Genomic DNA, 57,671 nt, shown 5'->3' with positions numbered 1-57,671 from the left:
ATTTTATGAGTTTTACCCTCGCCTCTTTCTTTTGGGATCAAACCTTTTTCACCCCAAGTCCATTCACCAAATAAGTTATTCGCTTCTTTAGCAAAACGACTTATACCGGTTGCACTTTCTATAATAGCTTGAGCTATAGCTAAAGATTTTGGTACTACTTGAATGCGAACACGATATTCATGTAAATCATATAAATTTTTAACGCGATATTTTTCTTTTATAAACCATAATTTTTGTACAGCATTAGTATTTAACTTTCTAAAATTACTTTTTATAGCTTCTTTAAAGAAAAATTCTATAAATTCTTTTTCCTTTTCTATCTCTTTAAAAGAAACATCTAGTAAAGTATTGATTTTTTTGATAAAAACCTCACGCTTTTCTTTTATATTTAAGGCGTAATAATGTTCATCAAAACCTGCTATAAATTCAGCTTTTAAAATTAAAACACTGCTAAGCAAAATTATAATTAGCTTCAAAACAACACTTCACCTTTCCTCTAAAAAAAATTTGATCCTCTTCTAATCTAAAATACAAACTTTCATTGCTTTTTGGTTTTACCAAAATATCATCTTTAACTTTTTGATTTAAATATGCTAAATAAAAACAAGCCCCCATACCTGTGCCACAAGCCAAAGTCTCATCTTCTACTCCGCGTTCATATGTTCTAACTCTTATAAACTCATCATCTTCTACTTTAGCAAAATTAACATTTGCATTGTATTTTTTACGTATTTCTTTACATAAATTTACATCAAATTCATTTAAATCATCAACAAAGGTTACTATATGCGGAACTCCTGTATTACATCCTTGCCAAATTCTACCTTTATACTCAAAACCTTCTTTAATACCTTTTACTCCGCTAAGCTTGATTTCAACTATATCATTAACAATAAAAGACTTTATAAGTCCTGCACCAGTTAAGAAATTTAAATATTGAGATTTTTTTAAATAATGGTGGGCAAAATGAGCTGCTGCACGCGAACCATTACCACACATACTTGCATTACTCCCATCACAATTATAAAATTCCCACTCAAAGTCATATCTATCGTGTGGTACTATCACTATAAGCCCATCAGCACCTATACCCTCATAACGATTACAAAGAATTCTAGCCAACTCGCTACGGTCTTTTTTTTCACTATCTGTAAAAACTACAAAATCATTTCCACTTGCACAATACTTATAAAATTTCATCAATTACCTTTAAAGTGTGTTTTAAAAAATTTAGCACATTTTCTTCAAAAATCATATAACTTGAGTTATTTTTTATCACAAAATCTGTTTTTTTTAACTTTTCTTCTATATCAAGTTGCAATTGAATTCTTTTTAGGGCTTGGTTTTTGTCTAAATTGTCTCTTTGCATAAGTCTTTGAAGCAAAAGTTCCTTTGGAGTGTAAATTAATATACTTTTTCCCAAACCATAATAGTGGTTATTTTCGAAAAACAAAGGTAGTTCTATAAAAAAAGCTTTATTTTTTTGATCTAAAATTTGGGCTTTTTGCAAAATCACTTCTTTAATTTTAGAGTGTAAAAAATTTTCTAGCTTTTTTTTAGCATTTAAGTCATTAAAAACGATAGCACCAAGTTTTTTTCTATCTATTTTTCCTGCTATAATTAAATCATCATTATTAAAAAGCTTAGCTATGGAATTTGCATTTTCATTTAAAAGCTCATGGGCTATCACATCTGCACTTAAAGTATCAAAACCCAAATTTTGGACTATTTTGATAAAACTTGACTTTCCACCTGCTATGCTTGAAGTTACAAAATAAGCATTTTGCATAATTTAACCTTAAAACATTTTTAGTTAAAATACCTTTTAAATTCTTAAAGGAAGATAAATGAATATAAGCTATGAAGATGCGGGTGTAAGTATAGATAATGGCAATGCATTTGTAGAAACAATCAAGCCTTTAGTGAAAGAAACTTTCAATGAAAATGTTTTGGGCGGTATAGGCTCTTTTTCAGGTGCTTTTGCTATGCCAAGTGGGTTTAAAAATCCTGTTATGTTAGCAGCAACTGATGGAGTAGGCACAAAGTTGCGTCTTGCTATTGATAGTCAAAAATTTGACACCATAGGTGAAGACTTAGTAGCAATGTGCGTGAATGACTTGATTTGTAATTTTGCTACGCCTTTGTTTTTTTTAGACTATTATGCAACTGCAAAGTTAGATGTAGAAGTAGCTAAAAAAATTGTAGCAGGGATTGCTAATGGTTGCAAAAAGGCAAATTGTGCTCTAATAGGCGGAGAAACTGCTGAAATGCCAGGAATGTACCATAGCAATGACTTTGACCTAGCAGGTTTTTCAGTAGGTATGGCTGAAAAAGATGAGATCGATAGAAGAAATTTTGTCAAAAACGGAGATATTTTACTGGCCCTACCTAGTAGTGGACTTCATTCTAATGGATACTCTTTGGCTAGAAAAGTGCTATTTGAAGCACAAAAATTAAAATTTGATGATAAAATAGATGGTAAAAATTTAATCGATGTTTTACTTGAACCTACAAGAATTTATGTAAAAGACTTTTTAAAGTTAAAACCATTCATCAATGCACTAGCTCATATCACCGGTGGTGGATTGGTGGAAAATTTACCAAGAATTTTCCCAAAAGGAATAGGCGCGATCATTAGAAAACATCATTTAAAAACCCCTGAAATTTTTTATCAAATAGGCCAAAGTGTAGAAGAGGCTGAAATGTATAGAAGTTTTAATATGGGTGTGGGCTTAGTTATGGTAATAGATCCATCTAATGTAGGAAAAGTTTTAGAAAACTCGGATGCTTATGTAATAGGCGAAGTTGTATTAAACGAAAAGGTAATTTTAGAGTAAAATCTCTTAGAAACTCTAAGAGATTTTATTTTTTAGTTTAGCGGGTGTAATTCGTTTGCATAAAAGCTTACTGAGTTCATACCTTCTTTAATGGCCCATTCATAAGCCTTTGTCACAAATTCCCAGTTAATGTGTGCATAAAATTTTTCTAAGTATACAGGACGTGCATTACGATGATCTACATAGTAAGCGTGTTCCCATACATCAACTACTAAAAGTGGAACTTTGCCTTCTGTGATAGGTGTAGCAGCATTGCTTGTAGCTACTAGCTCTAGAGTTTGATTTTTAGTGTTATAAACTAGCCAAAACCAACCAGAACCAAATACCCCTGTAGCACCTTTGATAAATTCTTCTTTTAAATTTTCCATAGAGCCAAAGTCTTTTTCTACTGCTGCTTTAAACTCAGCACTCAAAGAACAGCCACAGCCACAACATGTTTTTGGCTTAATGCAATCAAAATAAAAATCATGATTATACACTTGAGCAGCGTTGTTGAAAATTCCACCGCTTGAGTTTTGCACAATGTATACTAAGTCTTTTCCTGTAAATTCAGTATCTTTGATAAGATTGTTTAGGTTGTTCACATAAGTTTGGTGATGCTTACCATGGTGATAAGCAAAAGTTTCTGCACTTAAAAAATCTCCAAAAACATCTACTTCATAAGGTAGTTTTCTTAATTCAAACATATCGTTCTCCTTTTTTAAATTTTATAGCATTCTAACATAGTTAAGTTAAAAAAGACTAAATAAGTCTTTATTTTTCAAAAAGTATTACTTTGCCCTGATCTAAGCTTTTTACCACATCAATAATGCGTTGATTTTTACTGCCTTTAAATTTTAAAGATAAATCTTTTTGCTCTAAAATAAACTTCCCATCTATCAAAACATCAGCTAAGATAAGTAATTCTTTCATAGCTTGCTCTTGTAATAGCTCTTCGTAAGTAAAACCTGTATATATAGTAAGATCAAGCCCTAAAGCTTTAATGTGTTTTGCTAGAATACTTAAATTTTTAGCTTGCATGAAAGGCTCCCCGCCACTAAAAGTAACTCCTTGAAGCAAAGGATTTTTGTGAATTTCATCATACAAACTTGCTAAATCTTGCAAATATCCTTTGTTAAAATCATGTGTTTGTGGGTTATGGCAACCTTTGCAGTGATGAGGACAACCTTGAGTAAAAATCACGTAACGCAAACCATAACCATCGACGATGGATTCTTTTACAACACCAGCTAGTCTAAGAAAAATCGTGTTTAATTCTTGCATGAACTTCAGCTTTTTTCGCATTGTTAAAACGATCAAGCGTTCCCACTAGATAACCTGTGATCCTTCTAATGCGTTCGAATTTAATATCATCTTCTTTTCTATGGCATTTTGGGCAAAACTCATCTATCACACCGCTATAACCACACACAGGGTCTCTATCTAGCGGGAAATTGATCGAGCCATAACCTATATTACTTTCTTTCATGCATTGTATGATACGCTTAAAGCTTTCTAGGTTTTTACTCACATCGCCATTTAACTCTACATAAGTAATATGCCCGCCGTTATTTAGCTCATGATATGGGGCTTCTATTTGAATTTTTTCATAGATACTGATAGGAAAATCCACAGGAATATGAAAAGAATTGGTATAAAATTCTTTATCGGTTATGCCTTTTAAAATGCCATATTTTTTTTGATCTAGCTTTAAAAATCTTCCACTTAATCCTTCAGCCGGAGTGGCTATGAGTGAAAAATTCAGTTTGTCTTTGAATGCTTTTTCATCGACAAATTCACGCATAAAACGCACGATTTTCAAGCCAAGCTCTCTTGCTTCTTGGCTTTGCCCATGGTGAGAACCCACCAAAGCTACTAAGCTTTCACAAAGCCCTATATAACCTATAGCTAAAGTCCCATGAGCTATAACCTTTTCTACACTATCATTTTCTTTTAAAGTATCTGAATTTATCCAAATTCTCTCGCCCATTAAAAATGGGAAATTCTTTGCTTTTTTAAGGCTTTGAATTTTATATCTATGAAGTAGTTGCTCATACACAAGCTCTAATTTTTCTTTTAAAAATGAGTAAAAAAGTTCTAAATTTCCTTTGGCTTCTATAGCTAAACGCACAAGGTTGATACTTGTAAAACTTAAATTTCCTCTACCGCTTGTGATTTCTTTACTCTTATCATAAACATTTGCCATAACCCTAGTTCTACACCCCATATAAGCCACTTCGCTGTTATAATCGCCCTTTTTATAGTATTTTGCATTAAAGCTTGCATCTAAAAAGCTAAAATTTGGAAAAAGTCTTTTAGAAGCACATTCTATAGCAAGTTTAAAAAGCTTGTAGTTTGGATCTTTTTCATTATAATTAACACCTTCTTTTACTTTAAAAATTTGTACAGGAAAAATCGGTGTTTCGCCATTTCCCAAACCTCTCATCGTAGCTTTGAGTAAATTTTCTACCACCATTTGACCTTCAAAAGAAGTATCGGTGCCATAATTTAGCGTACTAAAAGGCACTTGAGCGCCTGCTCTTGAGTTCATAGTATTAAGATTATGCACCAAAGCTTCCATAGCTTGAAAAGTTGCGTCTTGGGTTTGTTTTAATGCTCTTTTATAAGCATAAGCATTTGCTTGTTTTAAAAAACTCTCATCACTATTTAAATCAAGTCTTAAAAGCTCTTTAAAACATTCTTTTTCACTTGAGGCTTGAAAATTAGCATTTTTAAAGCATTGCTCGTCTAAACTTTGCTCTAATTTTATTTCAAAAAATGCATTTATAGCTTTTTTATACTCTTTTTGAAAAGTCTTTGACACACCTTTTGCTATAGCAAAATCAAAATTTGGTATAGATTGACCTCCATGCATTTCATTTTGATTGGCCTGCAAAGCAATGCAAGCTAAAGAAGCATAAGATCTGATATCATTTGGCTCACGCAAACTTCCATGTCCTGTACTAAAACCATTTTCAAAAAGCTTTAATAAGTCTATTTGACAACAAGTTTGTGTTAGCATATAAAAATCTTTATCATGTATGTGTATATCGCCGTTTTTGTGTGCATTTGCAATATGTTTTGGTAAAATACACTCATCTACATAGTATTTTGCTCCTTCTGAACCATATTTAAGCATCATACCCATAGCACCATCTGAGTTGATATTGGCATTTTCTCTTTTTAAATCCGCTTCTTTAGAGTCTTTAAAAGTCAAATCATCATACAAACTAAGCAAATTATAGCTACCATTGCGAATTTGCATTCTTTTTTGACGGTATAAAATATAAGATTTTGCAGTGTTAACTAAGGCATTTTTGATTAAAATCTCTTCAACTTTATCTTGAATTTGTTCTACTTGCATGTGCTTTTCATCAAGCAAAGCTACAACTTCATCACAAAGTTTGTCTAAAAAATCATTATTTAGTTTTTCATCTGTAGAGTTTATATTAGCTTTGAAAATAGCATTTTTAATCTTAAAAATATCAAATGCAACTTGACTTTTATCTCTTTTTATAATAAATTTTATCTCCATAGAATTTTTCCTAAAAAATAATCTCTAAGCACTATAAAATAGCACTTTTAAAAGATAAGTTTAGTACAAAAACTTGATGAAAAACTTAAAAAAACAAAAGAAAAATTCACATAAAAAATGTACGAATTTTATTCATTCTAACTCTTGATCGCATAAAGTTTATCAATACCACAATTTCCAAACATCTTATCAGCATTATAATCTCTTTAGATATTCCACTCATCTAGTTTGTGATGAAAACTTTGCAATAATGATGACATTTTTTCACATCCTAGTTTGCCACGCTATGTTCATAATACTTGAAAATTTCAAAAACAATATGCCATTCTAGTGACTTTTGAAGTTTTCCAATGTAACAAAGAATAATTAAAATTAACACAATTAAAAAACATATAAGACATATCTTTAGCATTTGAAACATCCTAATTTTAATACCCAAAAAGCCCAATCTTTTGGAGTAATAAAACACATATGAAAAATCATCTATCAAAGACATATCGATATCTTTTAAAGAAATTCTATCCTCGTATACCAAATTCATCAACTCACTTTTATTTTTAGGTTTATATATGCTAGCTTCCTTTGTATATCTTAAAAACCATTATGAAGTTTTAGGTATTAAATGTTAATTATAATTAATTTAAAAAATTGAAATAGCATGCAAAATAACAAATTAGAATGTAACTTTTTGTAAAATGAAAATAAATATCAAAAATATGAGAACAAAAATAGAGATGGTGACCCATACGAGACTCGAACTCGTGTTACCGCCGTGAAAGGGCGATGTCCTAACCGCTAGACGAATGGGCCATTTGCAGTTTAAAGATAAAATTATAGCGATTTTTACTTAATAATTATTTAAGACATTAAAAAATGTCTTAAATATCAATTTCTATCCCTACAGGAGCATGATCTGAACCAAAAATATCATCTCTTATAAAGGCATTTTTGAGCTTGTCTTTTAAACCATTAGAGACAAAAAAGTAGTCAATCCTCCAGCCTACATTTCTTTCTCTTGCTTTCATTCTATAACTCCACCACGAATATTTTTCTTTGATGTCGCCATTAACATGCCTAAACGTATCTACAAAACCTAGTTTTAATAAATCATCAATCCAAGCACGTTCTATAGGTAAAAAGCCTGAAGTTTTTTCATTGGCTTTTGGGTGAGTTAAGTCTATCTCACGGTGAGCAGTGTTAACATCACCACAAATGATAATCTCTTTACCTTCTTTTAAAAGCTTATCTAGATACACCAAAAAATCATTGTAAAATTTCATTTTAAAATTCAAACGCTCTTCATCTTTTTGACCATTTGGAAAGTAAATGTTAAACAAAACCATATTTTTAAAACTATGCTCTAAAACTCTGCCCTCATCATCATCAAAAAATTCGCACCTGTTAGTCTCACAATCAAAATTACACAAGCTCATTACACCTGAATACCCTGCTCTTTTAGCACTATTTGAATACATGTGTTTAAAAGGATATTCATAAATTCTTTTTGGGAATTTATCCTCGTGTGCTTTAATCTCTTGAAAACCTATAAAATCAATTTGCTCTTGTTTTATCCAATCTAGTGCGTTTTTATCGCAAATTGCCCTTAAGCCATTTACATTCCATGATAATAATTTCATTAAAAACCTTTATTCTTTAAGTTATTTCTATTTTATATGCGATTTATTAATTTTATTCAAATAGACTAAATTTTTATTTTATTCTAAAGGAAAAAAATGCGTTTAAAACTCTCGTGGGTACAATTTACTTTACTTAATACGATTTTTATTATGGCGTTTAATTTTCCATTGTTTGAATTTGTATATGATAAAATCGAGCAAGATCTTATGCTTTTTGGTGTGTTTTCTGGGATTTATTTTTTCTTGGTTTTAAGCATACTATCTTTAGTCTACCTTCCTTACTTGAGTAAAATTTTAAGCATTTTTTTACTTAGCACTTGTGCTATTTGTAGTTATTTTGTTAGTAACTATGGAGTTTTAATCGATGATCATATGATACAAAATGTCATTGAAACAGACAATAGAGAATTCTTTTCTTATTTTAATTTTTCTTTTGTTTTGTATATCTTAGCTTTTGTTATTTTACCTAGTGTACTTGTGGTTTTAACCGAAATTGAATATGAAAGATATTTTTTCAAAAAAAGCGTATTATTTTTAGGATCTTTGGCGATATGCTTTGGTTTAATCGCCCTTAGCTCAAAGTCTTTTTTGCCTTTTTTACGATCGCACAATATCGTTAGAATGTATAATCTACCATTTTACCCAATTTACTCTAGTATAGAATTTACCAAGAAAAAACTAGCAAGCAAAAAAGAACTTACTATCATTTCAGATGATGCGAGTTTAAAAGATAGCAATACTTCTAGATTAATGATTTTAGTTGTAGGAGAAACAGCTCGAGCAAGTCATTATTCTTTAGGGGGTTACACTTATAATGATACAAATTTTTACACCAAAAATGAAGCAAATTTGGTTTATTTTAGTGATGTAAGCTCTTGTGGAACTGCCACAGCAAGAAGTTTGCCTTGTATGTTTTCAAGACATAAAAGAGAAGATTTTAAAGATGGCTTGTATGAAGAAAATGCTTTAGATATCTTACAAAAAGTCGGGGTTAAAAGCGTTTGGTTTGGCAACAACTCAGGAGGTTGCAAAGGCATTTGTGATCGCATAAAACACCAATTAATTGCAAAAGATTATGATGAGAGTTTGCTCGAGCTTGTGACAAAAGAACTCCAAAACACTCATGCCAATCAAATCATCGCTGTGCATTTACAAGGTTCTCATGGGCCAACTTACTACAAACGCTACCCAAAAGAATTTAAAAAATTTACTCCTACTTGTGATACAAATGAACTCAACACCTGCTCACAAGAACAAATCATCAACACCTATGACAATACTTTACTTTACACAGATTTTATCCTTAAAAATCTTATAAATTTACTTCAAAAAAATCCTATTCAAGAAGCTTCTTTACTATACCTATCAGATCATGGAGAGAGTTTGGGTGAGAATGGAATTTATCTACATGGCATGCCTTATTTAATAGCACCAAAAGACCAAAAACATATACCAATGATCTTTTGGAGTAAAGATAGCAACTTGACTCAAGCCTTAAAAGCAAAAAAAGACTACAAGCTCTCACATGATAATCTTTTTTCAAGTTTGCTAGGGTATTTTGGAGTAAATAGTAAAGAATATGAGGCAAATTATGATATATTTAATAAAAATTTAAAGGAAAATCATTAATGAAGCCAAAGTATTCTTTATTTAAAAACGCTTCTTATGCTCTTAGTGGGGTTAAATTTTTACTCAAAGATGAAATGGCTTTTAGAATAGAATTTACTATTATCCTGCCTTTAATATGCTTGAGTTTGTTTTTTCCTATAAGCTTTTTAGAGCATTTTGTGCTTGTATTTGTTTTAGTGTTGATTTTGATCGTAGAAGCACTAAATTCTGCCATAGAAGCTTGTGTGGATCTTTGCACGAGCGAATTTCACATCTTAGCCAAAAAAGCAAAAGATTGCGCAAGTGCAGGGGTGCTTTTTAGCGTAGTTTTAGCTATAATTACTTGGAGTTTTATTCTTTTTGATATGGCTAGAGAATGGATGATAAAGTAAAAACACTATGTATTAAAATTTTTGGTAAAAAACGTTTTGAAATTTTAGAATTTTTAGCACTTCATGCTGATGATGATGGCTTTGTCTTTGCAAATATCGAAAAACTTTCCAAACAATTAAACATCAGCAAACCTACCATTATTTCTACTTTTAAATTTTTAGAAGAAAAAGCTTTGCTTGAAAAACTCAAAAATGGATTATATAAACTCAAATAGGAGATAAAATGATAGTTAAAAACCCTTTGGATATGCATTTGCATTTACGTGATGAAAGCATGCTTGAGCTTGTAGCTCCATTTAGCGCAAAAGACTTTAAGGCAGGGGTTATCATGCCAAATTTAATCACCCCACTTACTGAAACAACTGCACTCAAAGCCTACAAGGAACGCATTTTAAAAGTATGTAACAAGGAAGACTTTACGCCTTTGATGACTTTGTTTTTTAAAGACTATGATGAGAAATTTTTAGAAAAAGCTAAAGATGAACTTTTTGCCATTAAGCTTTACCCTGCGGGTATAACCACCAACTCAGATAATGGAATTTCAAGCTTTGATATAGAAAAGCTAAAGCCTACATTAAATGCCATGAGCGAATTAAATATACCTTTGCTTGTGCATGGTGAAACGAATGATTTTGTGATGGATAGAGAAGCAAATTTTGCTAAAATTTATGAAAAACTAGCAAAAAACTTTCCAAAACTAAAAATCATCATGGAGCACATCACCACCAAAACTTTGTGTGATTTACTAAAAGATCATGAAAACTTATACGCAACTATCACTTTACACCACTTGATGATAACCCTAGATGATGTAGTAGGTGGCAAGATGGATCCACACTTGTTTTGCAAGCCTATAGCAAAACGCTATGAAGACAAAGACGCTTTATGCGAGCTTGCTTTTAATGGCTATGAAAAGGCTATGTTTGGAAGCGATAGCGCGCCTCATCCATTACACACTAAAGAATGCTGTGGTTGTGCAGCTGGTGTATTTAGCGCGCCGGTGATTTTACCTGTGCTGGCTGAACTTTTTGAAAAACATTCAAATGAAGTAAATTTGCAAAAATTTATTTCAGATAATGCTTGTAAAATCCATAATCTTGAATTTAAAAAAGATAAAATCATCGCTTTAGAAAAACAAGAATGGCAAGTAGCGCAAAAATACGGCGATGTGGTACCATTTATGGCAGGAAAAACTTTAAATTTCAAAGTCGCAAATTAAAAGGAAATTAATGCTAAAAGCTTATCTAGAAAACATAAAAGATATTTCTATCAACGATAAAGAACACACACATAGAACAGCTTTGCAAAATTTATTACAAGCTATAAAAGAAAATCAAGACAGGCAAAATAAAATCTCTATCAAACAAGAACCAAACAATGACAAAGAAGGCAGAGGCACTCCGGATTTTTTAATAACAAAAGATTTTCTAACACTAGGCTACATAGAAAATAAAAGAGTAAATGCAAATCTTGACAACATCATAAAAAGCGATCAAATTTTAAAATACACCAAACTTAGTCCAAATATCATTCTCACAGATTATTTAAGATTTATATTATTAAGCTTAAATGAGAAAAACGAGATTATCATTTGCAAAGAAGTAAAAATTTGCTCTCTTGATGAAATTAAAAGCATTATTAAAAATCAATCTTTACTAGATACTAAAATGCAAGAGTTAAACGAACTTTTTGCTATATTTTTTGCCAAAATCCCAAATCCTATAAATTCAGCTCTAGATTTTGCAAATCATCTAAGCCTAAGAACAAGAATTTTAAAAGATGAGCTTTTATTATCAATTGAAAATGAAGCATTGATAAGTTTATTTAACACTTTCAAAGAAACACTTTATAAAGAATTATCCTATGAAGAATTTTGTGATTCTTTTGCACAAACTCTAACTTATAGTTTATTTTTAGCCAAATTAAATAACGATACCGCAAAAGAAATAGATCTAAACAATGCTAAAAAATTCATACCAAAATCATTTCCATTGATCCGTTCTATGAGTGGATTTTAGATGATAGTTTTGAAAATTTAGAAAATATAAAATGGCTTTTAGAAGAAATCATAAACATTATAAATCACATAGACATTACAAGTATTATAAAAGAATTAAACAAAACTAGTGAAAAAGATTTATTTAATCGCAATATTTTATCTACCCATAAAGATCCTTATTTGCACTTTTATGAAACATTTTTAGCAAGCTATGATCCAAAACTTAGAGAAGTAAGGGGAGTGTATTATACTCCTGCACCTGTGGTAAATTTCATCATCAATGCTATAGATGAAGTTTTAAAACAAGATTTTAATCATAAAAAAGGACTAAGTGAAGCTTTAGATAAAAATATAACCTTGCTTGATTTTGCCACAGGCACTGGCACCTTTTTACTTGAAAGCTTTAGAAAAGCCTTAGAACCTATAAACAAAAATAGCGTTAATTACAATCCAAAAGCTTTGATAGATAAATTTTGCGGTTTTGAATTTTTAATAGCACCTTATACCATAGCACACTTAAAACTTTCTCAAAGCTTTAAAGAAGAATTTAACTCTCCATTAAATGACAATGAAAGTCTTAAAATAGCGCTAACAAATACTTTGTATTCTAAAAGCATATCAAAAGAACAAGAAGATCAAAACACGCTTTTTACTCTTATTGATCTAACAAAATAATTTAAAAAAGCACAAAAGATAAAAGAAGAACAAATTCTAATCATCACTGGCAATCCACCTTATAGTGGAGCAAGTAGTAACAAAGGCTTATACGAAGATGAGATCAAAATAAGCTATGGTTTAGAACCAAGCAAAGCAAATCTTAATGATGAACAAAAAAAGTGGATAAACTCATACCTTAAAGAAAAATCCAAACTAAACACAAGCACTTTCAAAACTATATATGAAAAACACAAACTAGAAAATGAAAAAAATCCAAAATGGCTTTTAGATGATTATGTAAAATTCATACGCTTTGCACAAAGCAAAATCGACTCTCAAGAAAGTGGAATTTTTGCTTTTATTTCAAACAATGGCTTTTTAGATAATCCTACCTTTAGAGGTATGAGATATTCTCTAATGCAAAGCTTTGATAAAATCTACATACTAAATTTACACGGCGATACTAGAAAAAAAGAAAAAGCTCCTGATGGAAGCAAAGATGATAATGTCTTTGATATCATGCAAGGTGTGAGCATAAATATCTTTATAAAGCAAAATTCAAAAGCAAAAAATACAAAGATTTACTACTATGATTTATACGGAAAAAGAAAAGACAAATACGAATTTTTATATGAAAATAACTTAAATTCTATAGAGTGGACTTTAGTTAAAAACAACGAGCCTTTTTATCTTTTCTTGCCACAAAATAATGATTTATTAGAAGAATACAACAAAGGCATAAATGTAAAAGATATTTTTATGCTTTCAAGCACAGGAATTTGCTCAAAAAGAGATAATATAGTTTTTCATAATAAAAAAGAAAATCTAATGCAACTTCTCAAAGATTTTAATACAAAAACTAAAGATGAGCTGTATAAAATTTATGATATTGGTGAAGATTCAAGGGATTGGAAATTAGATTCTGCTATATATGCAGTTAATAAAAATCATGATAATTTAGAAAAATTTATAAAAAAATGCCACTATCGTCCTTTTGATAATAAATGGACTTATTATATAGAAAATTCAAAAGCCTTTATGGCTTATCCTGTTTATGATATTTTTGAACATTTTTTAGAAAATGAAAATATAGGATTAATGATTGGAAGACAATTTAGTGCTATTGGAAGTGATATTTTTGATATAGTTTTTTGCACAGATAAAATTACAGATTTAAATTTTTACAGAAGAGGCGGGGAGCAGATCTTCCCACTTTATCTTTACCCTACAACTAGAAGTAAAAAATTCCTAAAAAAAGAAAATCCAAATTTCAATGAAGAAAATTTCACCTCAAAAATAGAAAATTTCAAAGAAAACTTTAGAACTTTCATAGATGAGCTTTATAAAGAAAAATTCTCACCTGAAGACATACTAGGCTATATCTATGCGGTGCTTTTTCATAAAATTTATAGAGAAAAATATCTTGATTTTTTAAAAATTGATTTTCCAAAAATTCCTTTTGTAGAAAATAAAAAAACTTTTAAAAATTTAAGCAAACTAGGTTTAAAGCTTTTAAATTTGCATTTATTAAAAGATGATGAGTTAAATTCAAATGCGGGTGAAGCTTTGTTTAAAAGTGTCAAAAATAAAAATTTCAAAATACAAAAAGTAAAATACAACAAAGACACAAAAGAACTTTTCATAAATGAAAGCTTGTATTTTAACAAAGTAAGTCCTGAAATTTATGAGTTTAAAATAGGCGGTTATGCTGTGCTAGATAAATACTTAAAAAGCCACAAAGAAGAAGACATAGATCATAAGCATTTTACCTTGATCATACAAACTTTAGATGAGACTTTAAAAATTCAAGATGAAATTTCAAAAATCAATCTTAGCTAGTATAACACTAGCTAATGATCAAAAGTTTTATCTTGGCTTCTATGATCTCTTCTACCTCATCTTTTACAAAGCTTTCTAGTTCTTGTTTGTTTGCATTAATACCATTCATACTCAAATGCCACAAAGCATTTTCTATCGCACTTTCTTTATCTCTTTTTACCACTCTAGTTTCATTAAAAATTTCAACCTCATAAGAAATATTTTGCGCATTTAAAAAACTTTGCAAGTCCTCTTCGTAAAATCCTTTAAAATGCGTGTTAAAATGTTCAAATATAGGATCTAAAAAGCTACTTTTACGCCTACTTGCCCAACCTAAATATACTTTTTTAGGCGCTAAGTTTAAAAAAGCTTGATAATCTTTTTCATTTTGCAAAGCAGGTGACATACTCAAAAAAGCTAAGTCAAATTTCAAAGTATTGTTTTTATAAAAATTTTCAAATTTTAAATTTATAGTTTTGATATTATTTATATCATTTTTAAGTGCATCTTCTTTTAAAATTTCAAGCATAGCACTAGCATTATCTACACCTAAAACTTCTTTAGCTTTTTTTGCCAAATGTAAAGTCCAAACACCACTACCACAACCAATATCTACTACCTTTTTACCATCTAAAGAGCCTATTTTTTCAAAAGTTGCTTTTTGAATTTCATTTAACTCTAAAGAAAATCTTGTGTAAGTTTTTGCCTTTTTATCCCATAAATTCATTATTCGTTCTCACATTTTTGACAAATTCCTTTGATCACAACACTTTTTATAGTTCCTTTAACTTTAGGCATTTTTACATCACTAATCTCATGGCATACATCACATACAAAATGTGCTTTAGCATGATCTGCTAATTCATAAAAACTTTTGCGATCAAGTTGGCTTTTATTGACAATTCCTTTTTTTTCAAAAAGTTCTATATTTCTATAAAAACTAGTTTTATTTGCTTTAAGATTAAATTGATCATAACTTAATGGATTTTTAGCAAGAGATAAAATTTGCAAAATTTCCACTCGTAAAGTCGTTATAGCAATATCATGTTTTTTTAGCAAATCAATAGCTTCCATAAATCTCACCTTAGAAAATAAATGTATTTTACCACAAAAAAAGTTTTATAAATGCAACTTTATTTTTAAGTTGCAACTAAGTTGCATTATATATAATTACAAAAAATTTTTATAATCAAGGAGCAAATGATGTTAAAAATACTATTGCTATCGCTACTATGCGTATTTGCTTTTTCAAAACCTATCATAAGTGTGAGTATACCTCCTCAAGCATTTTTTGTAGAAAAAATAGCCAAAGATAGTGTAGAAATTAATATTTTGATTTCACCTAATTCTAATGAGCATAATGTAGAATTTAAGCCTACAGTGATTAAAAATCTTGAAAAAAGCAAAATTTATTTTCTTGCTGATTTGGAACTTGAAGAAATCCTAGAAAGCAAATTTAAAAACACACTTAAAAATGTCAAAATTGTTAATATCAACGATGGCATATCATTACTAGAAAATGAAGAACATGACGAGCATGAACACGAGCATGACACAAATGATCCTCACACTTGGCTAGATCCTATTTTGGTAAAAATACAAGCACAAAATATCTATAAAGCCCTAAGCCAAACTTTTCCGCAAAATAAAGATTTTTATGCAAAAAATTTACAAAATTTTCTCAAAGAATTAGACGATTTAAATTTAACAATCAAAACAAATTTGCAAAATATAAAAAATCGCGAATTTATAGTGTATCATCCTAGTTGGAATTATCTTGCAAAAAGATACAATCTCATCCAAATTCCTGTAGAAATCAATGGAAAAGAACCAAAAATTCAAGATCTTCAAAAACTAATAAAAATAGTCAAAGAAAAAAACATAAAGGTTATTTTTGTTCAACCTGGATTTAGCGAAAATTCGACTAAGGTATTATCTAAAGAATTAAATGCAAAAATTGTTTTTATCGACCATTTATCCAAAGATTGGGATAAAGAACTTTTAAAAACTATCCAAGCATTAAAAATGGCTTTAGAATGAAAATCATTTTAATACTAGCTTTTATATGCTTTCAAAAAGTATTAAGCTGTGCTTTATGCGCGGCTTATACTCCAACAGCAAATGTAAATTTAGACTTTAACGCAAGTGATAACAATATCAATCAAATTCATGTAACTTGGGAATTTTCACAAGATTTTGTAAAAATACTGCTTCAAAACTATGATATAAATTATAATGACACTTTAGACAAAGATGAACTTACTGATATTAAATATACTCTTTTAGATTATATAGCGTCAAGACAATTTTTAATGCAATTTCAATTTTATAATTTAGATGAAAAAATTTATATAGAAAAATTTTCAAATACTAAATTAATCTTAGATAAAACAAAACTATTTTTCACTTTTGAAGTAAAGCTTAACATCCCTATAAAAGAAAATAATACATTTAGCATAAGATTTGAAGATAAGGAAGGATTTTTTAATTTTAAATTTATACCGCAAGATTTTATCACTTTAAATTCAAACTATTATCTAAGTGCAAATCCCAATTTAAATCTCATATTTTTACAAACACGAAAAGGAAAAGTGCCAAATATAATCTTTGCAGAAATTCAAACCAAGCAAAGCCAAAATTTTATAGATAATTTTTTAAATAAATTACAAAATTTTAATGAAAATATTTTTTTGTATATAAAACAACTTCTTCAGCAAGAATTTAATATGCAAACATTTTTAATATTATTAATCATATCTTTTGGATATGGTGTTTTTCATGCTAGCGCACCTGGTCATTCTAAAGTGCTTACAAGTTCGTATTTTTTAACACACAAAAGCTCATTTTCAAAAATATTTTACTTTGTATTAAAGATAGGTATAATACATATAATGAGTGCATTTTTGCTTGTAAGCATTGGTATAATTATGCTTAAAAAGCTGCTTAAAGATGTCAATATGGCTGGGTTTATTCTTACAAAATTTACGAGCTTGCTTATAGTTTTTATAGCTCTTTTTATGTTAAGTAAAAAAATACTGCATAAAAATTCTTGTTCTTGTCATACACATAAAACAAGCGAATGGGGAATGATATTAGGAGCTTCTTTGGTACCTTGTCCAGGGGTTATATTACTTTTTACCTTTGCATATAAATTTAACTTTTTATATACTTTAAGTTCTGTTGTATCTGTAACCTTGGGAATGTGTTTTGTATTATTTTTATTTGCTATAGGAGCAAATAAAATTCATCAAAATATCAAAACTACAAAAATAAGAACTTCACTAGAATATCTAGCTTTGATATTTATGATATTATTTGGATTATTTTTATTTATCAATACTAAAGAAGGTGTATTTTAGTGGAATTATTTCAAATATCTAATTTAAATTTTTTCTATGATAAAGAACTTGTGTTAAAAAATATCAATTTAAACTATGATAACAATGATTTTTTATCTATCATAGGGCCAAACGGTGGTGGAAAATCAACTCTTATAAAACTCATATTTGGACTTTTAAAGAGCAAAAATATAATTAAATTTAAAAATATAAATTTAAGTCAAATAGGCTATGTCCCACAAAATACTCTAACTAATACCAATTTTACAACTAGAGTCTTAGAAGTTGTGTTAATGGGAAGAGTAAATCATAAAATGTTTGGTTTTTATACCAAAAAAGATAAAGAATTAGCTCTAGATGCTCTAAAAAAAGTATCTATGCAAGATTTTTGGAATAAAACTATCAATTCTTTAAGCGGTGGTCAAAGACAAAGAGTGCTTATAGCAAGAGCTTTAGTAGGAGAATGCAAACTACTTATACTAGATGAGCCTACAGCAAGTGTGGATACTAAAAATGCTATACAAATTTTTGAGCTTTTAAAACAGCTTCATCAAGATGGTATAGGCATTATATGCATTAGTCATGATATTAATATAACCTTAGCATATAGTGATAAAATTGCATATTTAAATAAGGAGATTTTCATACACAAAAATATCAAAGATCCAAACAAAATCAAATATATAAAACACTTATATCAAAACCATTCTCATTTTTGTGATGTTGAAATGAGTTTAAATTCTTGCCTATGTAAGGAATGTGATGCTTGAAATTTTAAATTTTAACTTTTTTCAAAATGCTTTATTTTCTTGCGTGCTAGTAAGTATTGCTTGTGGCTGTATAGGAAGTTTAATAATGGTAAATAGACTTATGTCCATGGCTGGTGGCATTACACATGGAGCATTTGGTGGCATTGGAGTGGCATTTTACTTTTCTTTGCCTATTTTACTTAGCACAAGTTTATTTACTTTGATTTTAGCTTTTATAGTGGCTTATTTAAGCAAACATTATCCAAATAGAAGCGATAGCATCATAGCTGTCATATGGGCATTTGGTATGGCTATAGGAATCATACTTATAGACTTAAGCCCAAAATACAACAATGATTTAATGGCATATTTATTTGGAAATATATTAACTGTTTCTAATGAAGACATTTGGCTTATGTTTGGTATAGATATTATTTTTATTATTATCTTGCTATGCTTTTATAGGCAATTTGAAATCATAAGTTTTGATGGTGAATTTGCTCAAACTAGAGGGATTAGCACTAATTTATTTTATTATCTTTTGATTTTCATGATAAGCTTGTGTGTGGTTATTAGCATTAGGCTTGTGGGATTAATTTTAGCCATGGCTTTATTGAGTATACCAAGTTTTATAGCAGAAGGCATTAGCAAAAAACTTGGATGGATGATGATTTATTCAAGTATTTTGAGTTTATGTTTTTGCTTAAGTGGTTTAATAGTAAGTTATTATTTTAATATTTCAAGTGGCGCTAGCATCATTATGATCTCATGTATTACTTTTGCTATATATTTAGGCATCAATGCTTTAAAAAGCTTCTCTCGTTCTTAAATAAGTAGCAAATTTTGGCTTGCCATTTTTAGTTAAGCCACTATACTTAAAAGTGATGGTAGCACCAATAGGTGGAGGATTTAAGCGATCGTTTTCTTTAAAACCTGAACCTATTTTAAAATCTACTTTTTTACCCTCGATAATAGCATCACAAAGCAAAGATCCCATTTTACCTTCAAATTTTCCCTTACCTTCAAAATGCTTTTTTACAACACATTCTGTATCATCAAAAGGTTTTAGTTTAAAAGCATTGTCTGATCTTTTCTTTTCATAAGGTGCGTTGTTTAATCTTATGATTACACCCTCACCTTTATGCAAAATGATATCTTGGTAAAATTGATCCAAATGTTTTTTATCTTTAATGCGAATTTGTGGGATGATTTTTATAAAATCATTTGAGTTTTTAGCTAAATACTTTTTTAAAACCTCCAATCTTGCTTCTAAAGTGCAAGGATCAAGCTTAAATTCCTCACAAGCATTTGGTACATCAAAGACATTATAACTTGCTTTTTGCCAAAGTTTTTCATCGGGATTTTCTTGACGCACTAAAGATAAGATTTCTTCAAAAGAAGCTCTTTTTATCCAAAGCTCTCCATCTAATTTGAATTTAGGAAAATTTTTTGTAAAAAATACAGGGAGTTTTATGACATTTCCTGCCCTTGTTTGCATAGACTTACCATTCCAAAGCCCTCTTATACCATCGAGTTTTTCACTCATAAGATAATGGCTCAAATTTACATCTTTAAATGCTTTTTCATCATAAACTTTAAAAAGCAAAATATCTTTAGCAAAAAGAGAATTTAAAAAGAAAGTAAAGAGAAAAACAAGGCTTATAAAAAGCCTTGCTATAAGATTAAAGTGCTTTTTTAGCAGCATCTGCTATTTTAGCAAAAGCAGCTGCATCATTCATCGCCAAATCAGCTAAAATTTTTCTATCAAGCTCAATGCCTGCTTTTTTAAGACCATTTATAAATCTTGAATAACTAATATCATTTAGTCTGCAAGCTGCATTGATACGCACTATCCAAAGACGACGGAAATCGCGTTTTTTGCGGCGTCTATCACGATACGCATAAACCAAACTTCTTTCTAATTGTTCTTTAGCTTTTCTAAAGTGTTTGTGGCGACCACTATAAAAACCACGCGCAAGTTTTAAAACTTTTTTATGTCTGCGGCGTCTTACAACACCTGTTTTTACTCTTGCCATATTTATCCTTTCACAAATTGGCGTTCGTTAAACGAATCTTACCCTTTTTTAGGGGAGTTTGAATGACTTTCGTCAAAAACTAAATTTAAGCGAACTTAAATTCCTAACATTTTTTCAACCGCTTTAACATTGGTTGAGTGAACATACTTAGAAGTGCGAAGATCACGCATTCTCTTAGCAGGTTTTTTAGTCAAAATGTGGCTTCTAAAAGCTGAGCCTCTTTTGATTTTATTTTTACCTACCTTGAAGCGTTTAACAGCACTTTTAACGCTTTTCATTTTTGGCATGTGTATCCTTTGGATCAATTTTTTCATAAAAGAAAGCTATCATTTTACTACAACTATGCTTTAGAAAAATTAAATTTTACATGACACAACCTGTCACAAGGGTTTAATATGATTTTATTAATTTTATAAAATCCAATAAAGGAGACAAATGGCAATAATAGTCGGTGTTATAGCTATGATAGCTACTACTATATGGGCTATAGTTTGTGGTACTTTTTGGGCTTTATTTATATTTATACTATGGTGCATTATTTTACCGAGTTTATTTTTAATAGAAAAATACGGACTTGTAAATGTGGTGGTTTCTTACATACTAATTTTAGCAAGTGTAATGATACTTACAAGGATAATTAAAAGCAAATAATACTAAAAAAACCTTGACAATACGGGGGGGGGGTATTGATATAATTGAAATAAAAAAATAATAAGGAGGGGTAAATAATATTAAAACATAATTTTCCTTGCACTTCATGTGGAGCATGCTGTAAAAATATTAATGGCATTGAAGAGTTGAAACACTTTAATATAAATGGTGTTTGCATTAATTTACAAGAAGATAATTCTTGTAAAATTTACAACGAAAGACCCTTGGTATGCAGAGTGGAAGATTTTTACAATAAATATTTTAAAGCCACTATGAGTAAAAAGGATTTTTATAACGAAAATATAAAAATATGTAATTTATTGCAAGATAAATTGAAACTAGATAAAAAATACAAAATAAATTTAATAACAAAGGAGATTTAAAATGGCAGTTCCATTTGTTTTAGGCGGATTAGCTTTAGCAGCAGGTGTATTTGGTGCTAAAAAAGCATACGATGGTTATCAAGATAAGTGCGCAGCAGAAGAGTTAGATAATGATGCTAAAGCAATTTTTGATTTTGCAAAAGAAAACTTAGATATAGCTAGAAAATATGCTGAACAAGCTTTGAAAAATTTAGGGCATGCAAAGTTGCATATTCATCAAAATTCTTTCAAAGAGTTTATTGATATTTTTTCTAAACTTAAAAATGTAGAAAGCGATGATTTTTCTAAAGATGATTTAAAATTTAATATTAATGAATTTATAGAATTTACCAAAGAAAGTGTAATTGACTTTACAAAATTAGCTACGGGTGGGATAGCATCTCTTGGTGCTGGGGCTTTAGCTGGTCTTGGAGCTTATGGTAGTGTTGGATTACTTGCAAGCGCTTCTACTGGAACTTTGATTTCTACGCTCAGTGGTGCAGCAGCTACTAATGCTACTTTAGCATGGCTTGGAGGAGGTAGCTTAGCTGCAGGTGGATTTGGAATGGCTGGTGGAATGGCTGTTTTAGGTGGTATAGTAGCTGCACCTGTTTTAGCGGTTGGAGGATTTTTATATTCTAAAGTTGGAGAACAAGCTTTGGACGAAGCAAAAAGTAACCTACATAAAGCAAAAGCAGCAGCAAGTGAAATGAATACTGCAAGAACTGCAACAACAGCAATCGGTTCTATTGTAAATGAATCTCTTATAGCTATACAAAAATTAGATGAAATTTTAATTGAAGAATTACAAACTTTTAAATTAATGATTATAAGAGAAAATGATTATTCTAAATTTACTGATGATGAAAAAACATATACTCAATTTATTGTCAATTTAGTAAAAGCAATTAGTGGTGTTTGTAAGGTAAATGTACTAACTGAAGAAGGCATAGTAAATAAAGAATTTAAAAAAGCTGTCCAAATAGCACAAAATTTAAATAAAGAAATACAAACTATTTAAAAGCGGAATTTCCGCTTTTAAAATAAGGGAGATATTATGAATACTGTATCATTGTTTGATGAATTACTAGAAGAACTAGGGACACAAAGTTTAGCAAGATTACCCATCAATATATTTAATGTCAACTCATATGAAGCCTATATGGAAAGTGCAAAACTTACAACAAATATGCAAAAAGCTACGCAACAACATGGCAACAACCCAAATGGTTTTGGTCAATTTTATGAAACACTAGAAGTTGGTAAAGAAAACATCAATAACGCATATAATAAAAATAAAAATAGAAGCTTCACAACAGATGAGCTTGCCGAAATAAGCAAAGTCTTTAAAGGAGAAAATATTGATCTATACAAAAAAGAGACAATTTTGGCAAATTATAGCAATGAAGAAATTAAAAATTTAACAAACAATGTCAATCTAGACAACTTAACCAAAACGAATCATACTATAGTAGATACCGTAACTTTAAACGAAAAAGGTGAAATAGCTAAAACAGAACAATTAAAAGCTGTTAATGATAGTATATTTGGAAAAGAATATAATAGATATTTTGAAGCGATTAAAAATGGAAATTTAGACTATATTAAAACTGATAAAGAAACTTACGAAAGGGCGCAAAAAGAAATAGAAAAATTAGAAAGCGCTATAGAAAAAGCGCCTGAAGAAAAACAAGCTTCTTTAGAAAAAAAACTTCAAGAATATAAAAGCAAATTTTCTTTTCTTACTCAAGGCAATGAGAGAGAAAAAGCTGGCTACACAAAAGAAGCTAATTCTAAAAACCACACAGACAAATATCAGGCCTTAAAAGAAGTATATATTATTCAAGCAAAACAAGCTGCCATAAATATTTTTCAAACTGGAGCTAGCGATGCCGGTGTTGTTGTTCTTAGTACATTTGCAAGCGGTGTTATAGCTGAACTTAAAAGCGAATTTATAAAAAAAGAACATGAGGATTTTGATGTAAGATTTAAGCGTTTATTATCAAGAGTAATTGAAAGTGGGAAAGATGCTTTTATAAGAGGAGCTAACTATGGTATTATAGATGTTATTGTTGGAATTGCTTCGCAATATTTTAAAAGAATTGGTGGGCACTTAAAAGCTTTATGGAAAAATTTAAGAAGTAGTTTAAAATCTATATGGAATGCAATATATGCTTATATAACTGGTAAAATTAAAAGTTTTGACGAACTTATAAAAGTGATATTAAAATCTTTATTTTCAGCTATCATGACTATATTTGCAATTGCCTTAGAAGAACAAATTTGTCAAGCATTAGGTGGAAGTCCATTAGCTCAAATTTTATCCATAGGAATATCCATTTTTATTTGTTCATTAGCTGTAGTTTTGTTTTCTAAAACTGTTGAAATAACAATAAATAGCTTTGTTGCAATTTTTGCTAAGGCGAATTTAGCTAAAGTAAGAAGAGAAGAAGTTGAAATGGTTTTTGATAAAATCATGCCTAAAATGATAGAAAACCAAGAATCTTTGGAAATTTTCATAGATGATTATATGCGTGATTTAAAAAATACTAGCAATATGAGTTTTCAAGAATTACAAACCGCCTTAAATAACAGTGACTATACACAAGCAAATCAATCTATTGTAAACCTTGCAGAAAAATTTGGTGTTGATGATTTATTTAAAACACGAAAAGAATTTGATGATTTTATGTTTAGCAATGAAAATTTAAAAATATAAAAGGAATAAAATGGGATTTTTAGATACTTTAAAATCTATAGCAATTAGTGCAAAATGTGGAATTGGGTGGCACGGAGGAGCTTACAGTAATGAAGAAGGAAAACCTCAATGCTATCTTTCAAAAACATGCCCTGACTGTAATGAATATATCAGTAAATACAATCACAACTTTGCAGAAAGAGTTATAACAGATCCGTACTCTTGCAGAGGATATGAAGAATGTATTTATTGTCAGCACAGAGAATTTGAAATATATCACAAATTTGAAAAAGTAAGAAAAAATGAAAGATGTCAGATAATAGAAAAATGCCCTCAATGCGGAAAAGAGCGTTTGGGCGATATACAGCATTCTTGGGTACAAATTCCTTTTACAAATAAAGATGTTTCTATTAATGGAAAAAGAAAATGTAGAGATTGCGGATATATTGAACAATAAATCATGCTAAACAAACTACCCCAACTTTTTTCATTGCTTTTTAGCTATAAATCAAACATCTTTGATATCATCTCAAAGCCAAAGCAAGCTTATACTTACACTAAGTTTGCTTTAGAGCTAAAAGAGTTTTATGAAAAAGAAAAAGATAAAACCGAAGCTGCTTTTATCATCCTAGATAAAGTGCTTAAATTTAAAAAAGAAAATCCTGATGATTTTGATGATTTTTTAAAGCTTATTCAAGATCTTTTAACTACTTATGAAAACGATCCAAAAACAATCAAACAAAACATCAAAGATTTGCTAAAATAAACAAAAAAAGGTTGTATATGGAAAAAGACAAGCTTTCGACGCGTTTAGTTTCTATACTGCAATGTTTAAACAATGGTGAACGTTTTAGCTTAGAAGAGCTTGCGCAAGAATTTAATGTCAGCATTCGCACCATACAAAGAGACTTGCATGAACGCCTTGCTTTTATCCCTATAAAAAAAGAAAATGGAAAATACTTTTTAGAAGGCTATGTTTTAGGAAAATTAAGCTTTAAAGATATACAAAATTTTGCTATTTTAAGTGGTATAGGTAGGCTTTATCCTAGTTTAGATAAAGAGTTTTTAAACGACTTGCTTAATGAAAAAATCAATAAAGCCTTTTTGGTCAAAACTCAAAGCTATGAAACACTTGATAGAGAAGTTTTTGAAGAACTAAGCGCAGCTATCATAGCAAAATACTCCATTAGCTTTTACTATAAAGAAAAATACAGAAAAGCTAATCCATACAAACTCATCAATATTGACCACATATGGTATCTTTTAGCAGATGAAAACGATACCTTAAAAACCTTTACTTTTTCTAAGATCACACAACTAAGAGTGGAAAAGAAAGAAATTTTTACCCCAAAAGAAGAGTTTTTAAAACAAATTCAAAAAGATCAAAGCAACTGGATTAGCAAAGAAAACAAAGAAGCTATTTTAAAGCTTGATAAAAAAGCTAAAGAATATTTCTTAAGAAAAAATGCTCTTACTAAATACGAATTTATAGATGAGGATGAGAATTTTATTTATATCAAGGCATTTTATACTTATGATGATGAACTTTTAAATTTGATAAGATATTGGATACCATATATTAAAATAAACAAACCTATTACTTTAAAAGAAAAGCTTTTTGAGCAGTTAAATACATACATGCAAGATTAACGTTTTTTCAACACATAAAGTTGCTCTTGTATATGCATGGAACGCTTAGAGAGGTTTCTACTGGCTCTAAAGGCATTATACTTTTGCTCAAGCACAAAACATTCTCCAAGGCTTTGAAGTCTTTTTGTAAAATTTTCTTTTTTTACAAAACCCTCACAATTATAAGAAAGCAATACAATCTTAGCTTTTAAATCATTTATCAAATCAAACAAAGTATCTTCGGCTTTTTTTTCTTTGTTAAAAGCACTGCGGTTCCAGTCTTTTGGTATGCCAGAAACCTTTGAAATTTCCTTTGGTTTTTTATAATTAGCGATTAAATTTAACATAAAATAATTTGACCCATAAGGGTGCTGATTATAAGGCGGGTCTAAATACGCCACATCAAAACTATCAAGCTCTTTAGCTAAAATATTTGCGTCTTTTTGAAAAACCTCATACTCACAAGTAAAATTTGAAAAAACAGGCATTTTTAAAACTATATCGCCTTTTATACGACTAAGTGCATTTGCTCCATTTCCTCCAAATTTTCCCACTCCATTTTTATCTTTATAAAAACCTTTAAAAACCCCGCTTGTATTCGCATGTACGCTTGCTTCATAGATAAGCGGTGCGATGAAATATTTTTGCATATTACTTGGTAAGCTTGAAATTCTTTGTCGCATAGAATCTAAATACAATGCATTTTTAAGCGTATAAAAAACTCTTTCATTCTTTTGGATATGCTCATCATTATTAGGTGCATAAAGTTTGCTTATAAAGCCTTTTTCAAGCTTTAAATCAGAGGTTAAAAAAGCATAATGTTTTTGTAATTCTTGTAAAAACTGTGCGTTTTGATTGCTTAAGTAACACTCATTAATGATTTTAGAATAATCCTCCAAATCATTTGCCATGATAAAACTCGCATAAGGCCTCACAAAACGCGAAACTACCCCAGAGCCACTAAATACATCACAAAAGCTAAATTTGTCTTTTTTTAGCTCATTTTGTGCAAATTTAAAGCCTTGATTTAAAAAATCAAGCAAGGATCTTTTATTGCCAAGATAAGTTATGATTTGTTCTTTTAAAAATTGCGGATTTTCTTCTAGCATAAGTTTAAAGACACAAGCCTTTTTAGGCTTGTGATTATTTTTTCTTTTTAGGAGTTACTAGCATATTTACATAGCGTCCTTCGAGTAAAGGTTCTTTGTCTCTATCTGCTATATCTTCAACCATTTGCCAAATTTTTTCAAGCAAAGCTACCCCTGCTTCAGGAGAGCCCATCTCACGACCTTTTAAAAACACTCTAAATTTCACATGCTTGCCTTGCTCTAAAAACTCGCTTGCATGCTTCACTTTATAGTTGATATCGTTTTGAGCGATTTTCACAGAAAGCTTGATTTCTTTTATATCAATCACTTTTTGTTTTTTCTTTGCTTCTTTTTGCTTTTTTTCTTGTTGATAACGGAATTTTCCATAATCCATTATCTTACATACAGGTGGCTTGGCTTCAGCAGCTATCATCACCAAATCAAGCCCTAGTCTATTTGCGATATCTAGCGCTTCATCACTACTAATAATGCCATAAACCTTGCCATCATCACCTATACATCTGATCTCATCTGCTTGAATTTCTTCATTTAGCAATACTTCTTTTTCTTTACTCAAAAGCGTACCTCACTTAATTTCTCCTTGGTTAGGGTTATAAATTCATCTAAAGTCATTGTTTTTTGTTCTTTTGCTCTTCTATCTCTTAAAGCCACACTTTGGTTTGCTACTTCTTCATCGCCTAAAACAAGTATCATAGGCACATGTGCTTTTTCTGCGGTGCGGATTTTTTTGTTTAAGCTTTCGTTTTTATTATATACTTCACTATCAATACCAAGCTCTAAAAGCTTTCTTGCTATTTCTTTTGCATATTCATGATGATTTTGCGAAATAGGCACTATAGCTACTTGAGTTGGTGCTATGAAAAATGGCAACTCCCCGCCACAATGCTCTATTAAAATTCCTATAAATCTTTCAAAAGAACCTAAAATGGCACGATGAAGCATTACAGGTTGTTTTTTCTCATTATCTGCATCTGTATATTCGAGTTTAAAACGACTTGGCAAATTAAAGTCTACTTGTATGGTTCCACACTGCCATTTTCTTTTTAGTGCGTCAGTGATTTTGATATCAATTTTTGGACCATAGAAAGCTCCACCGCCCTCATCAATGCCGTATTTTAAACCTTGCTCATCTAAGGCTTCTTTTAAAGCCTTTGTAGCTATATCCCAAATTTCACCATCGCCTATTGCTTTTGCTGGGCGTGTTGAAATTTCCATTTCATAATCAAATTCAAAAGCCTTCATCAAGGTATCAACAAAACTTAAAATTTCTAAAACTTGTTCTTTTATCTGATTTGGCATACAAAAAATATGCGCATCATCTTGGGTAAATTCTCTTACTCTAAAAAGCCCGTGTAAAACACCACTTTTTTCATGACGGTGTACCACGCCGTATTCAAAAAACTTCAAAGGTAAATCACGATAACTTCTAACATCGCTTTGATAAATTTTAATATGCCCTACACAATTCATCGGTTTAATGCCGTATTCTTGCTCATCAATTTGCGTAAAATACATATTTTCTTTATAGTTTGCATAATGCCCACTAATTTTCCACGCGTCAGCTTTTAAAAGCTCAGGACCTCGCACCGGCTCATAACCTCTTAACCTATGTGCTTTATATAGCAAATGCTCTAATTTGCTTCTTAATTTTGCACCATTGCTAAGCCATATAGGAAGCCCGCCGCCGATTTCATCATCAAAAGTAAAAAGTTTCATTTCATTACCAAGTTTTCTATGGTCTCTTTTTTTAGCTTCTTCTATGATTTTTAAGTATTCATTTAAACTTTCTTTATCTGCAAAAGCGGTACCATAAATTCTTGTGAGCATTTCTCTTTTCTCATCACCACCTAAATACGCACCGGCTACACGAGTAAGCTTGAAAAATCTTAAATATCTAGTGTTTGGCACATGAGGTCCACGACATAAGTCTTCAAACTCGCCTTGCTTGTAAATACTTATTTTACCATCAGGAATTCTTAGTAAGACTTCTTGTTTAAGATCATCATTAGCAAATTTTTCTTTAACTTCTTGTTTGGAGAGTTCATATTTTGTTATATCTAGTTTTACTTCTGCTAGTTCTTTCATTTTCTTTTCGATTTTACTTAAGTCTTCTTCTGAAATTTTACTTTCAACTCTAAAATCATAGTAAAACCCATCTTCTATTACAGGACCTACGAAAAATTTAACCTCTGGATATAAGCTTTTAATTGCTTGAGCCATCAAATGCGCACAAGAGTGGCGGATAACTTCTAAACTTTCTTTAGAATTATCAAAATAAACAGGACTTAAATTTGTATCATTGTTGAAACTTTGAGTATCCACCAAAGTTTCATTATTTGCATATGCAATTATATCTTTTGTCATTTCTACCCTTAACACTCACTAACCTTGTGAGCTTAAATTAAAATATAAGACTAATTTTAGCTATGAAAAACTTAAAATTTTTTTAAATAAAGGATATTTTTATCTTTCAAACACCCGTTCTTGATATATCTAACATACCACTCATAAAAAGGTATAAAAATACAAAACCTAAAATTATCCTATAAATTCCAAAAGGTATGAAATTTATCTTGCTGATTAATTTTAAAAAGATTTTTATCACCACAAATGCAACCACAAAAGCTGCTACAAAGCCTATTGCTAAAGGAATGAAATTGCTCATATTGCTTAAAACTTGTGGTTCTTTATAAATACTATAAGCTGTTGCAATAATCATAGTCGGTATAGCAAGCAAAAACGAAAACTCAGAAGCCACTTTACGATCAAGTCCAAGCAATAAGCCACCTATAATACTTGCTCCACTTCTTGAAGTACCTGGTATGATAGCAAGAGCTTGGGTTAGACCTATCACAAAAGCTTGTTTGTAACTTACCTCATCTAAAGAGTGGATCATATAGTCTTTTTTTCTATGTTTTAACTCTATGATGATAAAAACAATCCCGCCAATGATTAACATAATAGCCACTGTATAGCCATTAAATATTTCTTTTAAAAACTTATATGCTATAAAACCCACTCCACCCGCAGGCAAAAAGCCCACAGTAAGTTTAAGCCAAATATCAAGCTTTTGAGTTAGTTTATCTTTGAAAATAAAAATCACCGCTAGTATAGAACCAAGCTGAATGATAATGAAAAAACTTCTCCAAAAATCATCTATATTTAAACCCAAAATTTCAGCACCTAAAATCATATGCCCTGTAGATGAAACAGGTAAAAATTCTGTCAAACCTTCGATAATTCCCAAAATCAAAGCATAATAATAATCTAAATTCATTTTTTAAGTACTCTTCTTGCAAAAATTAGCATAATCGCTACAAAAACTACAAAACCTATAATCCCATCGTCTTTAAATGAAGTTGCAATAGCAAGCGGATCTTCAGCCCCACCTCTACTAATAGAAAGCACGGTTAAACCAGCTATTAATACTCCAAATATACTTTCTCCTACTATCAAACCGGAGGCAAATAAGGTTCCTTTTTGCTCATGCTCTTGAATAAGTTCTTTTTTATGGGCATTTTTAGCATATCTTTGCTCCAAACGCTTTTTGATTAAATATGCCAATAAGCCACCTACAAATAAAGGCATGTTAACAGCAGGTGGCAAATATATACCTATACCCACAGCTAAAGGTGGTAAAGACATATTTTTCTTTCTTAATAAACGATCAATGATAACTATACCAATACCCACAAAAGCTCCTGCTATAATATAACTCCAATCGATATTAGCATTAAAAATACCTTGCGCTATAGTACTCATTAAATTTGCTTGTGGCGCAGCAAGCGCATTTGCCTCATCCATTCCTTCTCTTGGCATGGCACCCACAAAACCATAAGCTTGGTATAATAAATTTAAAACAGGAGCAATAGCTAAAGCCCCAAATACACAACCTATAATCAAAGAAACTTGTTGTTTCCAAGGAGTTGCACCCACCAAATAACCCGTTTTTAAATCTTGTAAATTATCATTAGAAATAGCAGCAGTTGCCAAAATAACACTAGTGGTAAATATAGCAAAAGCAATGGCAAATTTAGACATTAAAGGATCGCCAAATAAATTAATCTCATAACCTAAAAGCAAGATAATTAAAGATGAGATCATAATCCCAATAAGTCCTATACCTGAAATAGGAGAAGATGATGAACCCACTAAACCTGCCATATATCCACAAGCAGAAGCTACAAAAAAGCCTATGAAAATAGCCACTAAAGTTCCTACCAAAGCAAAAAGAATTTGATAGTCACTTGCCAAATTTGAATCAGTCACAAAAGCGTAAAATGAAACAAACAAACCTATACACATAAGCACAAATAAACCTAGCATAGCTTTTAAAGATAAATCCATATCTTTAGGATCTTGTGAGAGGTTTAATGAGGTTTTTTTAAGCATATTTCTCATACCATCATACACAGGTTTTGCAAGTTCTATTAAAGTCCATAATGCTGCTATAGCAATAGTTCCTGTACCTATTAAACGCACTTTTTGAGCCCAAATTTGATTAGCTATATCAAGTGCACTTAAACTTGCATCAAAACTTTCTTTAGCAGAAAAATATGGCACAAAAACCATCCAAGCAAGCACCATACCCACAAGCAACGCAATACCTCCAGCTATTCCTACTAAGTATCCAGCGCCCAAAAGTGCCACTGAATAGCCCATAGAAAAGCCAAAAGTCATTTTTTGCCAAATAAATGCAAAACTACTTCCACTTGAAAGCAGTTTAAAGCCACTTGAAAAAAGACTTACAATAGAAGCTATACTAACTCCTAAGATGATTTCTTTTAAGCCTACTTTGCCTTTTTTGTCCGCTTGATCTTTATTGGCTACTTTTAAAATTTCAGCAGCAGCTCTTCCTTCAGGATAAGCTAATTTACTCTCTACTACCATAGCTCTACGCAAAGGTATAGTAAAAAGTACGCCTAATCCACCCCCACAAAGACATAGCATAAAAGTAAGCCAAAGTGGAAATTCAAACCAATATCCACACATAAAAAGACCCGGTATAACAAAAATCACAGCTGAAAGCGTACCTGCAGCTGAAACTTGAGTTTGAACCATATTATTTTCTAAAATATTAGAGTCTTTAAAGATTTTTAAAACAGCCATTGCAATCACAACAGCAGGAATAGAAGTAGAAAAAGTAAGACCGACTTTAAGCCCCAAATATACATTTGAGGCTGTAAAGATTATAGTTAAAACACTTCCTAGTATGATACCCCTAAGCGTAAGCTCCGGTAGTGAATTTTTTGTATACATTTTGCTTCTCCATTTTTATTGACAACCTTCACATTCTATAGTTCTATCAACCACATTATCGTTAAGTTTTTCACTATCAGGACTTTCACTTCTTAAATAATAAGTTGATTTAACACCTAATTCCCAAGCAAGTTGATAAATTTCATTTAAATATCCACCGCTTGCTTTATCTAAAGAAACAAAGATATTTAAAGACTGACCTTGATCAATCCATTTACCACGGATCGCTGCTGCTTTGACTAGAATTTTTTGATCAAGCTCATAAGCAGGGGTATAATACTGCCATGTATTGGCACTTAAATTTGGCACGACAGTTGGTATCATACCACTTAAGTTTTGCTCAAACCATTTTCTTTTATATACAGGCTCAATCGTTTGAGTTGTACCTACTAAAATAGAAATAGAAGAAGTTGGCGCTATAGCCATCAAATAACCATTTCTTATACCATCTCTTTTTAATTTTTCTCTTAGCTTTTCCCAGTCACACTCGCTTTGGTCAAACAAACCATCACTTACAGTTAGTTTTTTTGCGTTTTCATTTGCTACATCAATTGGCACTATACCTTTACTCCAATTTGAACCTTCAAAATCAGGATAAGAACCTTTCTCCAAAGCTAAATTTGAGCTTGCTAAAATTGCCTCATAACTAATCATTTCCATAATACGGTCAATTTTTTCAAAATGTTCATTTGATCCCCAGTAAATTTGAGCTTCAGCTAACATTTGCGCTTCACCCATTACACCAAGACCTATAGCGCGTGATTTTAGGTTGGTATTTTTTACTTTTACATGTGGGTAAAAATTTAGATCTATCACATTATCAAGCATTCTTATTGCTGTTGGCACAACTCTTTGAATATCTTCTTTAGTATTGATTTTACTTAGATTAATGCTTGCTAGATTACAAACAGCAGTTTTGCCTTCGTTTTTATATTTTTCTACTATGTAAACTTTTTTTCCGTTAATGCTATCTAAAGTAGAAACTTTCTTAGCAAGTTTTTTATATCCTCCATCTATCATAAGCTCTTCATTTTCATCTAAATGAAGTTCTGTCTTATTATCAAATACAATTTTGATTTGATAATAATTTGGATCTGTATTTTGGAAAATTTCTGTACATAAATTTGAACTTCTTATGATACCTGCATGCGCATTTGGATTTGCTTTGTTAGCACTGTCTTTAAAGCATAAAAATGGCATACCTGTTTCAAAATACGAAAGTAGAATTTTTTTCCAAAGTTCTTTTGCATCTATGATTTCTTTAGCGATGCTTTCATCTTTTTCAAATTCTTCATATTTTTTTTCAAATTCTTTACCGTATAAATCGCATAAACTTGCAGTATCAGCAGGATCAAAAAGCGTCCATTTGCCATTTGTCCTTACTCTTTTCATAAACAAATCATTAATCCATAAAGCAGGGAAAAGCTCATGCGCCCTTCTTCTTTCTTCACCAGAATTTTTACGCAAATCTAAAAAGTCATTAATATCCATATGCCAAGGTTCAATATAAACTGCAATCGCTCCTTTTCTAGTACCAAGCTGATCTACTGCAACGGCAATATCATTGGTAATTTTTAAAAATGGTATGATCCCACCTGCTGCATTTTTATGCCCATCTATACTTCCACCCATAGCACGTACCTTAGACCAATCCCAGCCTATACCACCACCAAATTTAGATAAAAGTGCCATTTCTTGATAAGAATCAAAAATACCCTCAATATTATCAGGTGTACTTCCTATATAACAAGAACTTAATTGATGTCTTGTGGTTCTTGCATTTGAAAGGGTTGGGGTTGCAAGCATTACTTCAAAAGTTGAGATTAAATCATAAAATTTCTTAGCCCAAGTTTGAGAATCTAGCTCGTTTTGTGCTAAAAACATTGCAATAGCCATAAACATTTGTTGCGGTAATTCTATAGGCATACCCTTAGAATCTTTAATCAAATATCTATCATATAAAGTTTTGATACCAAGATAAGTAAATTGCAAATCACGTTCAGGTTTTATATAGGCATTAAGATCATCTAAATCATATTTTTCTTTTAAGCCGATTAAAATCCTACCTTCTTTTTCGCCCTTTTCAAAATATTCTCTTAGATGTTTATAATCACTATAACCACTTACTTTTTTATATAAATCATACAAAAACAATCTTGCAGCAACAAAGGTCCAATTAGGCCTATCGATGTCTATTTTATCTACTGCTGTTTTTATAAGAGTTTGTTGAATTTCTTCTGTTGTTATACCATCGCGAAATTGAATTTTTGCATCTACTTCAAGTTCGCTTTGACTTACATTTTCTAAATTTGCTACTGCATCTGTAGTATATTTTTTAATCTTTGAAACATCTAATTCTTCAGTTCTTCCATTTCTTTTTAATACTTTCACTCACAACCCCTAATATTATTATTTAAAAGTTCTTGCAAAAATTTTATCTACGTTCTTTGTATAGTAGTTATAATCAAAGCAATTTCTAATATCTGCTTCACTTAAAGATCTTTTCAAATCCTCATCAGCCAACAAAGCTAATAAAAACAAACTTTCGCCCTTTTCATTTAACGCAGGTTTGCCATTTTGCAAATCAGCCCATACTTTCATGGCATTTCTTTGAACAATCTTGTAAGCTTCTTCTCTACTTATACCCTTGAATGGAAGTTCAAGTAAAACTCTTTGAGAGAATACAAGTCCTCCGGTTAAATTTAAATTTTTCATCATATTTTCTGGATATACCAAAAGCTTTTCTATCACACCACACAATCTTGAAAGCATAAAATCTGTTGTGATAAAAGCATCAGGTAATACAAATCTTTCTACACTAGAATGTGATATATCTCTTTCATGCCACAATGCTACATTTTCCAAAGTAGGTGTTACATAAGCTCTTATCATTCTACAAAGACCGGTGATATTTTCACTCAAAACAGGATTTCTTTTGTGAGGCATAGCAGAGCTTCCTTTTTGTCCTTGAGAAAAATACTCTTCAGCTTCATATACTTCTGTTCTTTGAAAATGGCGGATCGCAACGACAATTTGCTCACAACTTGAAGCTAAAATAGCCAAAGCTGAGATAACTTGTGCATAACGATCTCTTTGTATCACTTGGTTTGAAACTGGTGCTGGTTTAAGATCTAAATTTTTGCAAACTTCTTCTTCAAATTCAAGCGGAGCATGTGCAAAATTTCCCATAGCACCACTGATTTTCCCATAGCTGATCACTTCTTTTGCATGAGTAATTAGATCTTTTGCATGCACTAGCGAATCATACCAAATAGCCAAAACTAAACCAAAAGTTATAGGCTCGCCATGAATTCCATGACTTCTTCCTACCATTAAGGTATTTTTATGTTCATATGCTCTTGTTTTAATTGCTGCTAAAACTTGATCTAAATCTTGTAAGATTAGTTCTAAACTATCTTTAATCTGCAAAGCAACCGCAGTATCAATACAATCTGAACTTGTCATCGCATAATGTACAAAACGACTTTCTTCACCCAAACTTTCACTTACGCTAGTTAAAAAAGCGATAACATCGTGCTTGGTAGTTTTTTCTATCTCATCTATTCTTGTTATGTCAAATTTTGCATTTTTTATAATTTTTTCACAATCATCATCTTTAATAAGACCAAGTTTATTCCATGCTTTCACAGCTGCTAATTCTACTTTTAACCATGCATCATATTTTGCTTGCATGTCCCATTTTTTAGCCATGATTTCTCTACTATATCTTTCAACCATTTTCAAGACCTTTTTATATATAATTTTTTATGAAAAAATAGCTTAAATTTTATTATAATTTACCTAAGAAAGTTATTAAATGGCATATATAAAAAAGAAACTATCAAATAATGAAAAAAAGGCATTTAGACTACTTATGGACGAGCTGAAAATTTCCATGCGTGAAGCACAAAAACTCATTGATAAAAAAAGACTATTTTGTAATGGAATTTTAGTAGAAGAAAAAAACAAATTTTTAGATGGTTTAATAGAACTAATCATATATGAAAATAACCCTAAAGGACTAGAAGTAGTTTATGAAAATGATGATTTTGCTATAGTAGAAAAACCAAGTGGAGTACTAACCCATCCTAATGGACGCAACTGTAACTATAGTCTTTGTGATGAAATTTGGCATTTATGGAGTGAAAAAGCTTGTGTGGCGCATAGACTAGATAAAGAAACAAGCGGACTTTTACTCATAGCAAAACATAAAAATGTACAAATTGAGTTAAAAACTATGTTTGAAAAAAGATTAGTGCAAAAAAGCTATCTCGCTCTAGTAAAAGGAAAAACTAAAAAAGAATTTATAGTAGATAAAAGTATGGATTTGGCTAAAAACTACGATGCAGTAAAAACTAGAATGCATATTTGTGAAAATGGTAAAGAAGCCTTAACGCAATTTTACACTTTAGAATATTTTGAAAATTTAGATGCCAGTTTAGTTTTAGCTAAACCTCTAACAGGAAGACAACACCAAATAAGATTACATTTGTTTCATGTGAAACATAAAATTTTAGGTGAACCTTTATATGGTTTAGAAAAAACACAAATAGAGCAAATATTAGATGGAAAAATGAGTGAAGCCGAAAGAATTCAGATCACAGGGGCTAAAAGATTGCTTTTGCATTCTTTTAGCTTAGAATTTACATATAAAAATCAAAAATTTTTGATACAATCTCAAAAAGATATAAAAGATGAGTTTTTAAAGGAAATAATACAATGAAAGAAAATATTCCCATTGGATACTTTTGTCCTCATAATATCGGAGATATAGTTGCTAGTTTAGATATGTTATATGCAATTAAATATATTTACCAAGCAAATATAACAGTTTTTTGCAGAAAAAACACTGAATCCATTTAAAAAAATTTTAATTTTATTGATCATATAGAACTAATTAAAAAAATTGATGAAAATATTATCGATCAAATCAATAAATATTCACTAGATTATTTAATATCATTTCATGCAAAATCTTTTTTAATTAAACTTCTTATAAAAACAAACACAAAAAATATTATTGTAAAAGCAAAATTTGTTAGTGTATTTTCTTTTAAATGCAAAACTATCTTTACAAGTATAACAAAAAGATTTTTTAAAAATAGAAGTGATAGAGATAGAATGTTATATTATGCTAGAAAAATAGATCCTAAAAAATTTGATAAATGCATAAAAAGAATCAATTTTGATACCACTATAAAAACATTAGATGAAAACAAAGATATTGTTAAAAATTATCTTCAAAAAAACAATATTAAAAATTTTATTATTATAAACCCTTTTAGCATTACAGTAGATTTTACACTAAACCTAGTTTCATTTTTTGATCTCATAGTAAAAATTCGATTTTCATATCCAAATATAAATATTATTATTCCAACTTATAATGATATTCATGACACTTTTATAAGAAGTGTTAAACAACATAATATAAATCTTTTATCAGAAATTTATATTTTTAAAAACAATGATGATATTTTAAATTTAGTAGAACTTATATCTCAATCAAAATGTATTATTAGTCTCAGTACAGGTCCAATTCATATCGCAAGTAATATGAAAATTCCTAGTATTGGATTATATCCTAAAAAAGATAGTATGTTTTGGCCAACATATAATAAAGACTATGTTTTTATTGATAAAAAATATAACGAATTATCACACAATGAAATCAATAAAATTATAACAAGTGTAATTGATAAACTAAAAAAATTATATCAACTAATCACATATCTTCATTTTTTAAAACATAAATAATCCCACCTAATCCTATAATCACCACTATACTTATAAAAATAAGTTGAGCTATATCAAGTAAAGTCATTATTTATTTTGCCTTTCTTTAAGTTGTCCACATGCAGCTGAAATATCAAGCCCTTTACTTTCTCTTATTGTACAAGTAACGCCTTTTGCACTTAAGTAATCTTGGAATTTAATCGCATTTTCTATACTTGGTCTTTTATATAAACTTCCTTCATGTGGATTAAAAAGTATTAAATTCACTTTAGCTTTTATACCATTTAGTAGCTTGACTAATTCTTTTGCATGTTCTATTTTATCATTAATTCCATCAATTAAAAGATATTCAAACATCACTCTCTTACGCTGATCTATAGGAAAATTTCTCACTGCTTCCATAACGCTTGCTATATTATAAGCTTTATTAATAGGCATTAATTCACTTCTAAGTTCATCATTAACCGCATGGAGTGAAATAGCCAAAAGCACGCCCAAATTCATTTCTCCAAGTTCTTTGATCTGCTTTGCTAAACCACTTGTGCTTATCGTTTGTCTTCTAGGGCTTATTGCTAAAGCATCATTATCTGCTAAAATTTTAACTGCCTTAGAAACATTTTTGAGATTATCCAAAGGTTCTCCCATGCCCATATAGACTATGTTAACCCTTCTTTCATAAGGAATGTGATTATGTTTTTTTATCCACAGAATTTGTCCTACTATTTCCCCTGCGCTTAAATTTCTTTTTAAACCACCTTTAGCAGTAAGACAAAAACTACACCCACTTTTACAACCCACTTGCGAGGAAACACAGATCGTATATCTAGCGTGTTTAATGATTTTACCATCTTCATCTATAAGTTCATCTTTCATAGGAAGCAATACAGCTTCTATCTTTTTACCATCTAGAAGTTCAAAAAGATATTTAATACTCCCATCTTTACTTTTTTCTTCTTTAGCACATTTTAAAGGTGAAAAATGGAAATTTTCTTGCAAATGATTTCTAAAGTCTTTTGGTAATGATGACATTTGTAAAAAATCATCTGCGTATTTTTTATATACCCATTCAAATATCTGTTTTGCTCTAAATTTAGGTTGAACCAAATTTTCTAATTCTTCTTTGGTAAAATCCAATATGTTCTTTAATTCACTCATTTTTTTCCTATATAAGTTTTTTATCGTATAAAAATTCTTTTAATAATTCTTTTGCTTTTTGATGGTTTTTTAAAAAATCTTCATGTGCAAATTCGTTACAAAAATTTGTTGCACACAAATAACAAATCCCTTCAATTTTATGTATTTTTGCACACGAAAGCACTGCATATGCTTCCATATTTTCAATATGCACGCCTTTTTTAAAAAATTCTCTTGCAATTTTTTCATCTTTACAAATATAATTTGAAGAGTTAATCATAGTTTCATGTGAAACATTTAATCTAATCTCATTTGCTATAGGTGTATAAAAACTATCAAATAAATCTGCGTATTCTAAATTTGCAGCATTAGAACTTTCATAAAGATCTAAAATTTTACCTTCTTGGTAAATTCCACATGTTCCTATAAAGATTATTCTATCTACTTTTTTTTGACTTAGAATTTTTCCTAAAGAAAATGCAGAATGAACCAACCCGATACCAATGCTTTGTGCAAATTTAAAATCTTCATTACCACCTGCACATACTATAAGATTTTCCAAAAATTAACCTTTATAAAAAATAATTCAAATTTTATCTAATTAGGACTTAAAATAATGCTATAATTAATATTTTTTAGATAAAATAAATTTTATGATAAAAGCGAAAAAACATTTTGGACAAAATTTTTTATGTGATAAAAGCGTGGTAGATAAAATCATCCAAGCCATACCCAAAGATGCTAAAAATATAGTTGAGATTGGGCCTGGCTTAGGTGATTTAACGCAAGAACTTTTGAAAATCCCACAAGCTATAATCAGAGCTTATGAGATTGATAAAGATTTGATTCCTATTTTAAATAAAAAATTTCAAAATGAGATTAAAGGTGGAAATTTTGAGCTTATTCATCAAAATGCAAGCGATGCTTTTGATCAAGGAAGTTTAAGCGACAAAGAGTACTTTTTAGTAGCAAATTTACCATATTATATTGCTACAAATTTGATTTTAAAAGCCTTAGAAGATCGAAATTGTCTTGGGCTTATAGTAATGGTGCAAAAAGAAGTAGCACAAAAATTTTGTGCAAATGAAAAAGAAAGTAATTTTTCGGCTTTAGGGGTACTTTGTGCATTAATATGCCAAAGACAAATGCTTTTTGATATACAACCACAAAGCTTTAATCCTCCGCCAAAAGTTACTTCAGCTGTAATGAAACTGATAAAAACAAGTCACTATCAGCATCAATGTGAAAATATAGAAGCTTTTAAAGATTTTCTAAGAGTGTGTTTTCAAAATCCAAGAAAACAACTCATATCTAATTTTAAAAATAAAAAAGAAAAAATTTTAAAAGCATTTGAAGCACTAAATCTCTCTTCTACCTCAAGAGCTCATGAAATTAGCGTTGATTTATACCTTAAAATTTATGAATATTTAAAGGAAGACTATGAGCGAAGAAAACAAAACTCAAGAACAAACTAAACCTAAAAGATTCAATAAGTTTAGAAATAGAAAAAGAAAAGATTCGCAAAACCAAGAACAAAATGCTGAAGTTAAAGTAGAAAATACTCCAGTTGAAGCAAGTGAAGAAAAAAAGAAAAAGAAAAAAAATAGAAATTTACCTTCTAAGCTAAGCGGTAATGAAGAATGGCAAATAGAACTTGCCAAAAGCATAGAAGCTAATAAAATTATGCACGAACTAAGACTTCACCCTTTAAAACACAACAATTCAAGCGAGCATAAAATTCGCATTACCCCATTAGGTGGATTGGGGGAAATTGGTGGAAATATCACTGTATTTGAAACCAATAATGATGCGATTATTGTTGATATAGGTATGAGTTTTCCAGATGGAACTATGCATGGGGTAGATATCATCATACCTGATTTTGATTATGTAAGAAAGATTAAAAATAAAATTCGCGCCATTATCATCACACATGCTCATGAAGATCATATCGGTGCGGTGCCGTATTTTTTCAAAGAATTTCAATTTCCTATCTACGCAACACCTTTAGCACTAGGTATGATTTCAAATAAATTTGAAGAACATGGCTTAAAGGCTGAGCGTAAATGGTTTAGACCTATAACAAAAAGACAAATTTATGAAATAGGTGAATTTAATTTAGAATGGATTCATATAACCCACTCTATCATCGATGCTTGTGCTTTGGCTATTAAAACTAAAGCAGGAACCATCATACACACAGGAGATTTTAAAATAGATCAAACACCAATTGATGGCTACCCAACAGATTTAAGTCGTTTAGCGCATTATGGCGAAGAAGGTGTGCTTTGTCTTTTAAGTGATAGCACAAACTCATATAAAGAAGGTTATACAAAAAGTGAAAGTTCTGTAGGGCCTACTTTTGATCAAATTTTTGCTAAAACCAAAGGCAGGGTGATTATGAGTACCTTTAGCTCTAATATCCACCGTGTATATCAAGCTATTAGCTATGGTTTAAAATATGGTAGAAAAGTATGTGTCATAGGGCGTTCTATGGAAAGAAATCTCTATACAACCATGGAACTTGGCTATATCAAGCTTGATAGAAAAATTTTCATTGATGCAGATGAAGTCAGCAAATACAAAGATAATGAAGTGCTAATTGTCACCACAGGAAGTCAAGGCGAAACTATGAGTGCTTTATATAGAATGGCTACTGATGAGCATAAATTTATCAAAATCAAACCTAGTGATCAAGTTATCATTTCAGCTAAAGCAATACCAGGAAATGAAGCAAATGTTTCTGCTGTGCTTGATTTTCTTTTAAAAGCAGGAGCTAAAGTAGCTTATCAAGAATTTAGTGAAATTCATGTAAGTGGGCATGCTAGCATAGAAGAACAAAAACTCATGTTGACTTTAGTAAAACCTAAATTTTTCTTACCAGTGCATGGAGAATACAATCATATCAACAAACATAAAGAAACTGCACTCAAATGTGGCATACCTGAAAGAAATATCTACTTAATGAGCGATGGAGATCAAGTAGAACTTTGCCAAAAATACATAAAACGTGTAAAAACAGTTAAAACAGGAAAAGTCTTTGTAGATAATCAAATCAACAAACAAATCGCAGATGATGTTGTCATTGATAGACAAAAGTTAGCAGATAGTGGTATAGTTGTCATTATCGCTCAGCTTGATAAAGCAAGTAAAACACTAATCAATAAACCAAGAGTATTTAGCTATGGCTTAGTGGCTGATAAACAAGATGGAGCATTCTCAAAAGAAATGAGTGATGTTTTAAGTCAATTTTTCCCTAATGTAAAAGATGAAATTTTAGACAACCCAAAAATTTTAGAAGCACAAATTAGACAAGTACTAAGAAAGCATATTTTTAGAAAAATCAAAAAATATCCAACCATAGTACCGACCATTTTTGTGATGTAAAGTAAAACTATGAGAATTAATAAATTCATCTCACATAATAGTAAATACTCTCGCCGTGAGGCTGATGAGTTAATCAAGCAAGGCTTAGTAAAAATCAATAAAAAAACAGCCTTGCTCAGTGATAGCGTAAATCCTGAAGATAAAGTTTTTATCAATGGCAAAAAACTCCATAAAAAAACACAATTTTCAGTCATCATTTATCACAAACAAAAAGGTGAAATAGTTAGCAAAAAAGATGATAGAGGTAGAAAAACCATCTATCATACCCTGCCAAAACAATTTAGCACTTGGCTTAGTATTGGTAGACTTGATTTTGCAAGTGAGGGTTTGCTTTTACTAACTGATTCTCCTGTGATAGCAGATGCGCTTATGCATAGTGATTTAGAAAGAGAGTATTATTTAAAAGTAAAAGGCAATATAGATAAAAATGTCATTGAAGCTATGCAAAATGGTTTAGAAATTCAAAATGAAAAAAAAGGAGCTCACACTAAAACCAAAATAACCTCAATGAGTTTTGCTCCATTTTTAGGCTTTGAAATTTTTGGCTCAAGCGGAGGCTATACGAAACTAAAAGTAATCATTAATGAAGGTAAAAATAGAGAATTAAGACGTTTTTTTGGACATTTTGACTTAGAAGTGATGGATCTTAAAAGAGTGGCATTTGGAGCGTTAGATCTTGGTATGTTAAAAGCTGGAAAATATCGCTATTTAGAAAATGGTGAGTATGAAAAACTACGCGATTTTTTAAAGACAAATAATATTAGGTATTAAAATTAATACTTTAAAAATACTTAAATTAATTAAATTTTAATTTTAATCTTGTATAATTAGCAATTTAATTTATATAAAAAAGGAAAATCATGGCAAACCATAAATCTGCTGAAAAAAGAGCAAGACAAACTATAAAAAGAACTGAAAGAAATAGATTTTATAGAACAAGATTAAAAAATATAACAAAAGCAGTTCGCGAAGCAGCAACAAACAATGACAAAGAAGCTGCACAAAATGCACTAAAAGTAGCTAATAAAAGCATTCACGCTATGGTAAGCCGTGGATTTTTGAAAAAACAAACTGCATCACGCCGTGTGAGTAGATTAGCATTATTGGTAAATAAAATAGCTTAATTAATGCTAGCTGATAAACTCAAACCTTTTTTAGCACGCTTTGATGAGTTAAATACTCTTCTTAGCGATGTTAATATCTCTAATGATATTTCTAAAATGACAACTCTATCTAAAGAACAAAAAAATTTAGAACCTATAGTAGAAAAAGCCAAAGAATACCTTAAAACTTTAGATAATATAGAAGAGAATAAACTTCTTTTATCTGATCCTGAGCTAGGGGAACTTGCAAAAGAAGAACTTAAAAATTTAGAAGTTTTAAAACCACAGCTTGAAGAAAAATTAAAAATTCTTTTATTACCTAAAGATCCAAACGATGATAAAAATATCTTTTTAGAAATTCGTGCAGGAACAGGTGGTGATGAAGCTTCTTTGTTCGTTGGAGACTTAGTAAAAGCATATATACGCTATGCTGAAAATCGTGATTATAAATACGAAATCGTAAGCTCAAGTGAAGGTAGTGTAGGGGGATTTAAAGAAATTATCATTCTTATCAAAGGAAATGGAGCTTATTCAAGGCTAAAATACGAAAGTGGCACGCATAGAGTTCAAAGAGTGCCTCAAACAGAATCTCAAGGTAGAGTTCATACTTCAGCTATTACAGTGGCTATTATGCCAGAAGTTGATGATATTGAAATTCAAATCAATCCAAATGATTTAAAAATCGATGTAATGCGTAGTAGTGGCCATGGTGGACAAAGTGTAAATACCACAGATAGTGCTGTAAGAATTACTCATATTCCAACAGGTATAGTTGTAGTAAATCAAGATGGCAAAAGCCAGCATAAAAATAAAGAAAGTGCCATGAAAATCTTAAAAGCAAGACTTTTTGAAATGCAAGAGCAAGAACGCTTAGCTAAAGAAAGTCAGGCAAGAAAATCACAAGTTGGAAGCGGCGATAGAAGCGAGCGCATACGCACTTATAATTTTCCACAAAATAGAATTAGTGATCATAGAATAAATCTTACTTTATATAGGCTTGATGCGATTTTAGAAGGTGGCCTTTTTGATGAAATCATCGAGCCATTAATCGCTTATTATCAAGCAGAGGCTTTAAAACAAGAAAATTTATAATTCTTGTTTTAATTATTACTTGCCAATAAAACTCTATATTGTTCTTTATCTACATTCATCAAAAGAGAAGCAAGTTTAAAAGCTCTAAATTTTTCCATTACAAAAAGATCTTTACTATTTTTTAAAACTATAGCAACTAAATTTTTCATCACTTTATTAAGCCAAATATTTTTATATTTATCATTTGCTGAATGATACCTTCCAATGGCACTCCAACTAAAGCCATATTTTTGTATAATCTCATGAAGTAATCTTGCTGCTGTGTCGATATTTACACTAGATTTCACAATCTCACTCTCACTAATCTCATAGCGTTTTAAATGAATGCTATTAATTTGCATTAAACCATAATCTCTTGTTTGATTTTTGTTTTTACTGGTGATATTGTGCTTATAAGCTGCATTTTCTGTTAAAGCTATGGCTTTGGAGTAAGGCTGTAGGTATATTGTACTTTCTAGCTGCAGTTTTAAAGTCTTTATCGTACTTATAAAAATCTTCAGATATATAAGTATCGCCTATAAAAATTTTGGCATCAAAAGCAAAAGTAAAATTAAAAAACACTAATAATAAAAAATTTTTTAACATTTTACTCCTTTATAATACTTATACTATAGCAAATTTATAAATAAAACTATGAGAATAAGTTAATGAATTATCTAAGAATTTCTTTGATAGTAAGTTGAGGGGTGATTAATCCTCTAAAGTTATTTTTAGAAACACTAGCTATAAGATCAATGCTTTCTCCAAGCTCTGGCTCATATTCAAAATTAAAAAATAAAGCTTCTAAAGTTTTATTTCCCTGAGTTAAAATAAGCTTTATATGGTTTTCATCTTTACCTAACTTTCTTTTATTTTTCACAAAAAGCTTATCAAATTTAAAATAAGGCCTTGGGTTTTTATGTCCAAAAGGTTCAAAAAATTCTAATATCTCTAAAAGCTCAAAATCAACTTCATTTGGGTCAATACTACCTAAAACCTCATCATTATTATAAAAATCATCTTTAGGGATATTTTGGCAAATTTCATAAAGCTTACTTTTAAAAACACCAAATTTTTCAAGCTCTATTAAAACTCCAGCTGCACCTTTATGCCCACCATAGCTTAAAACAAATTCTTTAGCTTGCTCTATAACATTTAAAATATCTATTCTACCCACGCTTCTAACGCTAGCTTTAGCCTTTTGTTTACATTCTGAAAAAACAAAAGCTGGTTTATTAAAATGCTTTGCTAAACGACTTGCAACTATACCTAAAACTCCTTCATGCCAATTTTGGCCATTAACAATAATCACAGGATCATTTTCATCAACTTGTTCTAAACATTGTTTAAAAAGCTCACGCTCTTCATCTTTACGACTATTATTATAAGTAATGATTTGCTCTAAATACCCCATAACTTCATCAATATTTTTAGAATGTAAAAATTTATAAGAAATAATCGCATCATCCATTCTACCTGCACTATTAATCAAAGGTGCGATTAAAAAGCTAATATTATCAAGTTCAAATTTATCCTTACCAAAATACCGCTTAATCGCTTTAAATGCCACTCGTTTTGAATCATTAATACACTCTATGCCTTTTCTAACTAAGACTCTGTTTAAATCTCTAAGTTCCATCATATCTGCAATAATTGCGATAGATAAAAGCTCTATAAATTTACACATATTGTAATTAATCTTACACACTTCTTTTATCGCAGCGACTAAATACCAAGCCACTTGAGCACCACAAATTTCAATATTAGGAAATTCGCAATCTTGTTGTTTAGGATTAATGATCGCATAAGCTTTTGGTAAAATAGCTGGAGGCATATGATGATCGGTAATGATTAAATCAATTCCTTTTTGTAAACAAAGCTCTGCTGCATCAAATGCTGCTATGCCATTATCTACAGTGATGATTAAATCTACCCCATCAAGCTCATTGATGATTTCTTCATTTAGACCATATCCATCTTTAAAGCGATTTGGAATTTTTACCACATAATCAAAACCAATGTCATCAAAAAATTCAGATAAAATCACACAAGAAATCACCCCATCTACATCATAGTCCCCCACAATAGCAAGTTTTTGATTTTTTTCAATCGCTTCTTTAATACGCAAAGCACCTTTATAAATATCTTTTAAACAAGATGGCATAGGTAAATCACATAGCTTTACATGAGTATCATTGACAAAGCGTTGTTGTAAAATTTCTTTTATTTTAGCTTTATTTAACATGATTTGTTAAAGATGCCTTGATAAAAGAAAAAATAGCCGGATTAACTCTAACTAAGCGTGAAGTAAATTCAGGATGAAACTGCACTGCTAAGAAAAATGGATGATCTTTAAGTTCTACAGCTTCAACCAAACCTTCATTTTCCCCACTTATAATAAGCCCTTTTTTCTCAAACATTTCTTTGTATTTTGGGTTAGCTTCATAGCGGTGACGATGACGTTCTTTTACACTTTTTTGATTATCATAAACCTTACTTAAAAGTGTATTTGGCTTAATATGACACTCATAAGCCCCAAGACGCATAGTTCCACCAAGTGGAGTTTTACTTGTTCTAATTTGCTTTTCTCCACTTACATCAATAAATTCATCAATCAAAAAGATAATAGGATTTTTACAGTTTGGATTAAATTCATGAGAATTTGCATCTTCAAGTTTTAAAACATTGCGTGCAAATTCCACTAAAGAAAGCTGCATACCTAAACAAATTCCTAAGAATGGAATTTTATTTTCTCTTGCATATTGTATAGCTTTGATTTTTCCTTCTACTCCACGGTAGCCAAAACCACCTGCTACTAAAATTCCACTTACATCTTTAAAGCTTTCTTCGACATTTGCATTTTCTAATTTTTCACTATCAATCCATTTTAAATTTACTCTCGCATCGAGTGCTGCACCTGCATGGATAATAGCTTCTGTTAAGCTTTTATAACTTTCTTTTAAATCTACATATTTTCCTACAAAAGCAATGCTAAGTTCATTACTTGGAGCGATGACTCTTTTTACCAAAGAATCCCATTCATTCATATTTGGCTTTAAATTTTGAAGATCTAATAAACTCGCAATAGAATTTAAAATATCTTGTTTTAAAAAATTTAGTGGAATTTGATAAATACTAGCTGCGTCCACACTTTCTATAACACAGTTTTTTTCAACTCCGCATGAAATTGCGATTTTATCTTTTAACTCTCTATCTAAAGATTTTTCACTTCTACAAATGATCATATCAGGACTTATACCTATACGGCGTAATTCTCCAACACTATGTTGAGTTGGTTTTGTTTTAAGTTCTCCTGCTGCTTTAATAAATGGCACTAAAGTCAAATGAATATTAATAGCATTGTATTTACTCACTTCAAGCTTTAAAGCTCTAATAGCCTCTAAAAAAGGTAAGCCTTCTATATCTCCTACTGTGCCACCTATTTCAACAATTAAAATATCTTTATCAACTCCAGCCTTTTTAATACGATCTTTTATTTCATCAACTATATGAGGGATTACTTGTATAGTTTTTCCTAAGTAATCTCCTCTTCTTTCTTTTTCTATAACACTTTGATAAACTCTTCCTGTAGTGAAGTTATTATCCTGAGATAAGCTCTCATTTAAAAATCTCTCATAATGTCCTAAGTCTAAATCTGTCTCAGCTCCATCTTCAGTTACAAAAACTTCCCCATGTTCTAAAGGACTCATTGTACCAGGATCGACATTAATATAAGGATCTGCTTTTAAAATACTTACTTTTAAACCTGAATTTTTTAAAATTGTAGCAATAGATGCTGCTGCTATACCTTTTCCTAATGAGCTTAAAACACCACCGGTTACAAAAATATACTTAGTTTGTTTTAATTTCATAAAATAACCTTAATTTATTTTTTTAAAATTATAACGAATAAAAAATTTTATTTTTATAAACATTTGTGTAAAATTCAATTATTTTTGAAGGAAATTTTTGATGAAAATCACATTATTAAACTATACTCCACTTTCTGTATGCTCTCATGCTACAAGAACATGTTGGCAAAGTTTTGATAAAGGCGATTGTGGTGGTGAGAAAGACAAAGAATTAATCGATCGAGTGGGAAATAAATTTAAACATGCTTCAACCTTAGAGCATTTAAACTATACTTTTTATATACAAGGTATTTCAAGAGCGTGCTTACAAGAAGTCGCAAGACACCGCCACACTAGCCCTAGCGTAAAAAGCACAAGATATACTTTAAAAGAGCTAAGAAATGAAAGCGAATTTAAAAAAAATGACTTTAAAAATGCTAAAAGATACTTGGTATTAACCGGAAATGAAGTAGTAGATAATGCAAGTATCAAAGCTTTAGAAAATTTGCGTTTGATTTTACAAAATAGCATTAGTTTAGACATAGCAAAATACTGCTTACCAGAAAGCTATAAAACAGAATTAACTTTAACAATTAATGCTAGAAGTTTACAAAATTTTATCACTCTAAGAAGCTCAAAATCAGCCCTTTGGGAGATAAGAAATTTGGCAAATGCTTTATTTGAAAACTTACCTGAGGAACATCAATTTATTTTTAAACATTGTATTTATCAAGAAGAAAATTCCCAAGATTGATTGGGAATTTTTACTTATAATTTTTTAAGAAATTCAGTTTTTAAAACAATCACACCAAATTTATCTACCTTAGCTTCAATTTCAGTGTCTTTGCTTGTAAGCTTAATATTTTTTATAGTAGTGCCGCGTTTTAAAGTAGTACTTGCACCTTTTACCTTTAAATCTTTAACAACACTTACACTATCACCTGCATTAAGCTCAGTTCCATTTGCATCTTTTGGCATGAATTCTCCTTAAAATTTATAAGTATATCCTAGATATAAACCGTAATTTGTTTGTTTAGGATCATAAAAGTTTGAACCTATAACACTTTGGTAAAAATTTCTTGTATTATAATGAGTTTGCTCGGCTTTAAAACCAAATTCGATTTCATTTGCTTGATTTAACTCATATAAAGCACCTATTTTTGCCCCGTAAGTATAGCCATCAAAGTCTTGAGATAATGATAAAAAACTTGTTTTTAAAGTAATATCCGTTCTTGCATATCCACCATATAATCCTAAAACTGCTCTTGTTTTTTCAAAAATTTTTGGAGTAAAATCATAACCAAATAAAAACTTATGAGTAGTAAATTCTCCATCAATTTTCAATCTTGTGGTATTGATTACATCACTAAATTCACTTGAATAATTATAAGCACCATAAAGTCTATGATTTTCACTCAAGCGATAACCTATTTTTAAACCAAAAACAGGAATATTACCTTCTAAATCACCATTAAATTTTTTATTATTCTTAATATGGTCAAGATCAGATTTTACTTTAGTATGAAACCACCCCGCATCAACACCTAAAAGCAAACCAGAATTTTCATCCGCTAAAGCTAAATTTGAAGCTAAAGCAACACTTGCAAATAAACTAAATAATTTCAATTTCATATTTTCCTCCTTTAAAACAAGGTATAATATATCTTATTATTTTTAATAAAAACTTAATTTTGTGGAACCACTAAATCAGATCTGCATTCAATCACAGTATGCACATTACCACGAGGGTTAAAATCGCCTATTACTTTTATCCATTTTGGATCGAGTTTTTCTTTTAAAGTATTGTAAATTTCATTAATACTTGCTTCATGTGAAACATTTCTATACATAAAGGTATTGATATAAAGTTTGATTGCTTTAAGTTCTACTACTAATTTATTTGGGATATATTCAAGATAAATAGTAGCAAAATCAGGATACCCACTACGCGGACAACAACACATAAATTCAGGTAGAGTGATCTTAATCACATAGTCATTTTTAGTATTATTTGGCCAAACTTCCATATTTTCTACATTAAATTCTTTGATTTCTTTTTCACCATATTTCATATTATATCTCCTAAATTATAAAATAAAATTATACAAAAAATATCAAGCTTTTTACATTTGGTTTTTACAATCTTTTAGATTTTTAAAAAGTAAATTTAATGTTATAAAGATTTAAAATTTTAAAGATAAAATCATAATTTTTATATATTCTTTGAGAAATGTCTTACCACTATGACCTTGTTCTCCAATTAAAAATCATTTTCCAAAAATTATAAATTAATTTTTAATTTATTTTTACCAATTTCTTATAAAAAAGAAGTATCAACAAACAGCATTAATACAAAGTTTTTTAATTTCATCTTCACTTTTATATTTTAAAAGCAATGTTATTTCTTTTAACTAATTCAAACATCATTTTAGGCTCTAATGAGCCTTCAATGTGTAAGTGTAATTCTACTTTTGGGATATTTTGTAAAAAAGTTTTCATTTTGAAAATAAATCCACATTCCAAATTTCAAAAAAATCATTTATAAATTTTGTTGCTCTTTTTTCTACTTCATCTTTAGTCCAAGATTTTTTATCCAATAATTCTTTATTTATTAATAAATCAGCGTTTTTACTAATATAATTTTTAGCTTTTCCATCTCCATTAAGTTTAACCTCCCAATTCATATTTTTTAAAGAAGAATTAAGTTTTCTTTTTAATAAAGTCATATTTCCTATTTGATATATGAATTCTTCAGCTTCTTTTTCATCTTTTATAATTTCATTCCAGTGTTCTTGCCAACTTTGTGGTAATAAATGTTCTAGAGTATAAACATAATTTAACCCTAAAGTATTATCTTTATAATCCTTATTTTGTTCTTGTCTATATAATTCAATCCAAAATAAAATTAAAGTTGCATCTTTATTATCTATATAAGATAACCAATTTTTAATTTCATCTTTATTAAAATATTTTCCATATCTATCATAGATTTCAACTTTAATAATATTTAATATACTATCAATATTTGCTTTTTGAATTTTTTTCATAATTTTAGAAAAAAATTTATTATAATCCTTTGTTTCAGGATTACATAAAATCAACATTTCTAATAAATATAAACATTGTCTATAAATATTTTCTTTTTGACTTAATAAATTTTTTAAAAATAAAATTAAAGGTAAGACAGTATTAGTCTTATAGATATGTATAATATGAAAAAATCTCAGCTCATATTTTTCATATTTTAAAACAGTTGTCTTATTTATATCTGGAAAATTACGATATATTTTTGCATAATCTTTTAATTCTTTTAATAATTCTTTTAAATCATTTTCATTTAAATTTTCGATATGTTTTTTATATAAATTACTTAAATTACTTAAATTATGTACTTCTGTATTAAAAATATCTTTTATTATTGCGAAAGAATATAAAAATATTTCGCTTTTACTCCTTTTAACTCTACCCGTTTCAATTTCTTCATTCCAAAACTCTTGTTCTTTTTCATCTTTATCAAATACATTATCCCAATATTTATCGTAATATTCCGTAGCTTTATTTTCGTTTGTAATTTTTATAATCTTATCAAATAAAGCATTTTTTATAATATCAGTAGAAGATAATCTTTGTCCTGTAGAATTTATAGAATCAAATATTTTTTGTTCATCTTCATCTTCATTTAAGCAAACAATAACCCATAATTTACTTTCTATAATAAATTCTGTAAATTCAGATAAATTAATTCCTTGTTTTAATTTATCAACTTCTTTTTTAAAATAATTAAAACAACCAAAAATTCCATTTTTTTCTTTTGTATCAATATCCTCATCTTTTAAAGCTTTTTCATATTTTTCTTTATCTAGTTTTGAATGATTAATTTTTATTTCTTTTTTATAAAACAAATAAGTTCTTAATTCTAACTCATCTCTTTGATCTTGCTCTAAAAAATCATACAAAACTTTAATTAAAATTGAAAAAGTAGTAAGTCTTTGCTGTCCATCGATAACAATAGAACAATTTTCAACCCCACCTCTTTTTAAAATAATAGAACCTAAAAAATGCTCTTTATCTTCCAAAAAACTATTTTTTAAATCACTTAGTAATTGTTCCCAGTGCTCTTCTTCCCATACATAAGGTCTTTGAAAAAAAGGAACAATTACTTTTCTATTATCTATTTCTCTTATAAAATTAAAATTATTTTCTCTAGCTTCCATATTATTTCTTTATTTAAATAAATCAAACATCCAAATGTTTAACATCTTTAGCATGAGTTTGTATATATTCACGGCGAGGCTCTACATCATCTCCCATAAAGAGATTAAAAGTATCATTTGCACTTTGAGCATCTTCTATAGTAATCTTTAATAAACGACGATTGTTTGGATCCATAGTAGTTTCCCATAATTGATCAGGATTCATCTCACCAAGACCTTTATAACGTTGTATATAAGCACCTTTTTTAGCATTTTTTTCTACATCATCTAAAATTTCTAATACATCTTTATCAAATTTCAAATCTCTATCTTTGATTTTTTGATAAATATAATTTGCTTCTTCATAAAGTGGATGAGTAAATAAATCATCATTGATGATAAGTTCTTCTAAACCATTTTCAGTTTGTACATAAACACGAATTTCATTTTCATTGATATATGAATTTAAGATATTGTGATTTTGTTTTTCTAAAAATTCTTTGATAATATCAAATAATTTTTGGTTATCTAATTTTATAAAATCAGGATTTTCTATCAAATATCTAATCACTGAAATAACATTAAATCTTTTTTCTAATTCTTTTAAAACACTTCTATAAGCTGCAACGATTTTTAGAAAATCTTTTAAATCATTCAAGCCTATACCCTCATAAGTAGAACTCTCTATACCTGTTTCAATCAAATAATCATTTAAAGCTTTTTCATCTTTTAGATAAATTTCTTTTTTCTGACCTTTTTTATAACGATATAAAGGTGGTTGAGCTAAATAAATATGTCCATTTGTTACAAGATCATTCATAAAACGGAAGAAAAATGTCAAAAGTAAAGTTTGTATATGAGATCCATCTACATCAGCATCTGTCATAATGATGATTTTATGATATCTTAGTTTTTCTATATCAAACTCATCACCGATCCCACAACCAAAGGCTGTGATCATATTTTGAATTTGTTCACTTTTTAAAATTTTATCTAGTCTTGCTTTTTCAACATTAAGTATTTTACCTCTTAAAGGTAAAATCGCTTGGAAAGTTCTTTCTCTACCTTGTTTTGCAGAACCTCCCGCACTATCACCCTCAACTAAATAAATTTCGCTTTCACTTGGGTCTTTACTTTGACAATCAGCTAATTTTCCTGGTAAAGTCCCTACACTTGAACTTTCTTTTTTACGGGTTAATTCTCTAGCTTTTTTAGCTGCTTCTCTACCACGAGCAGCCATTAAAGCTTTATTCATAATAGCTTTTGCTTCGATAGGATTTTCTTCAAAATATTTTGTCAAATATTCAAAAGAAGCTTTAGAAACTATAGGTCTAACATAACTTGAACCTAATTTTCCTTTAGTTTGCCCTTCAAACTGTGGTTCAGGTACTTTAACGCTTACTACTGCTATCAAACCTTCTCTTACATCATCTCCTGTGATTTTAGAATCTTTTTCTCTAGCACTAGCATTAGCTTCAATATAGTTACTAATAACACGAGTTAAACCCATTCTAAAACCAGCTTCGTGCGTTCCACCATCTGGAGTTTTGATGTTATTCACAAAAGAAAGTAAATTTTCACTATAACTATCATTATAAAGTAATGCTACTTCTACATTTACATCTTCTTCATCCACATTGAAAAATATTGCCTTAGTTAAAGCTTGTTTTTTATTTAAATCTGTAACAAACTGACTTATACCACCTTCAAAATGAAAACTTTCTGCTTTTCCTACGCGGTTATCTTTAAAATTAATAGTAATTTTTGGATTTAAATACGCAAGTTCACGAAATCTTTTTGCTAAAATTTCATAATCAAAATCAGTCACTTCAAAAATTTGATCATCAGGCCAAAATTCTATAATCGTACTTGTTTTTTTACTTTTGCCTATAGTTTCAAAATCACTTGTAACTTTACCTTCTGAAAATTCTTGTCGATAAATTTCTCCATCTCTATGCACTGTAGCAACTAATTTTTTTGATAAAGCATTTACAACGCTCACACCAACCCCGTGCAAACCACCTGAAACTTTATAAGTATCTTTATCAAATTTTCCACCTGCATGAAGCACAGTTAAAACTACAGTTAAAGTAGGGATATTTTCAGTAGGGTGAATTCCCACAGGAATACCACGACCATTATCACTTACTATACAAGAACCTTCAGTAGTGATTTCTACATTAATCATATCACAAAATCCAGCCATAGCTTCATCGATAGAATTATCCACTACTTCATAGATCATATGATGAAGACCGCCTATATTGGTATCACCTATGTACATACCAGGGCGTTTTCTAACAGCTTCTAAGCCTTTTAAAACTTTAATATTTCCTGCGCCATAATTTTGATTTTCTTGCATTTATTTTCCTTATAAAATAACTGGCATAATCACAGTTTGTAATTCATCACTTGAAACTAAAAATGCCATATGAGGCTCATTTATACTAAGTTTAAATGTTTCACTTTCGATAGAATTTAAAAAATCAGTGATGAATTTGTTTTTAATGCAAAGATTAAATTCTTCATCTATATTAAGTTCCATTTCAAGTTCAGTTTTTGCTTCCATATTATCTAAACTAATACCTTCAAATACAAGTTTATCTTTATGGAAATTAAGTTTCATTTTTTCAGTAATTACATTGATTTTTTTCAATGCGTCCATAAAATCTTCTGTTTTAAAAACAAATTCTTTTGAGATGTTTTTTGGAATTACTCTTTCATAATCAGGAAATTTATCATTGATAAGTTTTGTGAAAAATTCAAAATTATCATTTTTTGCAATCAATATATTTTCATCATAATAAATTTCAATTTTTTCAAAAAAGATTTTTTGCATTTCTAAAATAGCTTTTTTAGGAATACAAAGGTTAAATTCTTTTTCATTTGTTTTATTTAGTGTAAAGATAGCAAGACGTTTTGTATCTGTACCTACAAAGCTAATATGAGTAGTTTTTATATCAAGTAATGCACCATTTAAAGAATACTTTGGATTATTAGTATCAACTGCAGGTAGGATTTTTTTCAAAGATCTACTTAAATCACTTGAATCAATGTCAAATTTATCTTTTTCTTCAGTGCTTGGGAAATTTGGAAAATCATCATAGTTAAACATAGGAAGTTTGTATTTAGTTCCTTTTTGTCTAATGAAAAGGAAATTTTCTATGGTTTCTAAAACTACATCTTCATTATTTAAACTTTTAATGATATCTAAGATACTTTTAGCATTAGCAGTTGCAAAACCAGCGCTTTCTACTTTGATTTTTTTGATTTTATAATTAATCCCTATTTCATAATCACTTGCTCTGATGATTAATTTATCTTCAACTACTTCAAAAAGTAAGTGAGAAGCAATATTGCTTGAGTCTTTTTTATCTACATAAGAGTTAGTTAAAACTATAGCGGATTCTAAAGTATTTTTGTTAATGCTAATTTTCATTTTTACTTCCTTTGTTTTTTAAATTTATTTTATCATAATAATAAGCAATGTGAAAATGTGAAATGCTTTTTAAAAGCCTTTTTTTATAGAAATTTTACTCATAGAATAAAATTTTTTATTTTTCACTTTTATTCACATGGCACTTTTTATTTTTGTCAAAATTTTATTTCTTAGTTCATCTACTATGGCTTTTAGATTTTCATTTTCACTCATTAGCTCTTGAATTTTTTTAATATTATGTGAAATGGCCGTATGATCTTTCATGTTAAAAAATCTTGCTAGTTGAGGCATAGACATAGTTGTAAGCTCTCTTGCCAAAAATATCACAACCCTTCTTGCCATAACGATATTTTGTGTTTTTTTGTTTGATTTTATATCATTTGGCTTGAGATTATAGCTTTTTGAAACATCAGTAAGTATATCTTCAACACTGATGTTTTCTTTTGTTTCTTTGATATGATCTTTCATAAAGCTTTTGACAATTTCTAAAGTGATTTCTTGGTTAAAAAGTCTTGCTTGAGCATTTAAGTTAGTGATCATACCTTCGATTTCTCGGATATTATCTCCCATTGAAGTAGCGATATAGCTTATGACTTCAGGTTTAAGATAAATAGCATTGAATTCACATTTTTTCTTAATAATTGCGATTTTTGTATCAAGCTGTGGAGGTGTGATATCTGCGATGATCCCATTTGCAAAACGACTTTTTAAGCGTTCTGTTATGCCTTTTAGCATATTTGGGGGATTATCACTTGTCATGATGATTTGCCCAAATTTTTCTTTGATCTCATTAAAAGTAAAGAAAAATTCCTCTTGAATTTTATCTGTTTTACCTAAAAACTGTACATCATCGATGAGTAAAACATCACAATTTTTGTATTTTTCGTGGAATTTACTCATGGTTTTGTTATTTAAATGCATGGTAAAATCATTGATAAAATTATCACTTGTTGCATAAATTACTTTATATCCATTGTCTAAGCATATATTTCCAACTGCTTGAAGCAAGTGAGTTTTTCCAAGCCCTGTAGGACCATAGATAAAAATAGGATTGTATAATTTTCCGAGTTTGCTTTTATCGGTTATGGCTTTGCAAGTTGCATAGGCAAATTGATTAGAATCTCCCACAACAAAACTTTCAAAAGTAAAAGAAGGATTTAAAATAGTACTTTGGAATTTAATCTGTGAAATATCCATAGAAAAATGATGATTTTTTTCTATTTTTTGATCGCTTGTTGTGATTTTAATCTGAGGATTAATACCTGTTTTTACTTCATAAAAATAAGCCAATTTTTGTGCATATTTTGTTTGTATAAATTTAGCCAAAAAATGATTTGGTGCGATAAATACTAAGATATTATTTTTACTTAATTTTTCACTAAATTGCAAGTGAGAAATGTAAGTATTGTATTCGTTGTTGCTAATTTCTGTTTTAAATTCAAGTAAAAAATCTTTTATATTCAT

General features: G+C 29.7%; 59 protein-coding genes, 1 tRNA gene and 1 pseudogene (1 of these 61 running past the window's edge). 26 read left to right on the top strand and 35 right to left on the bottom strand.

The features are described 5' to 3' along the window. The 3 genes in view from CSUB8523_RS00295 to coaE are tightly spaced (each overlapping or abutting the next) and all read right to left on the bottom strand, a layout consistent with a single transcriptional unit that may run on beyond the window. On the bottom strand, positions 1-476 hold the 5' portion of the coding sequence (locus CSUB8523_RS00295) for a glucosaminidase domain-containing protein (RefSeq protein WP_043019284.1). 232 nt of this gene lie to the left of the window's left edge; 476 of the gene's 708 nt are visible here — the first part of the coding sequence; its start codon is at positions 474-476; its stop codon lies beyond the left edge, outside the window. Then, positions 451-1,200 carry a diaminopimelate epimerase gene (gene dapF, locus CSUB8523_RS00290; protein WP_043019283.1) on the bottom strand — a complete coding sequence of 250 codons (750 nt, stop codon included), beginning with the start codon at positions 1,198-1,200 and terminating at the stop codon, positions 451-453. The genes CSUB8523_RS00295 and dapF overlap by 26 nt, the downstream gene beginning before the upstream one ends. Further along, positions 1,187-1,789 (bottom strand): dephospho-CoA kinase, encoded by a 603-nt coding sequence (gene coaE, locus CSUB8523_RS00285; protein ID WP_043019282.1) that lies wholly within the window; start codon positions 1,787-1,789, stop codon positions 1,187-1,189. The genes dapF and coaE overlap by 14 nt, the downstream gene beginning before the upstream one ends. Positions 1,790-1,847: 58 nt before the next feature. Between coaE and purM the strand changes: the two genes are divergently transcribed. After that, positions 1,848-2,837 (top strand): phosphoribosylformylglycinamidine cyclo-ligase, encoded by a 990-nt coding sequence (gene purM, locus CSUB8523_RS00280; RefSeq protein WP_043019281.1) that lies wholly within the window; start codon positions 1,848-1,850, stop codon positions 2,835-2,837. A 32-nt stretch (positions 2,838-2,869) separates the two neighbouring features. Here purM and sodB read toward each other — a convergent pair whose 3' ends face one another. The 6 genes from sodB to CSUB8523_RS00250 form a co-directional block, all read right to left on the bottom strand. Then, positions 2,870-3,523: a superoxide dismutase [Fe] gene (gene sodB / locus CSUB8523_RS00275; RefSeq protein WP_043019280.1), complete on the bottom strand. Its 654-nt coding sequence runs from the start codon at positions 3,521-3,523 to the stop codon at positions 2,870-2,872. Between the two features lie 67 nt (positions 3,524-3,590). Continuing rightward, positions 3,591-4,100, bottom strand: coding sequence for an anaerobic ribonucleoside-triphosphate reductase activating protein (nrdG, locus tag CSUB8523_RS00270; protein WP_152822403.1), 510 nt, complete (start codon positions 4,098-4,100; stop codon positions 3,591-3,593). Beyond that, positions 4,072-6,351: an anaerobic ribonucleoside triphosphate reductase gene (locus tag CSUB8523_RS00265; protein WP_043019279.1), complete on the bottom strand. Its 2,280-nt coding sequence runs from the start codon at positions 6,349-6,351 to the stop codon at positions 4,072-4,074. The genes nrdG and CSUB8523_RS00265 overlap by 29 nt, the downstream gene beginning before the upstream one ends. Before the next feature lie 271 nt (positions 6,352-6,622). Then, on the bottom strand, positions 6,623-6,892 hold the full coding sequence (locus CSUB8523_RS10765; protein WP_039662343.1) for a hypothetical protein: 270 nt from the start codon (positions 6,890-6,892) through the stop codon (positions 6,623-6,625). Positions 6,893-7,086: 194 nt separating this feature from the next. Further along, positions 7,087-7,161, bottom strand: a tRNA-Glu gene (locus tag CSUB8523_RS00255). A gap of 68 nt (positions 7,162-7,229) precedes the next feature. Beyond that, positions 7,230-7,988: an exodeoxyribonuclease III gene (locus CSUB8523_RS00250; protein WP_039662341.1), complete on the bottom strand. Its 759-nt coding sequence runs from the start codon at positions 7,986-7,988 to the stop codon at positions 7,230-7,232. A gap of 96 nt (positions 7,989-8,084) precedes the next feature. On the opposite strand from CSUB8523_RS00250, the gene CSUB8523_RS00245 reads away from it, so the two are divergent. The 5 genes and pseudogenes from CSUB8523_RS00245 (at position 8,085) to CSUB8523_RS00225 (ending at position 14,483) form a co-directional block, all read left to right on the top strand. Next, on the top strand, positions 8,085-9,617 hold the full coding sequence (locus CSUB8523_RS00245; protein ID WP_043019278.1) for a phosphoethanolamine transferase: 1,533 nt from the start codon (positions 8,085-8,087) through the stop codon (positions 9,615-9,617). Next, on the top strand, positions 9,617-9,988 hold the full coding sequence (locus tag CSUB8523_RS00240; RefSeq protein WP_039662337.1) for a diacylglycerol kinase: 372 nt from the start codon (positions 9,617-9,619) through the stop codon (positions 9,986-9,988). Before CSUB8523_RS00245 ends, CSUB8523_RS00240 begins: the two co-directional genes overlap by 1 nt. Further along, positions 9,973-10,203 carry a helix-turn-helix domain-containing protein gene (locus tag CSUB8523_RS00235; protein WP_039662334.1) on the top strand — a complete coding sequence of 77 codons (231 nt, stop codon included), beginning with the start codon at positions 9,973-9,975 and terminating at the stop codon, positions 10,201-10,203. The genes CSUB8523_RS00240 and CSUB8523_RS00235 overlap by 16 nt, the downstream gene beginning before the upstream one ends. Positions 10,204-10,211: 8 nt before the next feature. After that, positions 10,212-11,207 carry a dihydroorotase gene (gene pyrC / locus CSUB8523_RS00230; RefSeq protein WP_043019277.1) on the top strand — a complete coding sequence of 332 codons (996 nt, stop codon included), beginning with the start codon at positions 10,212-10,214 and terminating at the stop codon, positions 11,205-11,207. A gap of 10 nt (positions 11,208-11,217) precedes the next feature. Continuing rightward, positions 11,218-14,483: pseudogene (locus CSUB8523_RS00225) on the top strand (type ISP restriction/modification enzyme). A 7-nt stretch (positions 14,484-14,490) separates the two neighbouring features. Here the strand turns inward: CSUB8523_RS00225 and CSUB8523_RS00220 are convergent. Continuing rightward, the gene (locus CSUB8523_RS00220) at positions 14,491-15,189 is read right to left on the bottom strand and encodes a class I SAM-dependent methyltransferase (RefSeq protein WP_043019276.1); all 699 of its coding nucleotides are present in this window, start codon (positions 15,187-15,189) and stop codon (positions 14,491-14,493) included. Continuing rightward, positions 15,189-15,536 (bottom strand): Fur family transcriptional regulator, encoded by a 348-nt coding sequence (locus CSUB8523_RS00215; RefSeq protein ID WP_039662328.1) that lies wholly within the window; start codon positions 15,534-15,536, stop codon positions 15,189-15,191. The genes CSUB8523_RS00220 and CSUB8523_RS00215 overlap by 1 nt, the downstream gene beginning before the upstream one ends. Before the next feature lie 129 nt (positions 15,537-15,665). Between CSUB8523_RS00215 and CSUB8523_RS00210 the strand changes: the two genes are divergently transcribed. The 4 genes from CSUB8523_RS00210 to CSUB8523_RS00195 are packed head-to-tail and all read left to right on the top strand — an operon-like array spanning position 15,666 to position 19,378. Further along, entirely contained in the window at positions 15,666-16,502 is an 837-nt protein-coding gene (locus CSUB8523_RS00210; protein WP_043019275.1) for a metal ABC transporter solute-binding protein, Zn/Mn family, read from the top strand. Further along, on the top strand, positions 16,499-17,821 hold the full coding sequence (locus tag CSUB8523_RS00205; RefSeq protein ID WP_043019274.1) for a HoxN/HupN/NixA family nickel/cobalt transporter: 1,323 nt from the start codon (positions 16,499-16,501) through the stop codon (positions 17,819-17,821). Before CSUB8523_RS00210 ends, CSUB8523_RS00205 begins: the two co-directional genes overlap by 4 nt. Next, complete coding sequence (locus CSUB8523_RS00200; protein ID WP_039662322.1) at positions 17,821-18,570, top strand: cation ABC transporter, ATP-binding protein; 750 nt, start codon at positions 17,821-17,823, stop codon at positions 18,568-18,570. Before CSUB8523_RS00205 ends, CSUB8523_RS00200 begins: the two co-directional genes overlap by 1 nt. After that, positions 18,563-19,378, top strand: coding sequence for a cation ABC transporter, integral membrane protein (locus tag CSUB8523_RS00195; protein WP_043019273.1), 816 nt, complete (start codon positions 18,563-18,565; stop codon positions 19,376-19,378). The genes CSUB8523_RS00200 and CSUB8523_RS00195 overlap by 8 nt, the downstream gene beginning before the upstream one ends. Here CSUB8523_RS00195 and CSUB8523_RS00190 read toward each other — a convergent pair. The 3 genes from CSUB8523_RS00190 to rpmI all read right to left on the bottom strand — a co-directional run bounded on the left by CSUB8523_RS00190 (position 19,355) and on the right by rpmI (position 20,872). Further along, positions 19,355-20,254 carry a DNA ligase gene (locus CSUB8523_RS00190; protein WP_052243640.1) on the bottom strand — a complete coding sequence of 300 codons (900 nt, stop codon included), beginning with the start codon at positions 20,252-20,254 and terminating at the stop codon, positions 19,355-19,357. The genes CSUB8523_RS00195 and CSUB8523_RS00190 overlap by 24 nt on opposite strands. Beyond that, a complete protein-coding gene (gene rplT, locus CSUB8523_RS00185; protein WP_043019272.1) occupies positions 20,232-20,585 on the bottom strand; it encodes a 50S ribosomal protein L20 in 354 nt (117 codons plus the stop codon). The genes CSUB8523_RS00190 and rplT overlap by 23 nt, the downstream gene beginning before the upstream one ends. 95 nt (positions 20,586-20,680) lie before the next feature. Continuing rightward, positions 20,681-20,872, bottom strand: a complete 192-nt coding sequence (gene rpmI, locus CSUB8523_RS00180; protein ID WP_012660788.1) for a 50S ribosomal protein L35 — start codon at positions 20,870-20,872, stop codon at positions 20,681-20,683. A gap of 148 nt (positions 20,873-21,020) precedes the next feature. On the opposite strand from rpmI, the gene CSUB8523_RS00175 reads away from it, so the two are divergent. The 7 genes from CSUB8523_RS00175 to CSUB8523_RS00145 all read left to right on the top strand — a co-directional run bounded on the left by CSUB8523_RS00175 (position 21,021) and on the right by CSUB8523_RS00145 (position 25,946). Then, positions 21,021-21,236, top strand: a complete 216-nt coding sequence (locus tag CSUB8523_RS00175; RefSeq protein WP_043019271.1) for a hypothetical protein — start codon at positions 21,021-21,023, stop codon at positions 21,234-21,236. Positions 21,237-21,310: 74 nt separating this feature from the next. After that, positions 21,311-21,619 (top strand): YkgJ family cysteine cluster protein, encoded by a 309-nt coding sequence (locus CSUB8523_RS00170; protein WP_197719683.1) that lies wholly within the window; start codon positions 21,311-21,313, stop codon positions 21,617-21,619. Position 21,620: 1 nt separating this feature from the next. Next, complete coding sequence (locus CSUB8523_RS09475) at positions 21,621-22,619, top strand: hypothetical protein (protein WP_069107223.1); 999 nt, start codon at positions 21,621-21,623, stop codon at positions 22,617-22,619. Positions 22,620-22,655: 36 nt separating this feature from the next. Further along, complete coding sequence (locus CSUB8523_RS00160; protein WP_043019270.1) at positions 22,656-24,317, top strand: hypothetical protein; 1,662 nt, start codon at positions 22,656-22,658, stop codon at positions 24,315-24,317. A 10-nt stretch (positions 24,318-24,327) separates the two neighbouring features. Further along, positions 24,328-24,753, top strand: a complete 426-nt coding sequence (locus CSUB8523_RS00155) for a hypothetical protein (protein ID WP_043019269.1) — start codon at positions 24,328-24,330, stop codon at positions 24,751-24,753. Positions 24,754-24,756: 3 nt separating this feature from the next. After that, complete coding sequence (locus CSUB8523_RS00150) at positions 24,757-25,062, top strand: hypothetical protein (RefSeq protein ID WP_043019268.1); 306 nt, start codon at positions 24,757-24,759, stop codon at positions 25,060-25,062. A 17-nt stretch (positions 25,063-25,079) separates the two neighbouring features. Continuing rightward, positions 25,080-25,946 carry a helix-turn-helix transcriptional regulator gene (locus CSUB8523_RS00145; protein ID WP_043019267.1) on the top strand — a complete coding sequence of 289 codons (867 nt, stop codon included), beginning with the start codon at positions 25,080-25,082 and terminating at the stop codon, positions 25,944-25,946. Here CSUB8523_RS00145 and CSUB8523_RS00140 read toward each other — a convergent pair. The 7 genes from CSUB8523_RS00140 to purB form a co-directional block, all read right to left on the bottom strand. Continuing rightward, the gene (locus CSUB8523_RS00140; RefSeq protein WP_043019266.1) at positions 25,943-27,034 is read right to left on the bottom strand and encodes a DNA adenine methylase; all 1,092 of its coding nucleotides are present in this window, start codon (positions 27,032-27,034) and stop codon (positions 25,943-25,945) included. The two genes, CSUB8523_RS00145 and CSUB8523_RS00140, sit on opposite strands and share 4 nt — an antisense overlap. 34 nt (positions 27,035-27,068) lie before the next feature. Continuing rightward, positions 27,069-27,590, bottom strand: coding sequence for a translation initiation factor IF-3 (gene infC / locus CSUB8523_RS00135; RefSeq protein WP_043019265.1), 522 nt, complete (start codon positions 27,588-27,590; stop codon positions 27,069-27,071). Further along, positions 27,587-29,398, bottom strand: a complete 1,812-nt coding sequence (thrS, locus tag CSUB8523_RS00130; RefSeq protein WP_043020320.1) for a threonine--tRNA ligase — start codon at positions 29,396-29,398, stop codon at positions 27,587-27,589. The genes infC and thrS overlap by 4 nt, the downstream gene beginning before the upstream one ends. 106 nt (positions 29,399-29,504) lie before the next feature. Then, positions 29,505-30,311 (bottom strand): undecaprenyl-diphosphate phosphatase, encoded by an 807-nt coding sequence (locus tag CSUB8523_RS00125; protein ID WP_043019264.1) that lies wholly within the window; start codon positions 30,309-30,311, stop codon positions 29,505-29,507. Next, entirely contained in the window at positions 30,308-32,293 is a 1,986-nt protein-coding gene (locus CSUB8523_RS00120; RefSeq protein ID WP_043019263.1) for an OPT family oligopeptide transporter, read from the bottom strand. The genes CSUB8523_RS00125 and CSUB8523_RS00120 overlap by 4 nt, the downstream gene beginning before the upstream one ends. Before the next feature lie 15 nt (positions 32,294-32,308). After that, complete coding sequence (locus tag CSUB8523_RS00115; protein ID WP_043019262.1) at positions 32,309-34,684, bottom strand: aerobic ribonucleoside-diphosphate reductase Ia, B1 protein subunit NrdA; 2,376 nt, start codon at positions 34,682-34,684, stop codon at positions 32,309-32,311. An 18-nt stretch (positions 34,685-34,702) separates the two neighbouring features. Further along, entirely contained in the window at positions 34,703-36,031 is a 1,329-nt protein-coding gene (gene purB, locus CSUB8523_RS00110; RefSeq protein ID WP_043019261.1) for an adenylosuccinate lyase, read from the bottom strand. A gap of 79 nt (positions 36,032-36,110) precedes the next feature. Here purB and CSUB8523_RS00105 point away from each other — a divergent pair, with 79 nt between their 5' ends. The 3 genes from CSUB8523_RS00105 (at position 36,111) to CSUB8523_RS00100 (ending at position 38,050) form a co-directional block, all read left to right on the top strand. Continuing rightward, the gene (locus tag CSUB8523_RS00105) at positions 36,111-37,016 is read left to right on the top strand and encodes an RluA family pseudouridine synthase (RefSeq protein WP_043019260.1); all 906 of its coding nucleotides are present in this window, start codon (positions 36,111-36,113) and stop codon (positions 37,014-37,016) included. Beyond that, complete coding sequence (locus tag CSUB8523_RS10015; protein WP_158336959.1) at positions 37,013-37,156, top strand: hypothetical protein; 144 nt, start codon at positions 37,013-37,015, stop codon at positions 37,154-37,156. Before CSUB8523_RS00105 ends, CSUB8523_RS10015 begins: the two co-directional genes overlap by 4 nt. A gap of 258 nt (positions 37,157-37,414) precedes the next feature. Then, positions 37,415-38,050, top strand: coding sequence for a glycosyltransferase family 9 protein (locus CSUB8523_RS00100; protein ID WP_043019259.1), 636 nt, complete (start codon positions 37,415-37,417; stop codon positions 38,048-38,050). Here the strand turns inward: CSUB8523_RS00100 and CSUB8523_RS10360 are convergent. From CSUB8523_RS10360 to CSUB8523_RS00090, 3 genes are read right to left on the bottom strand one after another with little or no spacing between them, the layout of a single operon-like run. Next, complete coding sequence (locus tag CSUB8523_RS10360; RefSeq protein WP_235362563.1) at positions 38,019-38,117, bottom strand: hypothetical protein; 99 nt, start codon at positions 38,115-38,117, stop codon at positions 38,019-38,021. The two genes, CSUB8523_RS00100 and CSUB8523_RS10360, sit on opposite strands and share 32 nt — an antisense overlap. Then, a complete protein-coding gene (gene rlmN, locus CSUB8523_RS00095) occupies positions 38,117-39,184 on the bottom strand; it encodes a dual-specificity RNA methyltransferase RlmN (RefSeq protein WP_043019258.1) in 1,068 nt (355 codons plus the stop codon). Before rlmN ends, CSUB8523_RS10360 begins: the two co-directional genes overlap by 1 nt. A 7-nt stretch (positions 39,185-39,191) precedes the next feature. Beyond that, on the bottom strand, positions 39,192-39,725 hold the full coding sequence (locus CSUB8523_RS00090) for a nucleoside phosphorylase-I family protein (protein WP_043019257.1): 534 nt from the start codon (positions 39,723-39,725) through the stop codon (positions 39,192-39,194). Between the two features lie 91 nt (positions 39,726-39,816). Here CSUB8523_RS00090 and rsmA point away from each other — a divergent pair, with 91 nt between their 5' ends. The 5 genes from rsmA (at position 39,817) to prfA (ending at position 44,745) form a co-directional block, all read left to right on the top strand. After that, positions 39,817-40,638, top strand: a complete 822-nt coding sequence (gene rsmA / locus CSUB8523_RS00085) for a 16S rRNA (adenine(1518)-N(6)/adenine(1519)-N(6))-dimethyltransferase RsmA (RefSeq protein WP_039662280.1) — start codon at positions 39,817-39,819, stop codon at positions 40,636-40,638. Then, complete coding sequence (locus tag CSUB8523_RS00080; protein ID WP_043019256.1) at positions 40,604-42,550, top strand: ribonuclease J; 1,947 nt, start codon at positions 40,604-40,606, stop codon at positions 42,548-42,550. The genes rsmA and CSUB8523_RS00080 overlap by 35 nt, the downstream gene beginning before the upstream one ends. Before the next feature lie 9 nt (positions 42,551-42,559). Then, positions 42,560-43,321 (top strand): pseudouridine synthase, encoded by a 762-nt coding sequence (locus CSUB8523_RS00075; protein ID WP_039662278.1) that lies wholly within the window; start codon positions 42,560-42,562, stop codon positions 43,319-43,321. Positions 43,322-43,410: 89 nt separating this feature from the next. Then, complete coding sequence (gene rpsT / locus CSUB8523_RS00070; RefSeq protein WP_039662277.1) at positions 43,411-43,674, top strand: 30S ribosomal protein S20; 264 nt, start codon at positions 43,411-43,413, stop codon at positions 43,672-43,674. Between the two features lie 3 nt (positions 43,675-43,677). After that, positions 43,678-44,745 (top strand): peptide chain release factor 1, encoded by a 1,068-nt coding sequence (gene prfA, locus CSUB8523_RS00065; protein ID WP_039662272.1) that lies wholly within the window; start codon positions 43,678-43,680, stop codon positions 44,743-44,745. An 8-nt stretch (positions 44,746-44,753) separates the two neighbouring features. Here prfA and CSUB8523_RS09470 read toward each other — a convergent pair whose 3' ends face one another. From CSUB8523_RS09470 to CSUB8523_RS00045, 4 genes are all read right to left on the bottom strand, one after another. Beyond that, positions 44,754-45,128, bottom strand: coding sequence for a lytic transglycosylase domain-containing protein (locus CSUB8523_RS09470; protein ID WP_235362582.1), 375 nt, complete (start codon positions 45,126-45,128; stop codon positions 44,754-44,756). A 7-nt stretch (positions 45,129-45,135) separates the two neighbouring features. Further along, complete coding sequence (locus tag CSUB8523_RS10355; protein ID WP_043019255.1) at positions 45,136-45,330, bottom strand: hypothetical protein; 195 nt, start codon at positions 45,328-45,330, stop codon at positions 45,136-45,138. 67 nt (positions 45,331-45,397) lie between these two features. Continuing rightward, the gene (gene recJ / locus CSUB8523_RS00050; RefSeq protein ID WP_043019254.1) at positions 45,398-46,969 is read right to left on the bottom strand and encodes a single-stranded-DNA-specific exonuclease RecJ; all 1,572 of its coding nucleotides are present in this window, start codon (positions 46,967-46,969) and stop codon (positions 45,398-45,400) included. Further along, a complete protein-coding gene (locus CSUB8523_RS00045) occupies positions 46,959-48,596 on the bottom strand; it encodes a CTP synthase (protein ID WP_043019253.1) in 1,638 nt (545 codons plus the stop codon). Before CSUB8523_RS00045 ends, recJ begins: the two co-directional genes overlap by 11 nt. Positions 48,597-48,696: 100 nt before the next feature. Here CSUB8523_RS00045 and thyX point away from each other — a divergent pair, with 100 nt between their 5' ends. Continuing rightward, complete coding sequence (gene thyX / locus CSUB8523_RS00040) at positions 48,697-49,329, top strand: FAD-dependent thymidylate synthase (protein ID WP_043019252.1); 633 nt, start codon at positions 48,697-48,699, stop codon at positions 49,327-49,329. A gap of 14 nt (positions 49,330-49,343) precedes the next feature. Here the strand turns inward: thyX and CSUB8523_RS00035 are convergent, their stop codons facing one another. From CSUB8523_RS00035 to dnaA, 7 genes are all read right to left on the bottom strand, one after another. Next, positions 49,344-49,553, bottom strand: coding sequence for an alkylphosphonate utilization protein (locus CSUB8523_RS00035; protein WP_039662260.1), 210 nt, complete (start codon positions 49,551-49,553; stop codon positions 49,344-49,346). Between the two features lie 9 nt (positions 49,554-49,562). Then, positions 49,563-50,207 carry an outer membrane beta-barrel protein gene (locus tag CSUB8523_RS00030; protein ID WP_039662259.1) on the bottom strand — a complete coding sequence of 215 codons (645 nt, stop codon included), beginning with the start codon at positions 50,205-50,207 and terminating at the stop codon, positions 49,563-49,565. 53 nt (positions 50,208-50,260) lie between these two features. After that, positions 50,261-50,647 (bottom strand): preQ(1) synthase, encoded by a 387-nt coding sequence (queF, locus tag CSUB8523_RS00025; protein ID WP_043019251.1) that lies wholly within the window; start codon positions 50,645-50,647, stop codon positions 50,261-50,263. Positions 50,648-51,070: 423 nt separating this feature from the next. Beyond that, the gene (locus CSUB8523_RS00020) at positions 51,071-52,789 is read right to left on the bottom strand and encodes a DUF262 domain-containing protein (RefSeq protein WP_043019250.1); all 1,719 of its coding nucleotides are present in this window, start codon (positions 52,787-52,789) and stop codon (positions 51,071-51,073) included. A 22-nt stretch (positions 52,790-52,811) separates the two neighbouring features. Next, entirely contained in the window at positions 52,812-55,130 is a 2,319-nt protein-coding gene (gene gyrB / locus CSUB8523_RS00015; protein ID WP_043019249.1) for a DNA topoisomerase (ATP-hydrolyzing) subunit B, read from the bottom strand. A 9-nt stretch (positions 55,131-55,139) separates the two neighbouring features. Next, positions 55,140-56,207, bottom strand: a complete 1,068-nt coding sequence (gene dnaN, locus CSUB8523_RS00010) for a DNA polymerase III subunit beta (RefSeq protein ID WP_043019248.1) — start codon at positions 56,205-56,207, stop codon at positions 55,140-55,142. Between the two features lie 132 nt (positions 56,208-56,339). Beyond that, the gene (gene dnaA, locus CSUB8523_RS00005) at positions 56,340-57,671 is read right to left on the bottom strand and encodes a chromosomal replication initiator protein DnaA (RefSeq protein ID WP_039662253.1); all 1,332 of its coding nucleotides are present in this window, start codon (positions 57,669-57,671) and stop codon (positions 56,340-56,342) included.

It is taken from the genome of Campylobacter subantarcticus LMG 24377, from assembly GCF_000816305.1.
Classification (GTDB): domain Bacteria; phylum Campylobacterota; class Campylobacteria; order Campylobacterales; family Campylobacteraceae; genus Campylobacter_D; species Campylobacter_D subantarcticus.
The sequence above is the reverse complement of the archived record's forward strand: the minus strand, read 5'-3'. Positions and strand labels throughout refer to the sequence as shown.

Bases quoted from the DNA above. Each gene is read 5' to 3' on its own strand.
- CSUB8523_RS10360 (WP_235362563.1), bottom strand. From the start codon at position 38,117: ATGACTTTACTTGATATAGCTCAACTTATTTTTATAAGTATAGTGGTG.
- purB (WP_043019261.1), bottom strand. From the start codon at position 36,031: ATGGTTGAAAGATATAGTAGAGAAATCATGGCTAAAAAATGGGACATG.
- queF (WP_043019251.1), bottom strand. From the start codon at position 50,647: ATGAAATATGGTGAAAAAGAAATCAAAGAATTTAATGTAGAAAATATG.
- nrdG (WP_152822403.1), bottom strand. From the start codon at position 4,100: ATGCAAGAATTAAACACGATTTTTCTTAGACTAGCTGGTGTTGTAAAA.
- CSUB8523_RS00075 (WP_039662278.1), top strand. From the start codon at position 42,560: ATGAGAATTAATAAATTCATCTCACATAATAGTAAATACTCTCGCCGT.
- CSUB8523_RS10765 (WP_039662343.1), bottom strand. From the start codon at position 6,892: ATGAATTTGGTATACGAGGATAGAATTTCTTTAAAAGATATCGATATG.
- CSUB8523_RS10355 (WP_043019255.1), bottom strand. From the start codon at position 45,330: ATGTTAAAAAATTTTTTATTATTAGTGTTTTTTAATTTTACTTTTGCT.
- CSUB8523_RS00080 (WP_043019256.1), top strand. From the start codon at position 40,604: ATGAGCGAAGAAAACAAAACTCAAGAACAAACTAAACCTAAAAGATTC.
- CSUB8523_RS00160 (WP_043019270.1), top strand. From the start codon at position 22,656: ATGAATACTGTATCATTGTTTGATGAATTACTAGAAGAACTAGGGACA.
- CSUB8523_RS00020 (WP_043019250.1), bottom strand. From the start codon at position 52,789: ATGGAAGCTAGAGAAAATAATTTTAATTTTATAAGAGAAATAGATAAT.
- CSUB8523_RS10015 (WP_158336959.1), top strand. From the start codon at position 37,013: ATGAAAGAAAATATTCCCATTGGATACTTTTGTCCTCATAATATCGGA.
- dnaN (WP_043019248.1), bottom strand. From the start codon at position 56,207: ATGAAAATTAGCATTAACAAAAATACTTTAGAATCCGCTATAGTTTTA.
- gyrB (WP_043019249.1), bottom strand. From the start codon at position 55,130: ATGCAAGAAAATCAAAATTATGGCGCAGGAAATATTAAAGTTTTAAAA.
- sodB (WP_043019280.1), bottom strand. From the start codon at position 3,523: ATGTTTGAATTAAGAAAACTACCTTATGAAGTAGATGTTTTTGGAGAT.
- CSUB8523_RS00210 (WP_043019275.1), top strand. From the start codon at position 15,666: ATGTTAAAAATACTATTGCTATCGCTACTATGCGTATTTGCTTTTTCA.
- CSUB8523_RS00030 (WP_039662259.1), bottom strand. From the start codon at position 50,207: ATGAAATTGAAATTATTTAGTTTATTTGCAAGTGTTGCTTTAGCTTCA.
- thyX (WP_043019252.1), top strand. From the start codon at position 48,697: ATGAAAATCACATTATTAAACTATACTCCACTTTCTGTATGCTCTCAT.
- CSUB8523_RS00205 (WP_043019274.1), top strand. From the start codon at position 16,499: ATGAAAATCATTTTAATACTAGCTTTTATATGCTTTCAAAAAGTATTA.
- CSUB8523_RS00250 (WP_039662341.1), bottom strand. From the start codon at position 7,988: ATGAAATTATTATCATGGAATGTAAATGGCTTAAGGGCAATTTGCGAT.
- rpsT (WP_039662277.1), top strand. From the start codon at position 43,411: ATGGCAAACCATAAATCTGCTGAAAAAAGAGCAAGACAAACTATAAAA.
- CSUB8523_RS00155 (WP_043019269.1), top strand. From the start codon at position 24,328: ATGGGATTTTTAGATACTTTAAAATCTATAGCAATTAGTGCAAAATGT.
- CSUB8523_RS00175 (WP_043019271.1), top strand. From the start codon at position 21,021: ATGGCAATAATAGTCGGTGTTATAGCTATGATAGCTACTACTATATGG.
- CSUB8523_RS00195 (WP_043019273.1), top strand. From the start codon at position 18,563: ATGCTTGAAATTTTAAATTTTAACTTTTTTCAAAATGCTTTATTTTCT.
- CSUB8523_RS00120 (WP_043019263.1), bottom strand. From the start codon at position 32,293: ATGTATACAAAAAATTCACTACCGGAGCTTACGCTTAGGGGTATCATA.
- recJ (WP_043019254.1), bottom strand. From the start codon at position 46,969: ATGTTAAATAAAGCTAAAATAAAAGAAATTTTACAACAACGCTTTGTC.
- CSUB8523_RS00265 (WP_043019279.1), bottom strand. From the start codon at position 6,351: ATGGAGATAAAATTTATTATAAAAAGAGATAAAAGTCAAGTTGCATTT.
- coaE (WP_043019282.1), bottom strand. From the start codon at position 1,789: ATGCAAAATGCTTATTTTGTAACTTCAAGCATAGCAGGTGGAAAGTCA.
- rlmN (WP_043019258.1), bottom strand. From the start codon at position 39,184: ATGAGTGAATTAAAGAACATATTGGATTTTACCAAAGAAGAATTAGAA.
- CSUB8523_RS09475 (WP_069107223.1), top strand. From the start codon at position 21,621: ATGGCAGTTCCATTTGTTTTAGGCGGATTAGCTTTAGCAGCAGGTGTA.
- CSUB8523_RS00150 (WP_043019268.1), top strand. From the start codon at position 24,757: ATGCTAAACAAACTACCCCAACTTTTTTCATTGCTTTTTAGCTATAAA.
- CSUB8523_RS00140 (WP_043019266.1), bottom strand. From the start codon at position 27,034: ATGCTAGAAGAAAATCCGCAATTTTTAAAAGAACAAATCATAACTTAT.
- rsmA (WP_039662280.1), top strand. From the start codon at position 39,817: ATGATAAAAGCGAAAAAACATTTTGGACAAAATTTTTTATGTGATAAA.
- CSUB8523_RS00240 (WP_039662337.1), top strand. From the start codon at position 9,617: ATGAAGCCAAAGTATTCTTTATTTAAAAACGCTTCTTATGCTCTTAGT.
- CSUB8523_RS00045 (WP_043019253.1), bottom strand. From the start codon at position 48,596: ATGAAATTAAAACAAACTAAGTATATTTTTGTAACCGGTGGTGTTTTA.
- CSUB8523_RS00100 (WP_043019259.1), top strand. From the start codon at position 37,415: ATGTTATATTATGCTAGAAAAATAGATCCTAAAAAATTTGATAAATGC.
- purM (WP_043019281.1), top strand. From the start codon at position 1,848: ATGAATATAAGCTATGAAGATGCGGGTGTAAGTATAGATAATGGCAAT.
- CSUB8523_RS00105 (WP_043019260.1), top strand. From the start codon at position 36,111: ATGGCATATATAAAAAAGAAACTATCAAATAATGAAAAAAAGGCATTT.
- rpmI (WP_012660788.1), bottom strand. From the start codon at position 20,872: ATGCCAAAAATGAAAAGCGTTAAAAGTGCTGTTAAACGCTTCAAGGTA.
- CSUB8523_RS00145 (WP_043019267.1), top strand. From the start codon at position 25,080: ATGGAAAAAGACAAGCTTTCGACGCGTTTAGTTTCTATACTGCAATGT.
- CSUB8523_RS00245 (WP_043019278.1), top strand. From the start codon at position 8,085: ATGCGTTTAAAACTCTCGTGGGTACAATTTACTTTACTTAATACGATT.
- rplT (WP_043019272.1), bottom strand. From the start codon at position 20,585: ATGGCAAGAGTAAAAACAGGTGTTGTAAGACGCCGCAGACATAAAAAA.
- pyrC (WP_043019277.1), top strand. From the start codon at position 10,212: ATGATAGTTAAAAACCCTTTGGATATGCATTTGCATTTACGTGATGAA.
- prfA (WP_039662272.1), top strand. From the start codon at position 43,678: ATGCTAGCTGATAAACTCAAACCTTTTTTAGCACGCTTTGATGAGTTA.
- CSUB8523_RS00215 (WP_039662328.1), bottom strand. From the start codon at position 15,536: ATGGAAGCTATTGATTTGCTAAAAAAACATGATATTGCTATAACGACT.
- CSUB8523_RS00220 (WP_043019276.1), bottom strand. From the start codon at position 15,189: ATGAATTTATGGGATAAAAAGGCAAAAACTTACACAAGATTTTCTTTA.
- dapF (WP_043019283.1), bottom strand. From the start codon at position 1,200: ATGAAATTTTATAAGTATTGTGCAAGTGGAAATGATTTTGTAGTTTTT.
- CSUB8523_RS00235 (WP_039662334.1), top strand. From the start codon at position 9,973: ATGGATGATAAAGTAAAAACACTATGTATTAAAATTTTTGGTAAAAAA.
- CSUB8523_RS00125 (WP_043019264.1), bottom strand. From the start codon at position 30,311: ATGAATTTAGATTATTATTATGCTTTGATTTTGGGAATTATCGAAGGT.
- dnaA (WP_039662253.1), bottom strand. From the start codon at position 57,671: ATGAATATAAAAGATTTTTTACTTGAATTTAAAACAGAAATTAGCAAC.
- CSUB8523_RS00035 (WP_039662260.1), bottom strand. From the start codon at position 49,553: ATGCCAAAAGATGCAAATGGAACTGAGCTTAATGCAGGTGATAGTGTA.
- thrS (WP_043020320.1), bottom strand. From the start codon at position 29,398: ATGACAAAAGATATAATTGCATATGCAAATAATGAAACTTTGGTGGAT.
- CSUB8523_RS00190 (WP_052243640.1), bottom strand. From the start codon at position 20,254: ATGCTGCTAAAAAAGCACTTTAATCTTATAGCAAGGCTTTTTATAAGC.